The following is a 56,580-nucleotide window of genomic DNA, read 5'->3' as shown; positions in this document are numbered from 1 at the left end:
CTACGAGGCCTACAGCGAAGTGACGCCGCTTCAGGTCTTTGACGACGAAGAGGACGAAGACGAAGACAGCGATGTGGACGACGAAGAGGACCTGGAGATCCTCGAGGACTAGGTCCCGGATGTGCGGCCCCGGTCAGCCCTGGGCAGGCTCGGACACGTCCTCGAGGGCCCGCGAAATTTCCGGCGGCAGCGGGACAAGCTGCGCATCGAGGATTTCCTTGAGCTGGACAGGCGTCCGGGGGCCCACAACCGCCGAGGCAACACCGTGCTGTGACAGCACCCAGCTGAGGGCGACGTCCAGCGGCGTGCGGCCCAGCCCCTTGGCAGCCATCGCGACCGCCTCCACCACGCGGGACCCCTGCTGGCCGAGATACGGCTCCACGTAGGCGGCCAGGGCAGGATTTGCCGCCCGCGAATCGCCTGGGATGCTTCCCCTGTACTTGCCGGTCAGCGTTCCACGGCCCAGCGGCGCCCAGGCCAGGAGGCCAAGCCCTGCGTCTTCGACGGCGGGAATGAGTTCCCCCTCGGGTTTGCGCTGGAGCAGGGAATATTCGGCCTGGGCAGCAACCAGGGGGAAGCCGGCGACGGCGGCAGCTTTGGCGGTCTGCCAGCCGTTGAAGTTTGAGACGCCGGCGTAGCGTGCCCGGCCACTCCGCAAGGCGAACTCCAGGGCGGACAGTGTTTCGTCCAGGGGGACGTTGGGATCCCAGGCCTGGGCGAACCAGAGATCGACGTAGTCAGTGCCCAGCCGCGCGAGGCTCGCGTCGAGCCCGGACAGCATTGCGTTACGCGAGGTGTCCACGGTCCGCCGGCCATCCGGCGTCGAAATTCCGGCTTTGGTGGAGATGGAGACTTCGGTGCGGGAAACGACGTCCCCCAGCAGGGAGCCGATCAGGGCCTCAGACTTTCCGTCGGCGTAGGACGCCGCCGTGTCGATGTGCCTGCCGCCTGCATCCACGAACGTCCGGAGTAATTCAGTGGCGTCCTGTTCGTCGGTTTCGCCGGCCCATGACATGGTGCCGAGGGAGAGGGCCGAGACTCGCAATCCACTGTTGCCGACGTAACGCTGCTGCATAGCAGCAAGCTTACGGGGAATCAGCAGGGTCCATGACGTAGGGTCTTACCGTGAACTGGTTTGAGGCGGCCCTGCTGGGCCTAGTGCAGGGACTGACCGAATTTCTACCGATTTCATCAAGTGCGCATCTGCGGATCGTGGGGCAGTTCCTGCCCAATGCGTCCGACCCCGGGGCGGCCTTCACCGCCATCACACAGCTGGGTACGGAGACGGCCGTGCTGGTCTTCTTCTGGCACGACATCGTCCGGATCGTCAAAGCGTGGCTGGGCTCGCTGTCCGGCAAGGTCTCGCGCCAGGACCCCGACGCGCGGATGGGCTGGCTCGTGATTCTCGGCAGCCTGCCGATCATTGTCCTGGGCCTCCTGTTCCAGGACCAGATCGAGTCCGTCCTGCGGAGCCTCTGGATTGTGGCCACCACCTTGATCGTCTTTGGCCTGGTGCTCGCGGTGGCCGACGCGGTGGGCAAGCAGGAACGGGACCTGACCCAACTGACCTATAAACACGGCATCTTTTACGGCCTGGCGCAGGCAATGGCACTGATCCCGGGCGTCTCCCGCTCCGGCGGCACCATCACCGCCGGCCTGCTGATGGGTTACACCCGTGAGGCCGCCGCCCGGTACTCCTTCCTCCTGGCCATTCCTGCCGTCTTCGGCAGCGGCCTGTACCAGCTCTACAAAACGGTATCCAAGGAAGGCATCACCGGCCCCTACGGGCTGCCCGAAACGGCAATGGCCACAGTCATTGCGTTCGTTGTGGGCTACGTCATCATCGGCTGGTTCCTGAAATTCGTCTCGACCCGCAGTTACCGGCTCTTCGTCTGGTACCGGATCTTCCTGGGCCTGGCCCTGTATCTGCTGCTCGGTTTCAATGTGATCAGCGCCTGACAGTAGGCTTGGCCTGTGAAATCCTGGATATCCCGCCCTGTTCCCGACCTGCCCGGCAGCATGCCCGCCATCCGGCTTTTTGATACTGCCCAAGGCCGGGAAGTTGAGCTGCAGGGCGACGGCGACCAGTCACTGTATGTCTGCGGCATTACGCCCTACGACGCCACGCACATGGGGCACGCAGCCAGCTACGTGGCCTTTGACCTGCTGAACAGGGCGTGGCGCGACGCAGGCAGGCGTGTGGCCTACGTCCAGAACGTCACCGACGTCGACGACCCCCTGCTGGAACGCGCCACGGCTACCGGCGTGGACTGGCGGGACCTCGCAGCCAGCCAGATCGAGCTGTTCCAGACGGACATGGTGGCCCTGAACGTCCTCGCACCTGACCACTACGTCGGAGCAGTGGAATCCGTGCCGCTGATCGTCCCCGCCATTGAGCGGCTTCTCCACAACGGCCTTGCCTACCGCGTGCCAGGTGGTGCAGGGGAACCCGACGGCGACGTCTACTACGACGTCGAAGCCGCCGGAAAACAGTCCTCCGCCACCGATGCCTGGACCCTGGGTGACATCTCGGGCCTGGCGGAAACCGACATGCTGGAACTTTTTGCCGAACGGGGCGGCGACCCCGGGCGTGCGGGCAAGCGGCAGGCACTGGACCCGCTCCTGTGGCGCGTGGCCAGGGAGGGCGAGCCCAGCTGGCCCGGGGGAGAGCTCGGCGACGGACGTCCCGGCTGGCACATCGAATGCACTGTCATCGCCCAGGAATACCTTCCCGCGCCGTTCACGGTCCAGGGCGGGGGCTCGGACCTGATCTTCCCGCACCATGAGATGGGCGCCGGGCACGCATACTCCCTGGCCGGGGTCCCGCTGGCCCACCATTACGCACATGCAGGCATGGTTGGCCTGGACGGCGAAAAGATGAGCAAATCCAAGGGCAACCTGGTCCTCGTCTCACGGCTCCGGGCCGCAGGGGAGGAGCCCGCCGCCATCAGGCTGGCGATCCTGGCCCACCACTACCGCTCTGACTGGTCATGGACCGACGCCGGCTTCGCCGAAGCCAAAAACCGGCTCGCTGCGTGGCGCGGCGCTCTTGCCGTTGCGCCTGAGGGCTCGGCCGCAGGCCTGATCACGGAAATGCGGGCCGCCCTGGCAAAGGATCTGGACGCGCCGGCAGCGCTGGAGGCAGTCGACCGCTGGGCCGCCGGAGCCACATCCGCCGCGGCAGCGGGCAGCCGGCAGGACCGCACCCGGGTCACTGACGCAGTAGACGCCCTGCTCGGCGTCGTGCTCTAGCCACTCGTTAAAACGAAGCGCCTGCCCGGTTTCGACCGGCTCAACCACCGCTGGTTTGAGCCGTCGAAACCGGGCAGGCAGCTTTAACGGCGCTATTGCTTGTCTTTGCCCCGGCGTTTCAGGTAACGCTCAAACTCACGGGCAATGGACTCACCGCTGGCCTCCGGGAGGTCCGCGGTGTCCTTGGCCTCTTCGAGCTGGCGGACGTAGGCGGCGATCTCGGGGTCCTCAGTGGCAAGCTCGTCCACGCCCCGTTCCCAGGCGTCAGCTTCTTCGGCCAGTTCATGCGTGTCCAGCGGAACCTGGAGCAATTCCTCGATCCGGTGCAGGAGCGCCAGCTGCGCCTTGGGTGACGGCGCCTGGGCCACGTAATGCGGCACGGCCGCCCACAAGGATACGGTCGGAATCCCGGCGAGCAGCGAAACTTCGGAGAGGACCCCCACAATGCCTACCGGCCCCTCATACTGGGAGGCTTCCAGGTTCAGCCGTTCGCGCAGGGGTGCGTCGTCCGAGGACGTGCTGACGGGAATGGGGCGGCTGTGGGGCACGTCCGCCAGCAGGGCCCCAACGAGCACCACATAGTCCACGTTGAGGGCTTCGGCGTGGACCAGCAATTCGGCGGTGTAGGCACGCCACTTGTAGGAAGGTTCGGTGCCCTGGACAAAGATGACGTCCACGTTGGATTCGGGAGCGCTGGCCTTGTAGATCCTGGTGGCCGGCCACTTGATCTTGCGTTCGCCGGCAGCATTGCGGCGTACCGTGGGCCGCGTGAACTGGAAGTCGTAATACTCGTCAGCATCAATGGACGCGACTTTTTTGCCGCCCCAAAGCTTGTTCAGGTAGCGCAGCGAATCGCTGGCCGCTTCCCCCGCGTCATTCCAGCCTTCAAAGGCGGCCAGCATTACGGTGATGCGTTCACCCTCAGCCACTGGCTGCAGGAACCGCTCCGGCCCGGCCTCGGCACCCGGTTCGGTGGTGTCTCCGTCGAAGCTATTCATCCCATCACCCTACGTCCAAGAACCTGCGTCACGCATTGAATGAAGCGCCGAAAAATCCGTGGGAGCGCCCGAATCAGGGCCACGGGATGCCCTGTATTCGCCAAGGGCGTAGCCCACAGCCTGCGTCCAGCCGCGCACCGTAGACTGAACACATGCGATCCCCAGCCACAATTTCCCCCCTCAAAGCAGTCCTCTGGGACATGGATGGCACCATTGTGGACACCGAGCCCTACTGGATCGCGGCCGAACATGCGCTGGTCGAAGCCCATGGCGGGACGTGGTCGCATGAAAAGGCCATGCAGCTCGTCGGGCAGTCGCTGACGTTCTCCGCCGGCATCCTCCAAAATGCCGGCGTGGACCTCGAAGCAAGGGAAATCATCGACACCCTCACGGCGGAAGTCATCCGTGGCGTGCGGCGCAGTGTGCCCTGGCGTCCGGGCGCCCGCGAACTTTTGGATGAGCTCCACCAGGCAGGTGTGCGCTGTGCCCTGGTCACCATGTCCGAAGGACCGCTGGCCCGGGAAATCGTTGCGAACCTCCCCAAGCCGTATTTCGAGTTTGTCGTCACAGGGGACACTGTCGCCCAGGGCAAGCCACACCCGGAGGCCTACCTGACCGCCGTGGAACTGCTGCAGGGCTCCGACCCCGCCCTGACCATCGACCACTGCGTCGCCCTTGAAGACTCCGCACCCGGCGTCGCCGCCGCGGTTGCCTCGGGGGTGTCCACGGTTGCCATTCCCCATATTGTGCCCATCCCCGATGATCCCCGGCACACCACCTGGGACTCGCTTGCCGGCCGGACGGTATCCGAACTCGTTGCCATCGCCGCGGACCGGAACGGTGCCGCCGGCACTGGGAGCCGGCAGCGTGCAACCCTGGGGAGTCCCGCAGATGGGTGAGACGGCCGCACCAGCCCGCCGCGAGGGAATACCGCTCGGCAGGATCGCCGGAATACCCGTCATCCTTGCCTACTCCTGGTTCCTTATCGCCGCCTTCACCGTGGTTGTCTACGGGCCCGTGCTCCAGCAACGGAATCCGGCACTCGGGGCCACCGCCTACACGGTGGCGTTCGCGTACGCCCTCCTGCTCCTCATTTCGGTGCTCGTCCACGAGCTGGCCCACGCACTCACAGCCAAGATCTACGGCTGGCCCACGCAGAAAATCGTGCTGAACCTCTGGGGCGGCCACACGCAGTTCGAGAACTTCACCGCCACTCCCGGCCGCTCCGTCCTCGTGGCGCTGGCCGGGCCCGCCGCCAACTTCGCATTGGCAGGCGGCGCCTGGCTGGTGCTCTCGGCCGCCAACCTGGGCACCGTCGCGGAGCTCCTCACCAACATCTTTATGTGGGCCAATTTCGTCATCGGCGTCTTCAACGTCCTTCCCGGACTTCCCCTGGACGGCGGGCGAGTGGTCGAATCCGCCGTCTGGAAAGCCACCGGCAGCCAGGCCAAAGGCACCGTCGCTGCCGGCTGGGCGGGCCGGATCATCGTCGTCGGACTCGGCTTCTGGTTCATCGCCCGCCCCTTGCTGGCCGGAGAACCACCGGAATTCAGCCTGCTCATGATCACCATCCTGGTCGGGGGATTCCTCTGGATGGGCGCATCGGCGTCCATCCAGCAGGGCACCATGCGCGGACGGCTGCATCTCGTCAGCGCCGCCACACTGTCTCGCCCCGCCGTCGGAATTCCCGCCACCGCCACAGTGGCGGACATCCAGCGGCTGGCGCCGGCCGGAATTCCGGCCGTTGTGGTGTGCGGTCCGGACGGGCGCCCACAGGGCGTGGTGGACGCCTCCGCCGTCGCCGCGGTTCCTCCGCACGCCGCCGCCTCAACGCCCGCGACCGCGGTGTCCTATGCCCTTGGCGCTGGCGCCTACGTACCCGAATGGTCCAAAGGCCAGGAGCTCATCCAGTACCTGGGCCAGCTGGAAGGACAGGAATATGCCGTGATCGACCACCACGGCGCCGTGACCGGCCTGCTGGCACAGGAGGTGGTGGTGGCGGCCATCACCGGCAAGAGTGTCCGCCCCAATAGGTATCCGCAGCGCCAGAACCGGTAGAGTTACCTGCCGGTCGCGTTTAGCTGCCACACGGTTTCCGTTGGCCATGCCGGACAGGACAGCCCCACCAAGTGCGCAGCCCCACAGTTGTACAAGAGCGAGGAACATTCATGAGCAGCGAATCTGCCGCCCCCGAAGCCCCAGCAGCACCCCAGGCCGGTGTTGCCGCCAACGGAGCCCAGCCGGTAGGGGCTGCGCGGCGCCGGGGACCCTTCCGTGAAGGCGAACGCGTCCAGTTGACCGATGAGCGCGGCCGCATGAACACGGTCACGCTTGAAGTGGGCGGCGCCTTCCACACCCACCGCGGATTCCTCAACCACGACGAGATCATCGGCAAAGTGGACGGCTCCGTGGTGTCGAACAACGTTGGCCAGCAGTACCAGACGCTGCGCCCGCTGCTCTCGGACTTTGTCCTCTCCATGCCCCGCGGTGCCGCCGTTGTCTACCCCAAGGACGCCGGCCAGATTGTCACCATGGCGGACATTTTCCCCGGTGCCAGGGTAGTTGAAGCCGGCGTAGGTTCCGGTGCATTGTCCATCTCCCTGCTGCGCGCGGTGGGCGACAACGGCTACCTGCACTCCTTTGAACGGCGCGAGGAATTCGCTGACATCGCCCGCGGCAACGTGGAGACGATCTTCGGCGGCCCGCACCCCGCGTGGAAGATTTCCCTGGGTGACTTCCAGGAGGAAGTTGTCCGCAGCGAGGCCCCGGGATCCGTTGACCGCGTGGTGCTGGACATGCTCGCCCCGTGGGAGTGCCTCGACGCCGTCGCAACCGTCCTTGCTCCCGGCGGCGTCTGGATCAACTACGTGGCCACAGTCACCCAGCTCTCCCGCACTGCCGAAGCCATCCGCGCTGACGGCCGGTTCACCGAGCCGGACGCCTGGGAGTCCATGGTCCGCGGCTGGCATCTTGAAGGCCTCGCGGTCCGCCCCGACCACCGGATGGTTGCACACACCGGATTCCTGCTCGTCACCCGGCGCCTTGCCGACGGCGTGACCGGGATTTCGGTCAAGCGCCGCCCGTCGAAGACCGACTTCGATGAAGCGGACGTCAACGCCTGGACCCCCGGGGCGGTAGGGGAGCGGCTGGTTTCGGACAAGAAGCTCCGCCGTGCCGCGCGCGACGCGATCGCCGGAACGAACGTCAAGGATGACCCGGAGATCACAAACTAGTCCAGATTTCGGGAGTGTTCAGCTGCACCTGCCAACTTGGGGCTAAGGTCTTAAGAGAAGCGCAGGAAGGGGCTGATGCATCATGGAGACTCCGAACCAGGACTCCGGACGTACACCGGCAGAGCAGTCTGCTGTCAATGATCTGTCTGTAGCTGACAGGCAAGTCAACATCCTCCGGGACAAGCTCAGGCACATTGACCGCCAACTGGCGGCTGCAACACAAAACAATGGCAAGCTCGTCACCATGCTGGAAGCCGCGAAAGCGGAGATCCTGCGGCTCAAGAACGCCCTGGACCAGGAAGGGCAGCCGCCGTACAGCTTCGGCACCATTCTCCAGATCAACCCGAAGCGCCAGCCGTCCGCCGGCAACAGCGGCCAGGCTGCCACCGAGGAATCGGTGGATATCTTCAACGCCGGCCGGAAGATGCGGGTGGGCATCAGCCCCCTGGTCAACATCAGCCAGCTCGCCGTCGGCCAGGAGGTACTTCTCAACGAAGCCCTGCTGGTTGTTGCCGGCCTGGGCTACGAACGCGCCGGCGAACTGGCCACCCTGAAGGAGATGCTGGGCACCGACCGTGCCCTCGTCGTCGGACGCGCCGACGAGGAACGCGTCATCCGGCTTTCCGGAGCCCTCCTGGGCGAAAAGCTCCGCGTCGGGGACGCGCTGTCCATTGATTCGCGGACAGGCTACGCCCTGGAGAAAGTCCCCCGGTCCGAGGTGGAGAACCTGGTCCTGGAGGAAGTTCCGGACATCACGTATGAGGACATCGGCGGCCTGGGCCCCCAGATTGAACAGATCCGCGACGCCGTCGAGCTGCCGTTCCTGCACCCGGACCTCTACCGCGAGCACGGGCTGAAGGCACCGAAGGGCATCCTGCTCTACGGTCCGCCGGGCTGCGGCAAGACCCTCATCGCCAAAGCCGTTGCCAACTCGCTGGCCGCCCGGGCGGCTGAACGCTCCGGCAACGTGGACCTCAAGAGCTACTTCCTCAACATCAAGGGCCCCGAACTGCTGGACAAGTACGTCGGCGAAACGGAACGGCACATCCGGCTGATCTTCTCCCGCGCCCGCGAAAAGGCGTCTGACGGCAGCCCCGTAGTGGTGTTCTTCGACGAGATGGACTCCCTGTTCCGCACCCGCGGCACCGGCATTTCCTCCGACGTCGAAACCACCATCGTTCCCCAGCTGCTCAGCGAGATCGACGGCGTGGAGCGGCTGGACAACGTCATCGTGATCGGTGCGTCCAACCGCGAGGACATGATCGACCCCGCGATCCTCCGGCCGGGCCGGCTGGACGTCAAGGTCAAGATCCAGCGGCCGGATGCCGAAGCCGCGGCGGACATCTTCAACAAGTACATCACCACGGACCTGCCCTTCCACGAGTCCGACCTCGCCGAATACGACGGCGATGTCCAGGCCACCGTGGACGCCATGGTCCAGCGCACTGTGGAGGCCATGTACTCCACGGAGAAATCCAACGAGTACCTGGAAGTCACCTACGCCAACGGCGACACCGAGATGCTCTATTTCAAGGACTTCAACTCCGGCGCCGTGGTCCAGAACGTTGTGGACCGGGCCAAGAAGTACGCCATCAAGGACCTCCTGACACTCCACCAGAAGGGCCTGCGGATCGAGCACCTGCTCCGGGCCGTGGTGGACGAATTCCGGGAGCACGAGGACATGCCGAACACCACCAACCCGGATGACTGGGCGCGCATCTCCGGCAAGAAGGGCGAGCGGATCACCTACATCCGGACCATCGTCCAGGGCAAGGCCGGGCAGGAACCCGGGAAGTCCATCGAAACGATGCCCAGCACAGGGCAGTACCTGTGACGGCTGCGCAGGAACCCGCCGTCGGAGGACCCCTCCCCGTCGGCGGGGCCATGCGCGTGATGGGCGCGGAAACGGAATACGGGATCCACGCACCGTCTGCCCCTTCGGCCAACGCCACCATGATGTCCGCCCGCGTGGTGCAGGCATATGCACAGGTGACGCGGCAGCGTGCGGCCGGTGGTGCCGAAACGCGCTGGGACTACACGGACGAAGAGCCGCTGCATGACGCCCGCGGCTGGACGCTGGACCGGGCTTCGGCGCACCCCAGCCAGCTCACGGACCAGCCGCCTGTCCTCGACGCCGAAGCGGTGGCGCTTGCCTACGGCCGCGAGGAACTGGAACTCGACGGCCAGGACGAGTCCGGCACGCTGCTGATGAACATGGTGCTCGGCAACGGCGCCCGCCTCTACGTGGACCACGCCCACCCGGAGTACTCAAGCCCCGAGGTGACCAACCCCCGGGACGCCGTGACCTGGGACGCCGCCGGTGACCTGGTGGCGCTGGCCACGGTCCGGCGGCTCGGCATGGACCCCGACCTGCCGGCGGTCAACCTCTACAAGAACAACACGGACAACAAATCCGTGTCCTACGGCTCGCACGAGAACTACCTCATGCCGCGCTCCGTCCCGTTCGGTGACATCGTGCGCGGCCTGACACCGTTCTTCGTCACGCGGCAGATCCTCTGCGGCGCGGGCAGGGTGGGCCTGGGCCAGGACAGCTCCACGCCCGGGTACCAGATCAGCCAAAGGGCGGACTTTTTCGAGGCGGAGGTGGGCCTCGAAACCACCATCCGGCGGCCGATCATCAACACCCGCGACGAACCGCATGCCACGGCGGACAAGTACCGCCGTCTGCACGTCATCATCGGCGACGCCAACCTGAGCCAGGCATCGAACTACCTCAAGTTCGGCACCACAGCCATGGTCCTCAGCCTCATCGAGGCGGGCCTCGCACCGAAGCTGGAGGTGCATGAACCTGTCGCCGCGCTGCAGGCCATCAGCCACGACACTTCCCTGACCGCCAAAATCCGGCTGCTCGACGGGCGCCGGGTGACAGCGCTGGACCTGCAGTGGATTTACCACGAAGCAGCAGCCAAGCTCGCCCAGGACACCGGCGTTTCCGACGCCATCGACGGCGACGGCCACACGCACGAGGTCCTGGAGCGCTGGGCAACCACCCTGACCCAGCTCGACAGCGACAGGGCGGCCGCCGCTTCCTCAGTCGAATGGCTCGCCAAGCTCTCCATCCTCGAGGGGTACCGGGAACGGGACGGACTTGCCTGGGACGACGCCCGGCTGGGCCTCGTTGACCTCCAGTGGGCGGACATCCGGCCGGAGAAAGGCCTCTACTACCGGCTCCTCGCGCGGGACCGGATGCAACGGATTGTCGACGACGGCGACATCGCCGCCGCGGTCACGGAACCGCCGTCGGACACCCGGGCCTATTTCCGTGGCCGCTGCGTCAGCAGCTTCGGCAAGGACGTTGTGGGCGCCAGCTGGGACTCGGTGATCTTCGACGTTCCTGGCTACGGGCGGCTCCAGCGGGTCCCCACCCGGGAGCCGCTGAGGGGGACCAGGGCGCTGACAGGCGGCCTGTTTGCCCGGCACCGGGAGGCCGGTCCTTTCCTGGCAGAACTGCTGGGACAGAACACCAGTCCGCCGCGGGCGTAAACCGCCCGGGCAGCCGCAGAGCGTGGCAATATGGGCGTATCGGATGTTCCACCCGGACCCGAGCTTTAACACGAGGGAGATAACAATGGCAGGCCAGGAGCAGCAGCAACCGCAGTCGCGCGACAGCCAGGTCGAAGAGGACGTGCCGGAGGCCCCTCCCGCGCCGCCCGAAGCGCAGGCATCCGCAGCGACCCAGGGCGTGGATGACCTCCTAGACGAAATCGACGGCGTCCTGGAATCCAACGCCGAAGAATTCGTCCGGGCGTTCGTCCAAAAGGGCGGTCAGTAACCGGTCCACCACGGCGGCGGAAGCCGCGGACGGCCGCAGATCCGGCAAGACGTTGACTTACTACGTTGAAGGAGTGAATCAGTGCAGGAATCAACCGCCCATCAGGTAGCCGCCAACGCGACGTCGTCGTTCACCGAGCATCTGCAGCGGGACCGGCCCGAACTGCTTCCCTATAACCGGGACTTACCCACGGGAGCAGGCGCCACTCCGCTGCAGGTGCCGCACGCCACCACCATCGTGGCCATGAGCTACGACGGCGGCGTGCTGATGGCCGGGGACCGGCGGGCCACCATGGGCAACATCATCGCAAGCCGGCACATCGAGAAGGTGTTTCCCGCCGACCACTACTCCGTGCTGGGCATCGCCGGGACAGCCGGCATAGCGATCGACCTCACGCGGCTGTTCCAGGTTGAACTTGAGCACTACGAAAAAATTGAGGGCACCCTGTTGAGCCTCGAGGGCAAGGCCAACCGGCTCGGTGCCATGATCCGCGGGAACCTGCCCATGGCGCTGCAGGGGCTGGCGGTCGTGCCGCTCTTTGCCGGGTTCGATACCGCCGCAGGCTTCGGCCGGCTGTTCTCCTACGATGTGACCGGCGGCCGGTATGAGGAACGCGAACACCACACCGTGGGTTCCGGATCGGTGTTTGCCAGAGGCGCCCTGAAGAAACTGTGGCGGCCCAACCTGACCGAAGCCGAGGCCGTTGCCGTGGCTGTGGAGTCCCTCTACGACGCCGCCGACGACGACTCCGCCACCGGCGGCCCCGACCCCGTGCGCCAGCTGTGGCCGGTGGTGTACACGGTCAGCCGCAGCGGAGCCCGGCGCGTGCCGGAACCCGAGCTGGCCGCCGTCGCAGGCAGCATCATTGAATCGCGGACCATTGCCCGGCGGGAGGCCTGATATGACACAGCAGTTCTATGTTTCCCCCGAGCAGCTGATGAAGGACCGTGCGGACTTCGCACGGAAGGGCATTGCCCGAGGCAGGTCCGTGGTGGTGGTCAGCTGCCAGGACGGCATTGCCCTGGTGGCTGAGAACCCGTCCCCGTCCCTGCACAAGATCGGCGAGATCTACGACAAAATCGCCTTCGCCGCGGTGGGAAAGTACAACGAATTCGAAAGCCTCCGCCAGGCGGGCGTGCGGTACGCCGATGTCCGAGGCTACTCCTATGACCGGGAGGACGTCACCGCCCGCGGGCTGGCCAGTGTCTACGCCCAAAGCCTCGGCGCCGTGTTCACCGCGGAACAGAAACCCTTCGAAGTGGAGCTGGCGGTCGCCGAAGTCGCACCGACCCAGGAACAGGACCACCTGTACCGGCTCACGTTCGACGGGTCCATCGCCGACGAGCAAGGGTTCATCGTCATGGGCGGCCAGGCTGACCGGGTGTCATCGGCCATCGCCGACGGCTGGAACGCGTCGCTGCGTTTCCCCGGGGCGATCCGGCTGGCCATGGGCGGGCTGGTCACCGATGCCGAGGCCGGTGCACTCCCGGCCACGGCAGTCGAAGTCGCCGTCCTGGACCGGTTGTCGGAAAGCGCCCGCGGATCCCGGCGCGCATTCCGGCGGTTGAACGACGCCGACATCACGGCACTGCTTGCTGAGGAGGACTGAAATGGACAAAAGAATCTTCGGTATCGAAACCGAATTCGGCATTTCGTATTCGAGCCCCGATTCGAGGCCGCTGGCCCCGGAGGAAGTAGCCCGCTACCTTTTCCGCAAGGTGGTCAGCTGGGGACGGTCGTCCAATGTCTTCCTGACCAACGGCTCACGCCTCTACCTCGACGTGGGCTCCCACCCCGAATACGCCACCGCGGAATGCGATGACCTCGCGCAGCTGATCGCCCATGACCGGGCCGGTGAACTGATCCTTGACGACCTCGTGGACGAGGCACAGTCGCGGCTGGCGGCGGAAGGCTTCAACGGCACTGTCTACCTGTTCAAGAACAACACGGATTCCGCCGGCAACTCATACGGCAGCCACGAGAACTACCTGATCCCCAGGCGCGGGGAGTTCTCCCGGCTCGCGGAGATCCTCATCCCGTTCCTGGTCACGCGGCAGCTGATCGCCGGCGCCGGGAAGATCCTCAAGACCCCGCACGGCGCCACCTACGCGTTCTCGCAGCGCGCGGACCACATCTGGGAAGGCGTGTCATCAGCCACCACCAGGTCCCGTCCCATCATCAACACCCGGGACGAGCCGCACGCCGACGCCGAATTCTTCCGCAGGCTCCACGTCATCGTGGGCGACTCGAACATGTCCGAAACCACCGCGCTCCTCAAGGTCGGGACCGTCGACCTCATCCTGCGCATGATCGAGGCAGGGGTGATCATGCGCGACATGCGGATGGAGAACCCCATCCGCAGCATCCGCGAGATCTCCCATGACCTCAGCGGCAGGGCGCTGGTCCGGCTGGCCAACGGCCGCCAGCTCACCGCCCTGGAAATCCAGCAGGAATACCTGACGAAGGTCACCGCCTTCGTCCAGGAGCACGGGGCGCACAACCCGCACGTGCCGCTGATCCTGGACCTGTGGGGCCGGACTTTGCGGGCCATCGAGAGCGGCGACACCAGCACAATCGACACCGAGATCGACTGGGCCATCAAAAAGAAGCTGATGGACAACTACCGGGACCGGCACGGGCTTGGCCTGGACGCACCCCGGATCGCGCAGCTGGACCTCACCTACCACGACATTTCCCGGACGAGGGGGCTGTACTACCTGCTCCAGGCCAGGGGCGCCGTGCGCCGCGTGGTCGATGACACCGTGGTCAAGGACGCAGTGGATGCGCCGCCGCAGACCACCCGCGCCAAACTGCGGGGTGACTTCGTCCGGCGGGCCCAGGAACTTGGCCGGGACTACACCGTTGACTGGGTCCACTTGAAGCTTAACGACCGCGCCCACCAGACCATCCTCTGCAAGGATCCGTTCCGCAGCGTGGACGACCGCGTGGATGCTCTCCTGGACTCTATGGGCTGACACACAGCTTCAGGGGCTATTCTGGATAGGGCCGTTCTTCGGCCGTGAGCTGCGCCGAGCGAAAATTTCCGGCGCAGCGTCCATCCTGCCCCGACGAAAGTTCTTACGTGCGCCGACTACTAGCAATCCTTATCCCCGGTCTGCTGCTGCTTACCGCCTGTGGAGGCGGGACGCCCGCAGCACCGGAGCCCACCAGCCAGTCCGCAGGTGATACTGCCAAGTTCGACTCCCTGAAACTGACGGACAACGGGGACAAAAAAGCTCCCGGTGTTGAGTTCACCAAGCCGCTTGACGTAGCGGAGCCCACTATCAAGGTCGTCGCCGAAGGCAGCGGCGACGCCGTGAAGGCGAACCAGGTGGCCAACATCTCCATCCTCGCCCTGAACGGCACCGACGGCGCCACACTCGAAGATACCTTTGCCGGCGAACCGGAGCCCCTCGAACTGAACGAGGAACTCAAGACTGGAAGCGCGGTCATCTACAACGCGTTCGTCGGTTCCAAGATCGGTTCAACGCTGGCCCTGGCCATCCCCGGACAGGCAGCAGCCGCTGCAGGTGCCCAGGCCCAGCCCACCCAGCTCCTGCTGATCAAGGTGCTCTCAGCTACGGATGTTGCCCCGGTGCTCGAAAAGCCCGAGGGCGAGACAGTGACCCCGCCGGCCGGCCTCCCCACCGTCAAGGACAACGACAAAGGCATACCGGAAATCTCCGTTGAGGGCGTGGCAGCCCCCACTGCCCTCGTCTCCCAGGACCTGATCAAGGGCACCGGCCCGGAGGTCAAGGAAACCGACACGCTGACCGTCAACTACGTGGGCGTCACCCTCGTGGGCGGCACCAAGTTCGACTCAAGCTATGACCGCGGCGAGACGGCCAGCTTCGCGCTGACCGGCGTCATTAAGGGCTGGACACAGGGGCTCGCAGGCAAGACGGTGGGCTCCCGGGTCCTCCTGGTCATCCCCAAGGACCTCGCGTATGGTGATGCGGGCCAGGGCGAAGCCAAGGGCGACCTCGTCTTCGTTGTGGACATCCTCGGCGCCAAGTAGCCGCACCGCGGGCCCCCACCGGGCCCGGCAAGACCAGCAACACCTCACCCGCCCAACAAATCAAAGGAGCAAGCATGTCATTTGGTCAGCGCGATTTCGACCGCCAGAAGCCGGAAATTGACTTCCCGGAAGGCGATGTCCCCACGGAACTGGTCATCACCGACCTCATTGAGGGCGACGGTGCCGAAGCGAAAGCCGGCGACACCGTCTCCACCCACTACGTAGGCGTCGCCTGGTCCACAGGCGAGGAATTCGACGCCTCATGGGGCCGCGGCGCGCCGCTGGACTTCCGTGTCGGCGTCGGCCAGGTCATCCAGGGCTGGGACCAGGGCCTCCTGGGCATGAAGGTGGGCGGCCGCCGCCGCCTCGAAATCCCCTCGGAGCTGGCCTACGGCTCACGCGGCGCCGGCGGGGCCATCAAGCCCAACGAAGCCCTGATCTTTGTGGTTGACCTCGTGGGCGTCCGCTGACGCGGAGCTCCTGAGGCCTGAGGGCGCGGTAACGATCGGAATGAGCTGTCCCGATCGTTACCGCGCCTTCTGCTTTCCCCGGCGGATTTTAGTAACGTAGCGAAGGTGCCCGCATCCCGTACAGAACGCCTGCTTAATCTCCTGATCGCCCTCCTGAACACAAAATACGGCCTGCGCCGCAGCGAGCTGCGCGAAACGGTCTACCGCGACGTCTCCGGCAACGACGCCTCGTTCGGCCGGATGTTCGAACGTGACAAGGCCGACCTGCGCCACTTCGGATTTGATGTCGAAACAGTCACCGACCTTGGCTGGAGCGAGGACGACCCGGCCACCACCCGATACCGGATCGGGAAGGAGTCCAACCGGCTTCCGGAGGTGGAACTCAGCCCCGGGGAGTGGACGGTCATCCTGCTGGCCTCGCAGTTGTGGGAACGCGCGGCCCTGGGCACCGCCGCGGCAAACGCCCTGCGCAAACTCCAGGCCTCCAGCCGCCTCACTGACGTTGAACTGCCCGTCGGCGTGCAGCCGCGGATCAAGCCTGCCGGCCGGGCCTTCGACGATCTCGTTGCGGCCATGCACGCCCAGCACCCCGTCAGCTTTTCCTACCTCGCAGGAAGCACCGGCAGGGACGAAATGCGCACAGTTGAACCATGGGGCCTGGGGAGCCGGTTCGGCCAGTGGTACCTGGCCGGCTACGACCGGATCCGCCAGGCTCCCCGGTACTTCCGGCTGTCCCGATTGACCAGCGCCGTCACCGTCCTGGCCAAGGAGAGCTACACACCGCCCAAGGAGTTCAATATCCGGGCCGAGCTGGACCGGCTGCCGGAGCTGCCGCTGCTGACCGCGCAGGTGGATGTCCGCGCCGGCCGCCTGCTGGGGCTGCGCCAGCGGGCCCTTGCCGGAACAGAAGGGCAGACGGACACGTCCGGCGGCGGCTACGACCGCCTGGGCATCCAGTACAGGGATGTAGAGGTTCTTGCCGAGGAACTGGCCTCCTACGGTCCGGACGCCATCGCCGTGGCGCCGGGCGAACTCGTCGCCGCTGTCACGCGCAGGCTGCGGGCGGCAGCCGATTTCTGCGCGGCCCCGGTTCCGGCCATTGCCTTCAATGATCAGCCCCGGGCGGGGACCCTCCGCAAACGGACCTCCGAAGACCAGCTCAAGCGCATGCTCCAGCTGGTTCCGTTTTTGGTCCATAACCAGGGACTGCACATCCATGACGTTGCCGAAAGGTTCGGCGTCAGCCGCGAGGAACTCGAAGACGACCTGCGGATCCTCATCTGCTCCGGGCTGCCTGAGGGGTACCCGGACGACCTCCTCGACATCCAGTGGGAGGACGACCACGTCTACATCACACAGGACCTGGACCTAAAGCGCCCTGTCAGATTCACCGTGGCGGAGGCCTGTGCGCTGCTTACCGGCCTGGAAACCCTGAACGGGCTGCCGGAACTCGCCGAAGGAGGCGCGCTGGAATCGGTCACGCTCAAACTGATGGCCGCGGCGGGCGAGGAAGGGCTGAGGGCAGGGTCCCTGGCTGGACCGGCAGTCGGTCCCGCTGACAGGGCCACGCTTGAACTCGTCCGCCAGGCCGTCGCTTCCAGGTCCCAGCTGCACCTGGTGTACCTGTCGCCCCAGGGCGACCGGGTTTCCGAACGGGAGGTGGACCCGCTCCGGCTCTATTCGCTCGACAACACGTGGTATTTCGAGGCCTACTGCCACTCAGCCCAGGGGCTGCGGAACTTCCGCCTTGACCGCGTTCAGGAACTTCAGCCGAACGGGAACCCGGCGTCGGCCGCGGTGGAGCCAAACGAAGGCTTCCCGGCAAAGCTGTTCACGCCGAACGACGACGACACAACAGTGACGGTCCAGCTCACCAGGCAGGGTACCGGGCTGGCCGACGATTATTACGCCGAACGGACCTCCGAGCTGCCCGACGGGGGTCTGCTGGCAGAGATCCGCTTTGGCAACACGGCATGGCTGCCCATGTTCGTAGCACAGCACGGCGGCGCCGTGCGCATCCTCGAACCCCGGGAGCTTGCCGACCAGTCACGTGCCTGGATCGAGGCGTCCCTGGCCAGCTACGGGGGCTAGACTTCTCAGCATGCCTTGGTGGTCTTGGATCCTTATCTGGATAGCGCTGGTTGCGCTGTCCCTGCTGTTCTATGTCCTGCTGGGCATCCGGCTGTTCCGCCAGTTTATGGCGACGCTCAAGGACCTGGGCGCGGCCGGGGACAGGCTTGGCCATCTCAGCCCGGCCGTCCCGCCGGCGGCACCGGAGCAGGCGGCGCACGCCCAGGGCGCAGCCGTTTTTGCCTCTCCAGTACAGATGCGACATGATTACCACACATCCAAATCAGCCCGCCGGGAGGACCGCCGCCTAAGGCGTGTCCAGCGCCGGACTGACCGTGGCCAGCGGCAGTCGCTTGGCGATCTGGACTTCACTTAGACGTAGGATGTTTTTAGAGGAAAGGAATTCCCGTGGGAAGACTCTTTGATGGCCCCTGGCCGATCGTCATTATTATCGTTGTTGCTTTGCTGCTCTTTGCTGCCCCCAAGCTTCCTGCCATGGCGCGCAGCCTTGGCCAGTCCATGCGGATCATCAAGTCCGAGGTCAAGGAAATGAAGAACGACGGCAAGGCCGAAACTCCTGCCGACACGACCGGACCGGTGGAGGGCAGGATCGTCAACCACCCGCAGGCAAAGCCCGGTGAGCCGACGGACGGTACTGACGTGCCGCCGTCGAACCGCGCCTAACCCACGGTGGCACTGACGAGGGGCCGGAAAGCCAACCCAGAGGGCCGGATGGCCCTCTGGGACCACCTCAAGGAACTCAAGAACCGGCTGATCAAATCCGGGATCGGCGTCCTGGTGGGCGCAATCGGCGGGTGGGTTCTCTACAACCCGCTGCTGTCAGCCCTCAAGGAACCGGTGGACAGGATTGCCCTGCAGACCGGTGGGGTTTCGTCGGTCAACTTCTCCAACATCGGGTCGGCCTTCGATTTCCAGCTGCAGATGTCCCTCATTATTGGCCTGGTCATTTCCAGCCCGATCTGGATTTACCAGCTGTGGGCGTTCATCACCCCCGGGCTGACCAGCACTGAACGGCGCTACACGCTGGGCTATATGGCTGCTGCAGTGCCGCTCTTCCTTGCCGGCATCTGGGCCGGCTGGCTGGTTGTGCCCCAGGTTGTCCGTGCCCTCACGCAGTTCACCCCGGCTGGATTCTCCAACATCATTGACGCCCGGGACTACATCGACTTCGTCACGCGGATGGTCCTTGTCCTGGGGTTCGCGTTCCTTGTCCCGGTGGTCCTGGTGGGGATTAACATGGCCGGCGTGGTCACCGGCCGGACCATCCTCAAGGCCTGGCGCATCACGGTCTTCCTGGTCTTCGTCCTGGCGGCCATCGCCGCCCCGGGAGCCGACGCGATCTCGATGTTTATGCTCGCAGGCCCGTTGCTGGTGCTGTTTTTCGCGGCCATCGGCATCTGCCTGCTGAATGACAAGCGCCGCGCCCGGCGCGTAAGCAAGCGCGAGGCTGAGACCGAGGCCACAGCCGACGTCGCGACGCCCGGAAACGAACTGAAGAACCTGTAGTCCCGCGCCCACTAGGCTGGAGTTATGTCCTCTATTTCCGGGCCGCCACCTGCGGGGCCGTATTCTTCCCGGCCGACCGTTCCCGCCCAGCTCTCGCCGTCTGAGAGATACCAGGCCAGCAAGGAACGGACAGCCGAGGCCGCCAGCTACCTGGGCGGTTTTATCCGAACCCTGGACTTCGAGCTGGATGACTTCCAGCGCCAGGCGTGCAGGTCCCTGCAGGAGGGCAGGGGAGTGCTGGTCGCGGCGCCCACCGGCGCGGGCAAGACCATCGTGGGTGAGTTCGCGATCTATCTCGCGCTTGAGCGGAACCTCAAAGCTTTCTACACCACGCCCATCAAGGCGCTGAGCAACCAGAAATTTGCCGAGCTGGCCGAAAAATACGGTGCCGAAAACGTTGGCCTCCTCACGGGAGACACCAGCATCAACGGCGAGGCACCCGTGGTGGTGATGACCACCGAAGTCCTCCGCAACATGCTGTACGCCGACTCCGCTTCGCTGGATGACCTGGGTTTTGTGGTCATGGACGAGGTGCATTACCTCGCCGACCGCTTCCGCGGGGCCGTGTGGGAGGAAGTCATCATCCACCTGCCCAGCGAAGTCCAGGTGGCTTCGCTGAGTGCCACGGTGTCGAACGCGGAAGAGTTCGGCGCGTGGCTGGACACCGTCCGCGGCGACACCGACATCATCGTCTCCGAGCACCGGCCCGTTCCGCTGTGGCAGCACGTCATGGTGGGCAAGGAGATCGTAGACCTCTTCGCGGGCGAGACCACCTTTGACGAAATCGCACCGCCCGCCGACGCCGAAACGGGTGCCCCCGTAACTGCGGCGGCACCCGAAGAGGTGGCCGGCCGTGGATTCGAGGTCAACCCCGACCTGTTGGCCATGGCCAGGAGCGAGAGCCAGCAGAGCTTCCGCGGGCGTTTTGGCCACGGCGGCCGCAGCCAGCGCCGGCAACAGAGGCAGCGCGGGGACGACCGCCCGGGTCAGGGCGCCCAACAGGCAGGTGTCCGGAAGGCCAGCCGCCCCCAGGTGATCGCCAGCCTGGACCGGCAGGACCTGTTGCCGTCCATTACCTTCATCTTTTCGCGTGCGGGCTGCGACGCAGCCGTAGCGCAGTGCGTGTCCTCCGGACTGTGGCTGACCACGGAGAAGGAGCAGCGCATCATTGCCCAGCGCGTCGATGAGGCCGGGCAGGATATCCCCTCCGAGGACCTGGACGTACTCGGCTTCTGGACCTGGCGCGACGGCCTGCTCCGCGGCTTTGCAGCCCACCACGCAGGAATGCTGCCCACGTTCAAGGAGGTCGTGGAGAAGCTGTTCGTTGAAGGCCTCGTCAAAGCGGTCTTCGCCACCGAGACCCTTGCCCTGGGCGTGAACATGCCGGCCCGTTCCGTGGTCCTGGAGAAGCTCGACAAGTTCAACGGTGAAGCCCACGTGGACATCACCGCGGGGGAGTACACCCAGCTGACGGGCCGTGCGGGCCGGCGCGGCATCGACGTCGAAGGCCACGCCGTGGTGCTTTGGCAGCCAGGGACGGATCCGACGGCGGTGGCCGGCCTTGCGTCGCGCCGTACGTATCCGCTCAACTCCAGTTTCCGGCCGACGTACAACATGAGCATCAACCTGTTGGCGCAGTTCGGCCGGGCCCGTGCCCGCGAAATCCTGGAATCCTCGTTTGCGCAGTTCCAGGCGGACCGTTCCGTTGTGGGCCTCGCCAGGCAGGTGCGCAGCAGGGAAGAGTCCCTGGCCGGTTACGCCAAGTCGATGACCTGCCATCTCGGGGACTTCACCGAATATGCCAGGCTGCGCCGGGAGCTGTCGGACGCTGAAAACATGACCTCCAGGAGCAAGTCGCGGGCCAGGAAATCGCTCAGCGACGACTCGCTGGCCAGGCTTCTGCCGGGGGACGTTGTGGACGTGCCCGGAGGCAGGGCGCCGGGTCCGGCTATTGTGCTGAGTTCGGATCACACGAGCCGGGAACCGCGGCCTGCCGTCCTGACGCTGGACAACCAGCTGCGCAGGATCGGAACCGAGGACCTGGAGGGGCCCATCGCGCCCATGACGCGGATCCGGATCCCGAAGTCGTTCAATGCCAAGGTGCCAAAGTCGCGGCGGGATCTTGCGTCGTCTGCGCGCAATGCACTGCGGGAGAACCGGCCCCCGGCCGCCACCACCAGCAGCAGGGACATCGATTTCGGCCGCGCCACGGCCCTGCCCAACCAGGAAAAGCGCATTACAGAGCTGCGGCGTGCCCTCCGCGCCCACCCCTGCCATGGCTGCAGCGAGCGTGAGGACCACGCCCGCTGGTCGGAACGGTGGTGGAAGCTGAGGCGCGAAACGGATGCGCTGGTCCGGCAGATCCAGGGACGGACCAACACCATTGCCAAGACGTTCGACCGGGTCTGCGACGTGCTCTCCGCCTACGGCTACCTGGAAACGGCGGCGGACGGCCGGCAGTCCATCAGTGCGGACGGCCAGCGGCTGCGCCGCATTTACGGTGAAAAGGACCTGCTGATCTCGCAGTCCCTGCGGTTGGGCGCCTTCGGTGACCTGGACGCCGTCGAAGTTGCCGCCCTCGCCAGCGTCCTGGTCTACCAGGCCAAACGCGAGGACCGGGGCCTCCGGCCGCGGATGCCCAGCGTCTCGCTGGAATCGTCCGTGGACGTGGTGATCCGTGAATGGTCGGCGCTTGAGGACGTGGAGGAGCAGAACAAGCTTCCGCTGACAGGCGAGCCGGAACTGGGACTCGTCTGGCCCATGTACAAGTGGGCACGGGGCCGGCACCTGCAGGAAGTCCTCAACGGCACGGACCTCGCAGCGGGCGACTTTGTGCGGTGGGTCAAACAGGTCATCGACCTGCTGGACCAGCTCGCCAAGATTCCCGGGCTGGAACCCCGCCTCGCGCGGCTGTGCACGGAAGCGATTTCGCTCATCCGCCGCGGCGTGGTGGCCTACTCTTCCGTGGTCTGACCCTCCGCCTGCCGCACCGCACGTGCGCCGCCCACAATTCCTAGGAGCTTTCACAGTATGACCGAAGCAACATCTGCCGCGTCCGCGAACAAGCGCAACGTGGTGCTGTACCGCAACGGATCGGTGTACACAGCCGCTGATCCGTTTGCCACCGCCATGCTCGTTGACGGCGACACAGTCGCCTGGGTGGGTTCGGAACAGGCGGCATCCTCGATCGCGGACAGCACCATGGAGGTCATCGACCTCCATGGCAGCCTCGTCGCACCCGGGTTTGTCGACTCCCACATCCACTTGACCGAAACGGGTATCGCCCTGGATTCCCTGCAGCTCGGACAGGTCCGGTCGGCCAGGCAACTGCTTGACGCCGTCCACTCCACGCCCGGGAACGGGCCGGTGCTCGGACATGGCTGGGACGAATCGACCTGGGCGGACCCCACACTGCCTACCGCTGACGAACTCGACCGGGCTGCCGCAGGCAGGCACGTCTACCTGTCGAGGGCGGATGTCCATTCGGCCCTTGTATCGCGCTCCCTCACCGCCGCAGCCGGCCTCATGGACCTTGACGGCTTTTCTCCCGCCGGCCACCTGAAGCGGGCCGCGCACAGTGCAGCCCGCCGGGCCACCCGGGACCTGCCCGAGGAGGCATTGCGCAGGTACCAGCGCCGGGCGCTGGCTGAGGCCGCTGCCAACGGGTACGTCGCAGCGGCGGAAATGGGGGCACCGCACATCGGCGGGGTAGCTGACCTTCGGCTGGCTGCAGCGTGGAACACCGGCGGGCCCGGGGCCGAGCCTGTGCCGGAAGTGCTCCCGTACTGGGGAGAACTGGCCCTGAACCAGGAACTTGCGCAGTCGATACTTGACGGACTCGGGGTGCCCGTTCGGGGGCTTGCGGGCGACCTGAACATCGACGGTTCCATCGGTTCCAGGACCGCGGCACTCCGCGCCGACTACAGCGACGCGGCGGGGGAGCGTGGCAGCCACTACCTTTCGGTGGATGAGGCCGCTGCCCACCTCGCGGCGTGCTCCATGCTTGGCATCCAGGGCGGGTTCCACGTCATTGGCGACGCCGGACTGGATACGGCCTTGGCCGCGCTTGACCTAGCCGCCGCCGAGGTGGGCGAACAACGGATCCGTTCGGCGGGCCACCGGTTCGAGCACGTCGAGATCGCAGATTCCAAAGCCGTGGAACGGCTGGCGCACTACTCCGTCACGGTCAGCTCGCAGCCCGGCTTTGACGCGGCCTGGGGCGCGGCCGGCAGCCTCTATGAGCAGCGCCTCGGCAACCGCAGCACGGGGATGAACGCCTTCGCGTCGTTCTACTCCGCCGGTGTGCCGATCACCTTCGGAAGTGACAGCCCCGTGACGCCCCTGCGCCCATGGGCCAGTGTGCGCGCCTGCCTGGAACACCACAACAACGATCAGCGCATCTCGGCACGGGCCGCCTTCCTCGGCCACACGCGGGCCGGCTGGCGCGCGGCGAAGTACCACAACCCGATGGCCGGGCAGCTGGTTCCCGGGGCGCCGGCCAGTTTCGCCGTGTGGGATGTAGAAGAACTTATGGTCCAGGTCGCTGACGGCAGGGTCCAGTCCTGGAGCACCGATCCACGCGCCCGCACGCCGCTCCTGCCTGCGTTGGACACGGGAACCGACCCTGTCTGCCTGCAGACCGTGCGTGACGGTGCCGAGCTGTACTCCAGCCCGGCCCTCCGCGCTTAATCCGGCAAGCCGCCATCACCCTATAATGGGAAGTTGCGCCTGCCAGTGATTCCACTGTGCACCGGCGCTCTGACCGCTTTCATCCAGGAAAGGCTCTCTGTGCGCGTCCTCACCATCATTCCTACTTACAACGAGCTGGAATCGCTGCCCAAGACTCTCGAACGCCTGCGGCAAGCGGTGCCTGCATCAGATGTGCTGGTGGTGGACGACAACAGCCCTGACGGTACCGGCCAGCTGGCCGACAGCTTCGCTGCCGCAGACTCCCAGGTCCATGTCCTGCACCGCAAGGGCAAGGAAGGCCTCGGTGCCGCCTACATCGCAGGCTTCAGGTGGGGCCTCGACGCCGGTTACGACGTCCTGGTGGAAATGGACGCCGACGGCTCCCACAAGCCCGAACAGCTTCCCCTCCTCCTGGACGCCATCGAGCAGGGCGCAGACCTGGCAATGGGGTCACGGTGGGTCGCCGGCGGCAGCGTGGTCAACTGGCCGCTGTACCGCCAGGCCATCTCCCGGATCGGCAGCACCTACGCCCGCATCATGCTGGGCCTGAAGATCAAGGACGTCACCGGCGGCTACCGCGCGTTCCGCAGGACCACCCTGGAGAAACTGAACCTCGACCAAATCGATTCGGTCGGTTACGGCTTCCAGGTGGACCTCGCCTGGCGCGTCGCGAAGATGGGCCTGAGGATTGAGGAGCGCCCCATCACATTCGTGGAGCGTGAGCTGGGTGCGTCGAAGATGAGCGGAAACATCGTTGTGGAAGCCATGATCAACGTCACCAAGTGGGGACTGCAGGCCCGGTGGAACAAGCTCACGGGCAAGAAGGATTCTTCCCAGGCATAATCCGCAGCCGGGCGGCCTCGGCCGCCCGGCCAGGGGGTTCGGCAGCGCCGAAGACGCCAAAAAAGGGGCCTTCCCCGCACCTTTCAGGTGCGGGGAAGGCCCCTTTTTCGTTAGCCGGCGCTTGGCGCCTGGTGGTCTGCGGAGTTACGCAGTGCGCCGTTCGCCACGGCGTTCGCGAAGGATCGTCAGGCGGTCTTCAAGGATCTGCTCCAGCTCGGGGAGGGTCCGCCGCTCCAGCAGCATGTCCCAGTGCGTGCGGACAGCCTTTTCGTTGCTGGTGTCGGGACGCTCGCCATCGACCAGGAGCGCTTCCTTGCCGGTCTTGGAAACCCAGACCGGGGGAATTTCCGCCTCGGAAGAGAAGGTGACAAAGACCTGCTCGCCATCCTCACACCTGTATTCGACACGCTGACGCGGAGCCGGCTCAACGCCGGACTCGGTCTCCATGCTCTGCGCGCCAAGGCGCATACCCCGCAGGCTGCGATCGCTCATGTTTTCTCCCTCTGGTCGGTTCGCGGAGCAAGGCCCCACGCTAGCCGGGGGCGGTAAAGCGCCGCCGGACTACTGTGTGCACTGTGCTGCATCAATTGATTCAACGCATTGCGAAGCTTTCTTGTTCCGTCGGTTCTCACCGGACCGGACAAATATCCAATTATACGGACTCGGAGTCCTGATACCAAAAATGCGAGGCTGCTAAAACCGCAGCCGGCCCACAAAGGAAGGGGATCCGCACCAGAGTGCGGACCCCCTTCCGTTGGGCGGGCGGGTCAGGACCCGGACTGCTTGGCCGCCACGTCGTCGAACAAGCCACCGCGTGCCTGCGGGTCAGGATTGGTGCCGCCGAGGGCGTTGCCGATTCCCTTCAGTGCCTCGCCGACCTCGCTGGGGATGATCCACAGTTTGTTCGAGCTGCCCTCAGCCAGCTTGGGCAGGGTCTGGAGGTACTGGTACGCCAGGAGCTTCTGGTCGGGATTGCCCTTATGGATGGCGTCAAAGACCTTTTGGATGGCCTGCGCTTCGCCGTCGGCACGAAGGATGGCTGCCTTGGCATCACCCTCGGCAGCGAGGATGGATGCCTGCCGCTGGCCTTCGGCGGTGAGGATCGCGGACTGCTTGGTGCCCTCCGCTGTGAGGATGGCAGCACGGCGGTCACGCTCGGCGCGCATCTGCTTTTCCATGGAGTCCTGGATGGAGTGCGGCGGATCAATGGCCTTCAGCTCAACGCGCGAGACCCGGATGCCCCACCGTCCGGTTGCCTCGTCGAGGACACCGCGCAGCTGGCCGTTGATCTGGTCGCGGGAGGTGAGTGCCTCTTCCAGGTTCAGCCCGCCGACGACGTTTCGCAGGGTTGTGGTGGTCAGCTGCTCAACCGCCTGGATGTAGTTGGCGATCTCGTAGGTGGCCGCGCGCGGATCAGTGACCTGGAAATAGACCACGGTATCGATGGACACCACCAGGTTGTCCTCGGTAATGACCGGCTGCGGCGGGAATGACACAACCTGCTCGCGAAGGTCAAGGAGCGGCAGCAGGCGGTCCACGAAGGGGATCAGGATGGTAAGGCCGGGGTTCAGCGTCCGCTGGTACTTGCCGAGCCGTTCCACCACGCCCGCGCGTGCCTGCGGAATGATCCGCACCGAGCGGACCAAAACAATTATCACGAACACGATCAGGACCACCAGCACAATGGCCACTGCGGCTCCTCCTGCGTTATCCATACATCTCCTCTTATCCCCAGTTGTTATTGAAGCTGTATCTAGGCCGGACTGGCAGTTTCCGGCTGCGCTGCGACCACGGCGGTTGCGCCGTCGATGGCAGACACCACAACCTTCTGGCCGGCGGGCAGTACTCCTGCGGCCGAGCGGGCGGTCCAGACGTCGCCGCCGATCTTGACGAGGCCGCCGGTGGAACTGACAGATTCCATCACCAGCGCCTGCTCTCCGATGAGCCGGTCAATATTGGTGCGCTGTTCGGTGGGCCCCTTTTTCAGGTGCGTCAGGGCCACGGGACGCACAAACGCGATCATCAGCAGGGACACCACGCAGAAGACCACGATCTGCAGCCAGAGGTCGGCGCCGGCAAAGTCTGCGATGAGGGCAGCGAGTGTTCCGCCGCCGAGCATGATGAAGAACAGGTCGAGGGTGATCATCTCGATCACCGCAAAAGCGAGGAAAGCGGTGAGCCACAATGCCCACCAGTTCTCGCCAAGCCATTCAAACATTCCGTCCCCCTTCGACAGCCTTGGTCGCGCTGCGTGCAACGACGGCAGGCCCTCAGTACTGTCCTCCAATCGTAGTCCGCAGGGCCGCAGGGCGGCAGGTTGGCCGCATTTTCGCGGGGATAGTGGCCAAGTCGTTACCGCGGTGGACCAGCCAGGCGGAATACGGTGATGCGGAACCGCGCGTCCACGGCGGTGCCCGGCGGCAGGCCGGTGAGCCGTTCAGCGAGCGCGGTGCGGTCCAGATGATGGCCCGCCGGCCCCATGTAGGCGAGATCGACGACGTCATCGGGTGCCAGCACCAGCGGAACGTCCAGGTCACGGACGGACTCGAGACTGAACTGACCGGACATCGCTTCAACCAGCCGGTCGTCCTTGCCTTCCTCGATCCCGAGCATTCCCGTCTGCCCGGCGATCGCCGCCAGGTGGCCCGTCCGCGGTGTCACAACCACCAGCAGCCCGCCGGGCCGGAGGACACGGGCAAATTCCGGCGGGTTGCGGGGGGCGAAAATCACGGTGATGACGTCCACGGCGTCATCCGCCACCGGCAGTCGCTGCCACACATCGCAGACCAGGTTGGTTGCCTCGGGGTTGAGCCGGGCAGCGCGCCTCAGGGCGAACTTTGAGATGTCCAGGCCGACGGCGGTCACCCTGGCAGTGGCGGCCGCGGCTGCATCAAGCAGGACACGCAGGTAGTGGCCGGTACCGGTGCCCGAATCCAGTACGGTCGCGGCGTCCCGGGGAAGGAAAGGAACGACGGCGGCAGCAACGGCGTCGGCAAGGGGCCGGTAGTGCCCGCCATCGAGGAAGCTGAACCGGGCGGCGACCATCTCGGCGGTATCGGCCTCGAACGCGGTCCCCTTACCGACCAGGAAGTTGAAGTATCCCTGCTTGGCGGCGTCGAAGCTGTGTCCGGCCGCGCACACCAGCGCCTTTACCGGAACTGCCGGTCCGGCGTCGGCGGCCGAACTGAGCGGCGAGCGGCAGACGGGGCAGCGCAGCGCCAGGTCAGGTGTGGAAGGCATGTCCACCATCTTAGGGCTGCCGGACGGGCGCATCGGGCCCCTGATCGGCCTGTTTCCCCTGTGGTGGGGCGCACGTTAGGCTCACGTGGGTGAAGCCAGAACACCTCCCGCTCCTAAACTCCGTCTCGGCGCCGGCCGTCCATCCCGACGGGAGCCGTGCCGTGGTTTCGGTCACCAGGCCGGATTTCGACGCCGACGCGTATGTAGGCCAGCTGTGGAACGTTCCTCTGGATCCTGGGCAGTTGCCGCGCCGGATAACCCGGGGCTTCAAGGATTCGGCACCGGCTTTCTCCCCGGATGGCCTGGCGCTGGCGTTCGTTCGCGTCATTGGTCCGTCGGCGAAACCGCAACTGTTTGTTGTGGAGGCCGGCGGCGGCGAACCGAGGGCTTTGACGGACCGGCCCCTCGGCGTCGAGGCGTTTGCCTGGTCTTCCGATTCCCGGCGGATTGTCTTCAGTTCCCGGGAACCGGCCACCGGCCGTTACGGAACCATGGAGAACGTCGGAGCGGGCGCCGAAGATCCGCGGCTGGTCACGGACTACCAGTACCGGCTCAATGGCGTGGGGTACATCCAGGACAAACCCGTCCAGCTCTTTGTGCTGGACGTCCCGGAGTTCGGCGAGGAACCGCGGGTGGTTCCCCGCGGCCGGGCGCAGCGGGACCACCACCCGGCCGGCGACGTTCCCCAGGCGTGGCAGCTGACATCCGCCGCCACCGATCATGAGAGTGCCGGATTCAGCACTGACGGCGCCTTTGTCTATTTTGTCGCCGCGCCGCCGGGAAGCGACGACACCCTGGAGACAGGCATCTACCGGGTTCCGGCAGGTGGAGGGGATCCGCTACGGGTGGAGCCTGCGGGAGCCCCGCGCCTGGCCGTCCAGTCCGTCCGGCAGTCCAGAGACGGGGAGTGGCTGTTCTTCATAGCCCGGGGGCTCGGTGAAACCGGCACGGACTTTGTGGCCCGCAACCCGGTGCTGTACTGCATGCCCGCCGATGGCGGCGACGCCGCAGCACTGACTGACCCGCAGATGATGGACGTGTCCTGCCCCGGCGGCCGCATCGAACTGCGCGGCCCGGCGGGAGCGATGGTCCTGAACAACGCCCAGGGCACAGTGGAACTCATGGAGCTGCACGCTGACGGCGACCACGCGTTGCTGGTGCACGGGGACAGGGTGGTTACGGGAGCCGCCTGGGCCGGAGGATCAATGCTGGTGTCCTTCAGCGACCCTTCCACTGCCGGCGACCTGGCCGTCCTCGAGGGCGGGCAGCTGCGGCTCCTCACGGATTTTTCCGCCGCACTTCGGGTGCAGTCAGACGTCGTTGTTCCCCAGGAGCTGACGTTCCCTTCGGCGGACGGATACCCCGTGCACGGCTGGCTGGTCAGGCCAGCCGGCAAAGGGCCCCATCCGGTGCTGCTGTCCATTCACGGGGGGCCGTTTGCCCAGTACACAGTGGCGCTCCACGACGAAGCCCAGGTCTACGCGGGCGCGGGGTACGCGGTGCTGATGTGTAATCCCAGGGGCTCCGCCGGCTACGGCCGGGATCATGGGCTGGCTGTCAAAGGAGCCATGGGCACCCTCGACATGCAGGATGTGCTGGGTTTCCTGGAGGGCGCACTGGACAAATTCCCGGCCCTGGATGCAGGCCGGCTTGGCATCATGGGCGGATCATACGGCGGATACCTCACTGCGCAGACCATCGCCAGCGACCACCGTTTCTCTGCGGCCATCGTGGAGCGCGGGTTCCTGGATCCGGTCAGCTTCGAAGGCTCGGCAGACATCGGCTGGTACTTCGGTACCGAGTACATGGGCAGGTCAGGCGCTGCCGTGGCTTCGCAGAGCCCGATGGAACACGTGGACGGGGTCCGGACTCCGGCGCTGGTCATTCACAGCGAGGACGACCTGCGCTGTCCGGTGGAGCAGGGCCAGCGGTATTTCACGGCCCTGAAGCGGAACGGGGTTCCCACGGCGTTGCTGCTCTTCCCGGGCGAGGACCATGAACTCTCCAGGTCAGGAACGCCCCATCATCGGCGCCTTCGGTTCGAGCACATCCTTCGCTGGTGGTCCCGTTTCCTGCCGACGGCGGGAAACCCGGCCAGCCCCGGAGCTGAGGGGCTGCCCGACGGCGGCACGCGGGACTAGTGCTTGGGCAGGTCGGGGAGGCCGGGCAGGAAACCCAGCGCCGAGCGGGCCTTGCCGATGCCGGGCTCGGCCCAGTGGGCAGCATATTCGGCGTTGCCGCTCAGGGACCGCAGCTCCGCCCGGTCGATGTACAGCGTTCCCTGGAGGTGGTCAGTTTCATGCTGCACGATCCGTGCCTGCCAGCCGGTAAATTCCCTTTCGGCCGGCAGTCCGCCGGGCTCATCGTAGTTCAGCCGGACCCGCTCCGGGCGGACCACCACCGCCTGCAGCCCGTTGAGCGACAGGCAGCCTTCGAAGAAGGCGGCGGCCTGCGTGCCCACGGCGCGGTACCGCGGATTCAGGACCGCGAGGAACTCCAGCGGCGTCCGGTTCCGCACGGCCGCAGCTTCAGGGTCGACGTCGAACTTGTCTTCCAGCACCGCGAGCTGGAGGGGGATGCCCAGCTGCGGGGCGGCAAGCCCAACCCCGGGGGCCTCGTGCATCACCCGCTTCATCAGGTCCACAAGCTGGTCCAGTTCGCCTGCAGTGATCTGGCCGTCAAAGGCGGCGGCCTGCTGCCGGAGCACCGGATGCCCTGCCTGCATAATGGGCGGCACCGCGTCCGCCGCAAGGATTTCCTGGACGGTTTCCCGGATGCGCGCAGGGCTGAAAGGCGTCGGCGGCGATGCAAGACTCATGGGGAACAGCCTAGCGGCGCGAAGGCAGCCGCGGTGGCAATCGGTTAGTGTCGATTCCATGGCTGAAGAGATGTCGCTGGGGAAACCGCCGCTGGAACTCGTCCTCGACTTTGTCCGGACGCTGGAGGCGGGCGGCGGGGCCGCCGGTATCCGGCCCTTCCTGGCGGACGGGTTTGTCCTCGTTGAGGCGCCGCACCTGCTGGCACCGGCCGGCTCAACCCGGACACTGGAGCAGGTGCTGGCCGGGGCTGACCACAGTGCCGGCGTCGTGGCCAACCAAAAATTCGAGATCCGGCGGACCACCTGCGAACAGGGGCGGGTTGTCCTGGAGGCGGACTGGTCGGCGACGTCACTGATGGACCTGCGGTACTGGGACGCCGGGGAGACCATCCGGGCACGGACGTCGTCCGTTTTTGAAGTCCGGGATGGCCGGATCGTCAGCCAGGACAGCTACGACTGTTACTTCACGTCCTGAAAGCCACGCCGCGGACCGCCCCGACCCCTGTCACTGCATCGTGAACCGGCGGGCCACCAGCCTGTTCAGCGGCTCCGCGGAGGCGACTGCCCTGATCGCTTGATTCCGCAGGCTTAGCCAGGGCTGCGGTAGCGGCCGCCCGAGCACCATGTTGATTTCCGACTGCCGGCGCGCCACACCCGCAGCCCGCCGGCGCAGGAGCTCAAAATCCTTGAGGCTCCTCCCGACGGGCCTCGCGTCCAGGGCGTCGCAGATTATCGGGGCCAGCGCTTCGGCGTCGAGCCACCCCAGGTTCATTCCCTGGCCGCCGATGGGACTGATTTCGTGGGCGGCGTCCCCTATCAGGGCGGTCCTGCCGGACACCATCCGCGGTGCGATGGCTGACCGGGTGCTGAAACTGCTGAGCATCGTGTTGCTGCCGGCATCCAGCTGGATGCCGGTCCTCTGGTGGACGAGTGCTGCCAGTTCCGCAGCGGCGGGGACCCCGCACGGCCGGCTGGCGCGGACGACCCATCGCCGCAGGCCGCCGGGAAGCGGAAAGGATTCCACGATTCCGCTTTCCTCCAGGAACAACACAGCGTCTGCCCCGAAGGTCCCGGCATCGGCGAAGTCGCCCATCACGAAGTGGTCCCGGTACCTTTTCGTGCGCACTGGCATCCCCAGCAAATCCCTCATCGTGGAGTGGGCGCCGTCCGCGGCCACAGCGAGGACGGACGCAAGGTGCGTGGAAACACCGCCGGAGGTCACTGCCAGCGTCACCGCGCCGCCGTCGTCAGCTATTCCTGTGACGCGGGCGCCCCTGGCCTGCGCCGCGGGGTCCAATTCCTGCACCCGCCGTTCCAGGCACGCTTCGGTGCGGCACTGTGGAAGGGACAGGACAAACGGGAACTGCCGTGAGACGGACTCAAACGACATGGTCCCCAGAAGTGTGCCGCCGCTGTAGGCCCGGCCACGGCGGATCGCCACGCCGCCGGCTGCCAGTTCTGGAGCCACCCCCGCGCGGCCAAGCGCTGCGAGGGCAGGCGGATGAATGCCGATGGCCCGCGAGTGGCTGTCACGCTCAAGCCGTTGTTCCAGGACGCGGACGCGCAGCCCTTCCTGCAGCAGCAGAGCTGCAAGGTAGAGGCCCACGGGACCGCCGCCCACAATCGCCACGTCAATCATGGGGAGTCCTTGCGGCGGGCCAGCAGCTGGTGGAACGCGGACGTGCGTTCGACCCGCCAGCCCGGGGGAGCCAGGGCATCAAGTTCCTGCGGGGTGTAGCTGCGGCGGATGGAGGTCAGGCCGTCTTCGCGGATAAAGGAGCCCCGGAACGGAAGCGCGGCAACGGCGAACAGCGCAAACGCTGCCGGACTGCGCCGCAGGTCATTGTGCAGCACCTTCCTCCGGCCGAGAGCCTCCGAATCGGCGATGAACTGCCGCAGCGCGGCGGGCTGCAGGTGGTGGAGGACATGGTTGGAAATCACGACGTCGAAGCTCAGCCCTTCGCCCAGCAGCCCGGTGGTGTGCGCCTGCCGGAAGTCCACGCCTGGGACGGAGGGGCGGCCGGAGGCGAAGGCGTGGGCGCGGCCGTCCGGATCAATGCCCGTGACGTGCAGCCTGACCCGGTCCTTCGCGGCCCAACGGGACAGCCTGACGGCAAGATCGCCGCCGCCGGAACCGATATCCAGCAGGGTGGTGGCGGATTCGGCCGAGAGCAGGGGCCGGATTTCCCGCCGGTACAGCCGGTGCCACCCCGACAGGGCGCCGTTGACCAGCCCGAACTGCCGGTAGGTCCGCTCCAGCCGTTCCGGATCGCAGTCGGGCAGGTCCATTTTTTCAACAGCATCGAAGGCGCGCCTGCGCATCAGCCACACCCGAAGCTCAGGCCACAGAAGTTTCGGTGGCCGTTTCCCGCACGGCGGAGGGGCGTCGTTCCGTGCCCTGCCGCAGCTTGGTGAACAGGCCGGTTTCCACCGTAAGTCCCGGACCGAAGGCCATGGAGCAGATACGTTCGTCACCGCCGTCGAGCGGCTGGTCGAGGATGTGCTTGAGGACGAACAGGACAGTGGCGCTGCTCATGTTGCCGTAGTTCCGCAGCGTCTCGCGCGCAGGAACGAGCTGCTCATCCGTCAGCTCCAGCCGTGACTGGACCTTGTCCAGGATGCTGCGGCCGCCGGGGTGGATGCCCCAATGCCGGATTTCACGGTAGGGGAGTCCCTGCACCGACGGGTCCCGGGCGAGCAACGGTCCGAGCGCGCCGATGATGTGGTCATCAATGATGTGGGGCACATAGTTTCCGAGGACCATCTCGAATCCATTGTCGCCGATGTTCCAGGCCATGGATTCCTCACCGACGGGCGTCAGCACGGTTTCAAAGTGGTCAAGCCGCATCAGCGCCGGTGCCTCCGGAACCTCGCGGGCGGTGACGACGGCGGCTGCCGCTCCGTCAGCAAACAGCGCCGATCCCATGATGGTGTCCGGGTCGTTGGAGGTCCGGACATGCAGGGAGCAGAGCTCGGCGCAGACCACAAGGACAACTGCTTCCGGGTCTGCTTCGCAGAAGGATTTTGCGGCGCGGAGCGCAGGAAACGCGGCGTAGCAGCCCATAAACCCCAGGTGGTAGCGCTGCACCGCCGGGTCCAGCCCGAGCGCCCGGACGATCTTGTAGTCAGGGCCGGGGTTATAGAACCCGGTGCAGGAAACCGTAATGAGATGCGTTATGTCCTGTGCCCGGAGGCCCGGGCAGGCGTCGACGGCGGCCTGGGCGGCCTCGATGAACAGCTTGGTGGCTTCCCGGCCGAATATCTCGTTGCGGACTTTGGTGCTGGGGTTCAGCAACAGACTGGTTGCGGGGTCGAAGAACTGCGGGTCATCGGCCCGGAAGTCCCTGGTCATTTCCTCGACGGCGGTGTACCGGGTGTCGATCGCCGCCGAGTCGAAGCACGTGCTGACCAGCCTCGACCCCAGCCGCGTCAGCCCGGGCTGGGCGGCGAAAACGTCGCGGGCCTCCGTTTGAACCAGCATCGTTGGCGGAACAGCTGTTTCCAGGGAACGCACGTAGACCGTCATTGGCTTATTCTTGGCGAGCTCCGCGGATAAGACAATGGCCCGGGACGCCGGAACTGCGTCTGAAGTGGGGAAATACCCCCCGCTATGGAGGGCAGGAAGCTGGTTAGATAGACCCAGGGCACACCTCGGGGCTGCCGGGGCCGCCATCGGGCGACACCGTCGCGCAACAAGCCGGGTGAGAACAGGGAGACAACAATGAGCATCGCCACGAGTTCGGAAAAGCAGTCGCCTATGCTGCACGCTGCCGACACCCACGACATGATCCGTGTGCAGGGTGCCCGGGAGAACAATCTCAAGGACATCAGCATCGAGATCCCCAAGCGCCGCCTGACGGTTTTCACGGGGGTGTCCGGCTCAGGCAAGAGCTCACTGGTGTTTGCCACCATCGCCGCGGAGTCGCAGCGGATGATCAATGAAACGTACAGCGCCTTTGTGCAGGGGTTCATGCCCAACCTGGCCCGGCCCGACGTCGACTTCCTCGAGGGACTGACGACGGCCATCATCGTTGACCAGGAGCGGATGGGTGCCAACCCGCGCTCCACGGTGGGCACTGCGACGGACGCCAACGCCATGCTGCGGATCCTCTTCAGCCGGCTGGGAACCCCGTATGTCGGGCCGCCCACGGCGTTTTCCTTCAACGTCCCGACGCGGAAGGCCAGCGGCGTCATGAGCACTGAGAAGGCGGGCGGCCGGGTTGAGAAGGCTGTTGTGCAGAACCAGGTCTACCTGGGCGGCATGTGTGCGCGCTGCGAGGGCATGGGTTCGGTCTCCGACTTCGACCTCACCGCTTTGTATGACGACACGAAGTCGCTGGCTGACGGTGCCCTGACGGTCCCGGGCTACAGCATGGACGGCTGGTACGGCCGGCTGTTCGAGGGAATGGGCCTGCCGATGGACAAGCCGATTGCCACGTTTACGAAGAAGCAGCTCGACACGATGCTGTACGCCGAGCCCACCAAGATCAAGGTCGAGGGCATCAACCTCACGTTCGAGGGCATCATCCCCAAGATCCAGAAGTCCATGCTGTCCAAGGACGTCGAGGCGATGCAGCCGCACGTGCGGCGCTTCGTGGAGAGCGCCATCACGTTCCAGGCCTGCCCGGAGTGCGAGGGCACCCGGCTCAGCCCCGAGGCCAGGTCGTCGAGGATCCGGGGCAAGAACATCGCCGACTTGTGCGAGATGCAGATCAGCGACCTGGCCGGGTGGATCCGGGAGTTCGACGAGCCGTCGGTTGCGCCCCTCCTGAAGGGCCTGCGGCACCTGCTCGATTCGTTTGCTGAGATCGGGCTGGGCTACCTCTCACTGGACCGGCCGGCGGGCACGCTGTCCGGGGGAGAGGCCCAGCGCACGAAGATGATCCGTCATCTCGGCTCCTCGCTCACGGACGTCACCTACGTGTTCGACGAGCCGACCATCGGCCTGCACCCGCACGACATCGAGCGGATGAACCAGCTCCTGCTGCAGCTCCGTGACAAGGGCAACACCGTGCTCGTTGTGGAGCACAAGCCGGAGACCATCGCCATCGCTGACCACGTCGTCGACCTCGGTCCCGGCGCCGGCACCAAGGGCGGCAATGTGTGCTTCGAGGGCAGTGTGGAGGAACTGCGGGGGAGCGACACAATCACCGGGCACCACCTCGACGACCGGGCAGCCGTGAAGGCCACGGTGCGTCAATCAGCAAGCAAAATGGAGGTCCGCGGGGCTTCCACGCACAACCTCCGGGACGTGGACGTCGATGTCCCGCTCGGCGTGCTGTGCGTCGTGACGGGGGTGGCCGGCTCCGGGAAGAGCTCCCTGATCCACGGCTCGGTGGCTGGCCGCGACGGTGTGGTGGTGATTGACCAGGGTGCCATAAAAGGCTCGCGGCGCAGCAACCCGGCGACCTACACCGGCCTGCTCGAGCCGATCCGCAAGGCGTTCGCTAAAGCCAACGACGTGAAGCCGGCGCTGTTCAGCTCCAATTCCGAGGGTGCCTGTCCCACCTGCAACGGCGCGGGCGTCATCTTCACCGAGCTGGGCGTGATGGCCACCGTCGAGTCCACCTGCGAGGACTGCGAGGGCCGGCGGTTCCAGGCATCCGTGCTGGAATACACGCTGGGCGGCCGCAACATCGCCGAGGTGCTGGCGATGTCGATGACCGAGGCGGAGGTGTTCTTCAGCGAAGGGGAGGCGCGGACGCCGGCCGCCCACAAGATCCTGGACCGGCTGGTCGACGTCGGACTGGGGTACCTCACGCTCGGCCAGCCGCTCACCACACTGTCCGGCGGCGAGCGGCAGCGCGTCAAACTTGCCACCCAGATGGCCGAAAAAGGTGACGTTTACGTCCTCGACGAACCGACCACCGGACTCCACCTGGCCGACGTCGAGAACCTGCTGGGCCTGTTGGACAGGCTGGTCGACTCCGGAAAATCTGTGATCGTCATCGAGCACCACCAGGCTGTCATGGCACACGCCGACTGGATCATCGACCTGGGACCCGGCGCAGGGCACGACGGCGGCAAGGTCGTTTTTGAAGGCACGCCGGCCGAGCTGGTGGCCGCCAGTTCGACCCTGACAGGCAAGCACCTCGCGGCGTACGTCGGCTAAGCATCCAACCCCACAAGACGAAGCCGGGCCGAGTTATGTCAATCTGGCCCGGCTTTGGAAGCGGCTCGGGAATTCAGCCGCGTGATGACAGTCCAAGGCGACATTGTCCGGCGGCATTGTCGCGAAATGCCATCCCGCGGGAATTTACTACCGGCGCCGCACCGAAATTGGTCCTGAACCGGGTGTAAATAAACGTGCCAGACACAGATTGAGGACACGCGGGACGGCCCGGCCACAGGGCCCTATCGGAGTCCTCCCAATAACGCCGATAATCTACATTATGTAAAGTAGCACTCTGCGCATCTCATCAGATGAATCCTTGGAGCCCTCTCCCGCGGACCGGCCAGGCACTGAGAGCCCGGTATCTATACCTTGTTCGCGACCACCATGTAGTTCTCGGCCTCAAGATCGAACGTGCTCATTTCCGTCCGGAGTCCGACCCGGTGCAGCTCGACTTCGAGTTCCTCGTACCGGTAGGGCCAGCAGGACAGCATTTCCGAGCGGACAAGAACCAGCCCAGTCGCATCAACTTGGGCGATCGCAATCTCGATGTGGTGCTTATCCTCCCAATGCGGCGCAATCTCCCAGCGGTAGACCACGACCGCATCGCGACCGTTCCGGCGGACGAGTCGGTCCCTGATGTCCAGCCGGGAACCTCTGGCCCTCACGAGTTCCCAAGTACGGGATGTGAGCACTAAGCGCCCACCAGGGCGCAGAAGCCGTGACATCGACTCCAGAGCAGCACCCCTGCCTGTCGCACCCGCGGCATGGTGAAGCGAGTTGCCAACGCAGAACACCATGTCGAACGTGTCGTCCTCGAAGTGGTCGGGCAACTCTTCCCAGTTCGCCCGCACGGCCCGGACGGAGGCCCCGAACTCCTCAGACAACTCGGCAGTCCGGCGAACCATCGCTTCGCTGGCGTCAGTTGCGACAACCTGCATGCCACGACCGGCGAGGCCAACTGCCAACTGTCCGGTTCCGCAGGAACAGTCGAGGACGTGAGCGTTCGACGGCAGGAAACTGAGGACGTCATCGAACGACGCAGCGAACTCGGCGGGAGGCAACTTTGCATCCGAGATGAGCCATTCGTACACCTCGGCAAGCACGTCATATTCCGTCACAACCACTACCTCCGTCACACAGCAGACTCGCGGCGGGACGCCAGTCCACAAGCGGAGCAAGCCGGGCACCAATGTTTTCGCAAGAATAACCCGTCCGCGCATGCCGCGGATAGCGCGGGCTGATCCGCTCGGTCATTCGCCGCGTTCGGCGCTTTGGAACTATCAATACATCCGAACCTGATACGCAGCGTGTCCAGTAGAACTGATCGGACTGCAGATTCTTCCGTTAGGACCCAGGGATACGCACTGTCCTTTTTCCGGTGCCTGGCCGCCACTTCCGAGGCCCGTACGCGTCGCCCCAGATGGCGATCGAATACCGGGCACTTCGCAAAAACAGAAAGTGCGGACCTTCTACCTATTTCCTGAGCTCCTAGCGCAGAAGTACGACGCCGTTTTCAAACCCGGCGGCCTCGAGCAGGCGCAGGTCCTGCCGGTCTTCGAAGACGCGCATTCCCTTGCTGCCCTGCTCCTAGGCCCCGGGCAGATGAGCGGCAACGGCACCCTCTCCCCCGGCCTGAATATCGGCCTTACGCATGCTCGTACATCCCGCATCGGATTGCCCCAGCACAGGTCCACTCCGGGTGGATCTCTGCGTCCTGATGGCGCCGGCCCAACGGCTTCATCATGCTTGATTCCCTCCGATCAGGATGGATCTCGTCACCCTGTTGACGGCTGATGTGATGCAAGATACAGTTACACCAAGTTATACGAATAACCGACTGAAATTACCGAAGGCCCAAGGAGGTGCCCATGGCTGGATCACGGCCCAAATCAGGACCGACAATGCACGACGTCGCTGCTGCTGCCGGCGTTTCACAGGCCACCGTTTCCTTGGTGCTGAACTCGGCCGCAGGGTCGCGTTTTTCCGAGGATACCCGCAAGCGCGTTCGGGACGCCGTGAACCGGCTCGGCTACCGCACCAACGCCCACGCCAAAGTCCTCCGCGAAGGCGTCGCCGGCATGATCGGGTTCATCGGCGATTCCGTGGCCACTACTCCCTTTGCCGGCGCCATCATCGAAGGCGCGCAGCAGCGGGCCTGGGAGGACGGGCTTCTGCTGCTCACCGTGAACACCGGCGGCGACAGGGACCTCGAGGCCGCATCCCTGGACACGATGCTCTCCTACAAAGTTGCCGGCGTCGTCTACGCCGCCATGTACCACCGTCGCCTGGACGTTCCTGAGGCCCTGACCGGCGTCAGGTCCGTGGTGCTGAATTCCCAGGACCGGGCCGGCCGGGTACCGAGCGTCGCACCGGACGAGGTCAAGGGCGGCTACGCAGCCACGCGCCGGTTGCTCCAGGCCGGCCACAGCAGGATCGCACTGATCAACATTGAAACCCTTGAAAGCGGCCTTCCTGCCGCAGTCGGCCGGTACGAGGGCTACTGCGCTGCACTTGCGGAAGCGGGACTGGACGTGGATCCGGCACTGGTCCGCTTCGGCCAAGGCGGCGAGGAACATGGCTACAAGTACGCGATGGAGCTACTGACCTCAGCCAACCCGCCCACTGCGATTTTCTGCGCCAACGACCGTGGCGCCTGGGGCGCCTACCAGGCCGTATCGGACCTGCGGCTCTCAATTCCCGGGGACGTGTCCATTGTGGGCTTCGATAATCAGGCAACCCTGGCACCGTTCCTCCGGCCGGGACTGACCACCTTTGAATTGCCGTTCGTCGCCATGGGCCGGCGCGCGGTTGAACTGATCCTCCAGGATGCGGAACCCGACGGCCGGGTCGAGCTGATGGACTGCCCTTTGATTGAACGTAATTCCGTGACTAACCCTAAGGAGATGCCATGAGCCGCACCATCCCGGCCCGACGCGGTCGTCCTGTTGCGGCACCGTTGCCGCAACGAAAAAATTCTCTGTCGCTCCGCCTCAAGAGGATTTCCCGCGCCTGGCAGTTATACGTATTACTCGCCCCGGCGATCGTCTACATCCTGGTCTTCAAGTACTGGCCGATGTATGGCGTGCAGATCGCGTTCAAGAACTACAACCCAGTGGACGGCTTCACGGACAGCCCGTGGGTGGGCCTGACGCACTTCATCAGGTTCATGAACTCTTACCAGTTCGGCCAGGTCGTCGGCAACACCCTGTGGATCGCCGTCCTGGGACTCCTGGTGGCCTTCCCAATCCCGATCATCCTGGCGCTGCTGGTGAACCAACTCCAGAGCGAGAGGTTCAAGAAGTTCACCCAGACTGTGCTGTATTCGCCCGCGTTCATCTCCACCGTCGTGGTGGTGGGCATCATGTTCGTGGTCCTTTCCCCCAGGTCGGGGCTGGTGAACAACGCGATCCAGCTCGGCGGCGGTGAGCCGGTCTTCTTCATGGGTTCCGCGGAGTGGTTCCGGCCCATCTATGTCATCTCGGATGTCTGGCAGAACGCCGGCTTCTCGATGATCGTGTATCTCGCAGCCCTTGCCGCCATCGACCCGGCGCTGCATGACGCAGCCAAGGTCGACGGCGCCTCGAAGCTGCAGCGCATCCGGCACATTGATCTGCCGGGCATCATGCCGGTGGTGACGATCCTGTTCATCCTGGCCATCGGCAACCTGCTCAACGTCGGTTTCGAGAAGGCGCTGCTGATGCAGACGCCGCTCAACCTCTCGACTTCGGAGATCATCCAGACCTACGTCTACCACGCGGGCCTGCAGCAGGCGCAGTTCAGCTACTCGGCCGCCATCGGCCTGTTCAATTCCCTCCTCAACCTGGCGCTGCTTCTCGTCTTCAACACGATCGCGCGCCGGGCCAACCAAGCGACCCTGTGGTGATGCCGACATGTCCCTGACAACCAACCCACGTACTCTCAACAACCCGAACCGGGCCATCAGCCCCGGCCGCCCCAGGCGGACGCTGCGGGACCGCTACGGTGACCGTGCGTTCAACGTCGCTGCGACCACGGTCCTGCTGCTGTCCATCCTGGCCGTTGTGTACCCGCTGTACTTCATCGTTATCGCCTCCATCAGCGACCCGAACGCCGTCTACGAAGGCAAGGTCTGGCTGTTCCCCTCCGGTGTTACAACGGAGGGCTACGAACGGATTTTCGCCGACAGCCGGATCTGGAACGGCCTGGGCAACACGGTCATCTACACCGTCCTCGGAACCGCCATCAGCGTCAGCACTATCCTCTGCGGCGCGTACGCACTGTCCCGCAAGGACATGCCCGGCCGCAAGATCCTCATGCTCCTGTTCGTCATCACCATGTTCTTCGACGGCGGCCTCATCACCAAGTACCTGGTGGTCCGGGACCTGGGCATGCTGGACACCGTCTGGGCAGTGGTCCTGCCGGGAGCGGTGGGCGTATGGAACCTGATCATCGCCAGGTCATTCTTTGAACACACGATCCCCAACGAACTGCGCGAAGCCGCCCAGATGGACGGGGCAACTGACTTCAAATTCTTCTTTCAAATGGTGCTCCCCCTATCCAAGCCGCTGATCATGCTCATGATCATGGTCCACGTCGTAGCCCAGTGGAACTCGTTCTTCGACGCGCTGATCTTCCTCAACGACGACTCGAAGTACCCGCTGCAGCTCGTCCTGCGGAACATCCTCATCCAGTCAGATGTCTCATCAGCCGGAACCACCGGCGGAGACATCGAATCCTATGCGGCAGCGCAACGGATCGCAGAGCTCACCAAGTACGCCATGATCGTCGTCTCGAGTCTGCCACTGATGATTGCCCTGCCATTCATGCAGAAGCACTTCACCAAGGGCGCCATGATCGGCGCCGTCAAATAACCGTCCCCTCGCAGCAACCCAGATGCAGCATCCCCACCTCAGAATAGGAATGACCATGGCATTTAGCCGTAAATTCGCCGCCCTCGGCGCCGTCCTGGCCGGAACATTGATGTTCACCGCCTGCTCCGGCGGCGGCTCAGGCACCACGGAGATCAAAGACGCCTCCGCTGACTTCGGCTTCCAGGAAACAGGCTTCCCGATCGTCAGCAAGCAGCTCGACCTGACGTTCTCCGGCACGAAGGCAGCGCTTGCCCCGGACTACAACACCATGACCGTGGTGAAGGAATGGGAAAAGGCCACCAACGTCCACATCAACTGGGAGAACCTGCCCGAAACGGTCTTCAAGGAAAAGAAGAACCTCATCCTCGCCAGCGGCGACCTGCCCGATGCCTTCTTCAATTCGGGGCTGACCGACGCCGAGATCGCCACCTACTCGGCCAGCGGCACCCTCATCCCGCTTGAGGGGCTCATCGACAAAAACGCCCCGAACCTCTCCAAACTGCTCTCTGACCGGCCGGACATCAAGGGAGCCATCACCTCTTCGGACGGGCACATCTACTCCCTGCCGTCGGTGGAAGAGCTCGGCCTGGTCCAGTTCCCCAACGAACTGGCCATCAACACCGCCTGGCTGAAGAAGCTCAACATCCCGATGCCGAAAACCATCGATGAGTTCCACGACGCACTGCTCGCATTCAAAACCCGGGACGCCTCCGGGACCGGTAAGACCATACCGTTGAGCTTTATGCCAGGTTCCTGGTGCGGGGACATCGTTGACCTGATCGCCGCCCTCGGCGGAGTACCGGACAACATGGACCACCGCATCGTGAAGGACGACAAAGTCATCTTCACTCCCACCCAGGACGGCTACAAAAAGGCCATCCAGACCCTGCACGAGTGGTACCAGCAAGGCCTGATCGATCCGGAGTCCTTCTCCCAGGATGACAAGGCGTACCTGGCCAAGGGCAAGGCCGCAACGGAAAACCTCGGCTCCTTCGTCTGGTGGGAAATCCCCGAAATGGTCGGCGCGGACCGCGCCAACAACTACTCCCTGGTCCCGGTCCTGGAAGGCGTGGACGGCAAGCGCATCGCCAGCCAGTCCAACAACCAGGAAATCGCCCGCGGCGCCTTCGCCATCACCCGGACCAACAAATACCCGGCCGCAACCATGCGCTGGGCAGACAACCTCTACGACCCCATCCAGTCAGCCCAGGCCAACTGGGGACCGATCGGCGAAACCCTGCAAAAGGACGCCAGCGGCATCCTGACCCAGATCCCCGCCCCGGCAGGGACAAGCGAGGGCGAACGGCGCCAAAAGGTCGCGCCCGGCGGCCCGAAAGCCAACACCGCCGAGAACTTCAAGAACGTTGTGGCCCCCGAACCCCGCGCCGCCGCACGCCAGAAGACAGTGGAAGAGAACTACAAGCCCTTCGCCGCCAACGACGGGTACCCGCCGGTGGCGCTGTCCACCGAGGAACTCCAGCAGATCGGCACCATCGAAACGGACGCCGCGTCCTTGGTCAAGCAGAACATGGCCAAGTGGATCGTCTCCGGCGGCATTGAGCAGGAATGGGACGGCTACGTCGCCCAGCTCAAGAACGTCGGCGTCGACAAAATGATCGAGGTCTACCAGCAGGCCTACGACCGCTACAAGAAAAACTCCTAACACCGAAGTACCCGGGTGGGCCGGTGCATACCGGCCCACCCAACCCCAGGGAGGCCCCAGACAGGTGTTCCCACCCGACCCGCACAGAAACGAGACCCCGCCTTCATGACTGCCGCGACCGCCACCACGGCCGACACCTTCCGCCCGGCGCTGCACTACGCCACCCGGAACACCTGGCTCAATGACCCCAACGGCCTGATCTTTCATGAAGGTCTCTACCACCTCTACTACCAGAACAACCCGCTGGACAACGTCTGGGGAAACATGTCCTGGGGTCACGCCACCTCCCCTGACTTGGTCACTTGGACCGAACACCCCGTCGCCATCGCCTGCGACGATGACGAAGACATCTTCTCCGGCAGCATCGTTTTCGACCGGGACAACACCAGCGGATTCGGCACCGACTCGGCGCCGCCCCTGGTCGCCGTCTACACCAGCGCATTCAAACCCGGCTCCAGGCATGCGGGGCTCCAGGCGCAGTCGCTGGCCTACAGCCGCGACGGCGGCTACACCTGGACCAAACACTCGGCCAACCCCGTTCTGAGCCGCGGCTCAGCAGAGTTCCGCGACCCCAAAGTCATCAGGTACGACGGCGGCGCCGGCAGCTACTGGGTCATGGTCGCCGTGGAAGCCACGGACTTCCAGGTGGTGCTCTACAAATCCGACGACCTCAGGGCATGGGAGCCGCTGAGCACTTTCGGCCCGGCGAACGCCACCGGAGGCGTCTGGGAATGCCCGGACCTTTTCCCCCTCCCAGTGGACGGGGATCCGGGAAACCTGAAGTGGGTCCTCACCGTCAACCTCAACCCGGGCGGTCCCAACAACGGCTCTGCGGGGCAGTACTTCGTCGGAGACTTCGACGGGACGACGTTCACCTCCGCCACCACCGTGACCGAAGGGCACCAGGACCCCGCCCGGCTGGGCGAGTATCAGTGGCTGGACTGGGGCCGGGACTACTACGCCGCTGTATCCTTCAGCGACGCCCCCGACAACCGCCGCCTCATGATCGCCTGGATGAACAACTGGGAATACGCCAACCAGATCCCCACCTCGCCGTGGCGCAGCCCCATGACCCTGGCCCGCGAAGTATCACTCCGGACCGTCGACGGACGTCCCCGCCTGATCCAACAGGCCACCGGCGATTTCGAAGCAATTTCCGGGGCCGGCCAGTCATTCACCCTTGCGGCTACGGAACTGTCGGACTGCACGCGTGTCCTGGACGGGGCGGCAGGCAGCGTCCAGCGGATCGAGGCGACCTTCACCCCAGGAAACGCCCAGGAATTCGGGCTCATCGTCCGTGGCAACGGAGCCCACGGAACCCGGATCGGCATCCGACCCGTCCCCGGCACCCTCCATGTTGACCGCCGCACCTCCGGGCGGACGGACTTCCACCCATCCTTCCCTTCCATCGACACCGCCCCCATCCGTACGATCAACGGCTCGTACAAACTCACCATCTACGTGGACCGCTGCTCCGTTGAAATCTTCGCCCAGGACGGCCAGGTCACCATGACGGAACTGATCTTTCCCGCACCCACCAGCACCGACGTCGCCGTCTATGCCTTGGGCGGCACAGCAACCGTCAGCAGCCTGGACATCACCCGCTACGCCTAGCTCGGTCCTGGTTCCGCGGGTTTCGTCCCAACGTGGCTGTTACGCGTGGCCGCTTAGCGCCGCGGACGAACACCCGCACCGGCAACGGCTCCCAGGGCGGCTCCAACAAACATGCCCACGAACGGGCTCTGGAAGATAGCCAGGCCGAGCGCGATGCCGAGGGCAGCGCCGACCAGTGTGCCGATCCACAACGGTTTGTTCATCGGCGGGCCGCCGGAATGGTGCTACCCCTCATAGGCTGTTTGAAGTGCGGCGATATCAAGCTTGCGCATTCCCAGCATCGCCTGCATGGCGCGCTGGGCGCCCTCGGGGTCCGGCCCGCCGATCAGCGATCCGAGCACCGACGGCACAATCTGCCAGGACACACCATAGCGGTCCGTTAGCCAGCCGCACTGGCTCTCGGCGCCGCCGTCGGTCAGCGCCGCCCAGTAGCGGTCCACCTCCGCTTGGCCCTCGCAGTCAACGACGAAGGAGACCGCCTCGGTGAAGTTGGACGGCGCTCCCCCGTTCAGAGCCAGGAACCTGCGCCCTTCGATCTCAAATTCAGCGGTAATTACCCCACCCGCGGGACCGGGGCCGCCCTCGCCGTAGCGTGAGACCTCCAGGATTCGGGAGTCGTCAAAGACTGAGACATAGAACTCGGCGGCTTCTTCGGCCTGGTTCTCGAACCACAGGCAAGTGGAAATCTGCATGGGTGCTCCTTTCCGGCTCGAGCCTAGTCCGGGGGCGGTACCTGCACAACGGCCGGAGCACGCCTGCTGACCAGCCCCACAGTGTTCCCTTCAGAGTCCTTAATGAAGGCCATCCACTCGTCGGTGCCGGCAGGTCCCAGCTTGCCGTCGGCATGGTGGAAGATCACGTGCGGTGCGGCAACAATCTCCACACCGCTGTCCTGCAGCGTCCGGACAGTGGAGGCGACGTCGTCCACCTCCAAATAGAGCACTGACGACGGCGCGCCGCGCTCCAGCAGCAGCCTGACGCCGTCGAGATCGAAGAACAGCAGCCCGGGAGGGTCAAAGACTGCGGTGGGCTCCACTCCCGTCAATTTGGCGTAGAACGCAGCTGCGCGCGGAAGGTCATGGGCTTGCTGGGCCACCTGAATCAAGCGCACGGTGCCTCCCGGGTGATATGCCGCACAGTCTGTCCTGCAATCTTCCGCAATCCCGGACCCCGGAGCAACCATGGCTTCCCGGCCGCCGTCGCCGCAACGCTAGGCTCGAAGCCATGACTTCCCAGACCCAGCAACACACGCCTAACAGCGGCCGGCAGGCCGTCATTGCCGCAGCCCTGGCCGATATGGTCCTGATCCTGGTTTTCGCCGCGATCGGGAGGGACGCACACCAGCGGGGCGACATCATCACCGGAGTGTTCCTCACCGCCTGGCCCTTCCTGGCCGGCGCGGCCATCGCCTGGCTGGCGGGCCGGGTACGGCGGCGTCCGCTCTCACTATCGGCCGGCGTCATCGTGTGGCTGGGCGCTGTTGCGGGCGGCATGATCCTTCGGGCAGTGACAGGCCAGACAGTGGTGGTGGCCTTCGTCATTGTGGCATTGCTGAGCCTGGGGCTGTTCCTGGTGGGGTACCGTGCGTTGCTTGCATTGGTGCGCAGGCTCAGAAGGTCCTGACGCGGCCGTGAAACCTGGCCTGCGGACCGTGCCCATGTAATAGGCTGGCAGGACTGAACAGTCTTGCCGGGCACTGCTACGGCGCAACAGATCCGGAAGGATTGAAAGTGATCACCGCATTCGTTCTGATCAAAACCGACGCCGCCCGCATTCCCGAAACCGCGGAGGAAATCTCCGCGATCCAGGGCATCAGCGAGGTGTACTCGGTCACCGGTGAATGGGACCTTATCGCGGTCGCCAGGGTAGCCAGGCATGAGGACCTGGCCGACGTCATTGCCGACCGCCTCTCCAAAGTTCCGGCCGTGGTCCACACCACCACGCATATCGCCTTCCGCGCGTACTCCCAGCACGATCTCGACGCCGCTTTCGCTCTTGGCTTCGAGCAGTAGCAGCTTAGGTTAACCAAGCAGGGCCCGGCTTCCAGCCGGGCCCTGCTCCTGTATGTGGGGGTTCCTTATCCGTGGCTCAGCGAGACCCAGCGGTCGAGGACAGCCGCCGCGGCACCGGAGTCCACAGAGGCGGCCGCGCGATCAAGCGCTGAACGCATGCGCTCCAGGAAGTCGCCGTCGGCCGAACGGTCGAAGGCCACCAGGCCCGCAGCGGCGTTGAGCAGGACGGCATCCCGTGCGGGTCCGGGGTGGCCGGCCAGGACATCACGCACGACGGCGGCGTTCACCTGTGCGTCTCCGCCGCGAAGTTCCTCGACGGTCGCGCGGCGGATGCCCAGATCGGCGGGCGAAAACTCCAGTTCCGTCACACGGCCGTCCCTGATTTCCCAGACGGTGGACGGGCCGGTGGTGGTCAGTTCGTCGAGGCCGTCATTGCCCCGGAACACAAGGCCACGACTGCCCCGCCGGGCCAGCACCCCGGCGACCAGCGGCGCCATTCTGGCGTTGGCCACTCCGACGGCCGAGGCCTGGACCTTGGCAGGGTTGGTCAGCGGGCCCAGGAAGTTGAAGGCGGTGGGAATGGCCAGTTCCCTGCGCGGAACCGCCGTGTGGCGGAACGAGGGGTGGAACACCTGGGCGAAGCAGAACGTGATTCCCGCCTCTTCCGCATTCCGGGCAACCTGGCTGATGGGCAGGTCAAGCCGGACCCCGAGCGCCTCCAGAACATCGGCGGAACCCGAGGAGGACGACGACGCGCGGTTGCCGTGCTTGACCACCTTGGCGCCTGCGCCCGCCGCCACCAGGGCGGCCATGGTGGAGATGTTCACCGTGTTCAGCTGGTCCCCGCCGGTGCCCACGATGTCGAGCTTCTCACCGGAAATAATGACCGGATTCGCGTGGCCCAGCATGGCTTCGACCAGGCCCGAGAGCTCCTCCACGGTTTCGCCCTTGGCGCTGAGTGCAACCAGGAAACCGGCGATCTGGGCGGGCGTCGCTTCCCCCGACATGATGGTGTCCATGGCCCACGCCGTGTTGTCAGCGGTAAGGTCCGCGCCACTGATGAGAGCCGAGATGAGCCGCGGCCAGGTATTGCCTGCCGCCGGTGCCGATGCGAGTGAAGTCACTCCCTGATGCTATCGACCGACGCCGCGCCCTGACCAATGTGAACCCCTCCGGGAACTTTTCCCGGTGATTTCGCGTCTTTGTAGAAAAAGTCCCCCCAAAAGGCGGTTTGCGTTGGGAAGTACGGACTTTTATAGACATAATGTCTATGTGACATCTGCGACCCATGCCCCCAGTACCCCGGCGCACCCCACGCTGAACCGCCCCAATATGGTTTCCGTTGGAACCGTAGTGTGGCTGTCCAGCGAGTTGATGTTCTTCGCCGGTCTCTTCGCCATGTACTTCACACTGCGCTCCACGAGCGGACAGATGTGGGCGGAAGAGACGGCCAAGCTCAACTTCCCCTTTGCGCTCGTAAACACGATTGTCCTCGTGGCCAGTTCCTTTACTTGCCAGATGGGCGTCTTCGCCGCCGAACGGCTGCAGCCCCGGAAGTCCGGCGGCCCGTTCCAGTTCTCCCGGTGGGGCATGAACGAATGGTTCACGCTGACGTTCCTCATGGGCGGCTTCTTCGTGGCCGGCCAGGCCACCGAGTACGCGATGCTCGTTTCCGAGCACGTTTCGCTGTCTTCCAACGCGTACGGCTCCGCCTTCTACATCACGACCGGCTTCCACGGCCTCCACGTCATCGGCGGCCTCATCGCCTTCCTCTTCATCATGGGCCGCTCCTTCGCGGCGAAGAAGTTCGGCCACTTTGAGGCGACGTCAGCGATCGTCACGTCGTACTACTGGCACTTTGTGGATGTCGTGTGGATTGGCCTCTTCCTGGTCATCTACGTACTCAAGTAGTCAAGCTTTGATTCTTTTTCTACAAGAGGCAGAATTTCAAGAAGCGGCTCTCGGAGCCGGCGCAGGATCGAATAAAGGAACCACCACGTGAAGGCACTCTCGCAAAAGCGACGTCACCCGCTAGCAGCAATAGCGCTGCTCCTGATGGGGCTCCTCGTCACGGGTGGGCTGTACGCCGTTGCCACAACCGTCAACGAGGCGAAGGCATCCACCACCAGCTACAGCGCCAATGACACCGCCGAAGGCGAGAAGCTCTTCGCAGCGAACTGCGCCACCTGCCACGGAATGGGTGCCAGCGGCACCCAGGACGGTCCCTCCCTCGTCGGCGTTGGTGCCGCGGCGGTTGACTTCCAGGTGGGCACCGGACGCATGCCGATGCAGATGAACGGACCCCAGGCTTACAAGAAGCCGGCCCAGTTCAACGACGAGCAGACCCACCAGCTTTCAGCCTACGTAGCTTCCCTGGGAGCCGGCCCGGCAATCCCTGAAGAACACCTGCTCGATGGCCAGGGCAACGCCGCCGAAGGTGGCGAGCTCTTCCGCGTGAACTGCGCAATGTGCCACAACGCCGCCGCTGCCGGTGGCGCCCTGACGCGCGGCAAGTTCGCGCCCGCCCTGGCTGACGTCTCCGAGAAGCACATCTACGAGGCCATGGTCACCGGCCCGCAGAACATGCCTGTATTCAACGACGCCAACGTCTCCCCTGAAGGCAAGCGCGACATCATCACCTTCCTCAAGCAGATCGAAGCCAATGGCTCCCCCGGCGGGGCAGACCTCGGAGCCCTCGGCCCCGTATCGGAAGGCCTGTTTGTCTGGGTTGCAGGACTGGGCGTCATTATTGCGTTCACCATCTGGCTGACGTCGCGGACGTCCTAGGCGCTCCGCAACACCATTAGAACTCCTGCTGATCCGTCAGCAGTTTGAAATTGCAAAACTAACTCGGCATAAGCCGGGACGAGAGAAGGATGAGGCGAATTATGGGCAACCATAGTGACGGCAGTCCGAACCACTCGGGCACCGTAGCTACGGCTGGTCAGAATGAGGTGGAGAAGTTCCAGGATCCTGGGCTTCCTCCGCACCGTTTGCGCCTGGCTGACACGGACCCGAAGGCCGCCAAGCGTGCAGAACGGCAGGTCGCCCTACTTTTTGGCACCTCCGTTGTCGGCACACTGATCTTCCTGGTGGCTTATTTCGCCATCGACCTGGGTGAAGGCGCCGACATCGCCACCATCCGGCTTCAGAACGCACTGCTCGGCGTGGGCACCGCCTTTGCCATGCTCGGCATCGGCACGGGCATCGTTCACTGGGCCAAGGCCCTGATGCCGGACCATGAAGTCTCCGAGGAACGCCACGCGATCCGCACGGAGGAAGACCGGCAGGCAGCAGTCCGCATCGTCGACGACATTGTGGACGAAACGGGCATCAAGCGCCGCCCGCTGATCCGCAACACCCTCCTTGGGGCTGTGGCGCTGGCACCCCTTCCCGCCCTGGCCATCTTCGGCGACCTGGGCCCGCGCCCGGACAAGAAGCTGTCGCACACCATGTGGGCACCGGTTGAAGGCAAGCTCAAGCGCCTCACCCGGGACCCCGACGGAACGCCCATCAAGGCATCCGATGTGACCCTCGGCTCGGCGTTCCACGTCATCCCCGAAGGCCTCAATGAACTCCATGAGGGAAAGCTCAACGAAAAGGCCAAGGCCGTTGTGCTCCTCATGCGTCTGGACCCCGCATCGCTTAACCCTTCAGAGGGCCGCGAAGACTGGGGTTACAACGGAATCGTTGCCTATTCCAAGATCTGCACCCACGTTGGCTGCCCCGTTGCTCTGTACGAGCAGCAGACGCACCACCTGCTGTGCCCGTGCCACCAGTCCACCTTTGACCTCACACAAGAGTGCAAAGTGATCTTTGGCCCCGCCAGCCGGCCACTCCCCCAGCTGCCGATCGCAGTTGACGACGAGGGCTACCTGGTCGCTACCAGCGACTTCAAAGAACCTGTTGGACCGAGTTACTGGGAGCGTGATGAGCATGAGCGCATCATCAACAGCTAAAGCCCCCGCCTTCGTCGCCACGACTAAAGCCGGACGCATCACCGATTTCGTCGATGCACGCGTTGGAGGCTCCGGAATCCTGCGGGAATTCGGACGCAAGGTTTTCCCCGACCACTGGTCGTTTATGTTTGGCGAGGTGGCGCTGTATTCCTTCGTCATCCTGCTGCTGTCGGGTACGTTCCTGACGTTCTTCTTCGACCCGTCCATGGCGGAGACGCACTACGACGGCTCGTACATCCCGCTGCAGAACGTTGAAATGTCGGTGGCGTACAGCTCGTCCCTGGACATCTCCTTCGATGTCCGTGGCGGCCTGTTCATGCGCCAGGTCCACCACTGGTCGGCCCTGCTGTTCGTGGCGTCCATCGCGGTCCACATGCTCCGCGTCTTCTTCACCGGCGCCTTCCGCAAACCGCGTGAAATGAACTGGGTTGTCGGCGGCGTCCTCCTGATCCTGGCCATGGCTGCCGGCTTCACGGGCTACTCCCTCCCCGATGACCTGCTCTCCGGCAACGGCCTGCGCATCATCGACGGCGTGATCAAGTCCATTCCGGTGATCGGCACGTACACCTCGTTCTTCCTCTTCGGAGGCGAGTTCCCGGGCACCGCCGTTATCGGCCGCCTGTACATGCTGCACATCCTGCTGGTCCCGGCACTGATCCTGCTGATGATCGTCCTGCACCTGTTCATGGTGGTTGTGCACAAGCACACCCAGTACCCCGGCCCGGGCCGCAACGACGGCAACGTCGTTGGCTACCCCCTGGGTCCGGTCTACGCGGCGAAGGCCGGCGGCTTCTTCTTCATCGTGTTCGGTGTTGTGGCCCTCATGGCAGCGTTCTTCACCATCAACCCGATCTGGAACTACGGCCCGTACGACCCCTCACCGGTGTCCGCAGGTACCCAGCCCGACTGGTACATCGGCTTCGTCGACGGCGCCCTGCGCCTGATGCCCGGTGTGATCGGCGACTTCCACTTTGAGTACGTCGTCTTCGGATACACGCTGACGCTGAACGTCCTGCTGCCGGCCCTGGTCCCGGCAGGCATCCTGTTCACGGTGATGTTCATGTACCCGTGGATCGAAAGCTGGATCACCAAGGACAACCGCGAACACCACGTCCTGGACCGTCCGCGCAACGCCCCGACCCGCACCGCCATCGGCGTTGCAGGCTTCGTCTGGTACTGCGTCATGTGGGCGGCAGCAGGTTCTGACCTCATCGCCACGCACTTCCACGTGTCGCTGAACGATGTGACCTACTGGCTCCGGACGTTGTTCTTCATCGGACCGGTCATCGCCTACATCGTCGCCAAGCGAGTGGCACTGGCACTCCAGCGAAAAGACCGGGAAATCGCACTCCACGGCCGCGAAACCGGCCGGATTGTGCGCCTTCCGCATGGAGAGTTCATCGAAGTCCACGCACCGCTCGATGAGTACAAGCGCTACAAGCTGGTCGGCTTCGAGTCCCCGGCTCCGCTGCCCGCCGTACCCAACGATCACGGCATCGTGACGCGTAAGGAAAAGCAGCGGGCGTTCCTGTCCAGGTGGTTCTTCGAGGACCGGGTCGCCCCCGCAACTCCGGCAGAGCTGGAGGCCGCACACGGCCACCACGCCCCTGCAGTGGAAGCCGCCGAGGAAAGCAAGAGCCTCAGCCACTAAGGCAACCTGTTCTGAATACAACGCGAAAGGCCCGGTCCAATTGGACCGGGCCTTTCGCGTTAGGCGGTGCCAGGCGAAACCTGGCGAAGCCCGGATCAGGTGTTGCGATAGCCGGACCCATGGTGCCGCGCCGGCCTGGCCCCCGGCCGCTGCAGCGGCACCCAAAGCTTGTAGCGGTCGGCTCGGTAGTACGAAACCGAATAGTCCACCATGGCCCGTGCCACGAAGGCATGACGCTGGATCTTGAGCAGCGGCGCGCCCACGTCCACATTCAGCAGGCGGGCAGTGGAAGGCGATGCAGCGGTGGCTTCGATCATGTCCTCGCCCCATTCCATAACAAGGCCGAACTGCTCGCTCAGGACGTTGTACAGCGACGTGGGCGGCTCGCCATCCAACAGGCCAGGGACGCGGTGGGCCGGGATGAAGTTCTCATCAACGCTCATTGGCTCACCGTCCGCCAGCAAAAGCCGGCGGAACCGGACCAGCGGGGTGCCTTCGTCGAGCTGGAGTTCGCGTGCCAGGAATGCACTGGCAGCAATCTGCTCGAAACTCAGGACCTTGGCGGCGGGCACCATTCCGCGGCGCTGCATCTCTTCGCTGTAGGAGGTGAGCTTGACCTGCAGGTCCAGCTTGGGCTTCCGGACGAACGTGCCCAGCCCCACGACGCGCTCGATGACCTCTTCGCCCACCAGCGCGTCAATGGCCTGGCGTACGGTCATTCTGGCGAGGCCGAAACGTTCGGCCAGGTCCCGCTCCGAAGGCAGTGCAGACCCCGGCGGGCAGGACTTCGCGATGTATTGCCGCAGAATCTCACGGAGCTGGATGTAGATCGCGGTTCCGCTGCTTCGATCAATTTCACCGGCAACTCCGGCCGCGTTAGCGGCCACGATGCCCGGTCCCTGCTGGTGTATTCACCCTTCAATCTTAAGTCAAAGGCCAGCAGGTCTAGACCGGCACCGTGAGTTCCTGCCGCCGTTTGGGCGGACCCGCATCCCGACGGCTATATTGGACAGGAAATTTATCGTCTTGCGGAGGGGGCCGTCCGGGAAAAGGAGTTGCGTTGCCAGTTCACAAGGCAGTGGTATCGGCGTCCATCGGCCTGCATGCCCGGCCTGCTGCGATGTTCGTCAGGGCCGTTACCGATACCGGACTGCCGGTGACCATCAGCAAAGCCGGCTTCCAGGGGGTAGACGCCCGGTCGTTGCTGGAAGTGATGACCGCCGACTTCCACCACGGCTGCGAAGTGGTGCTCAGCGTCAGTGATTCGGCCGTGGAAGCCCCCCACGGGCTCCAGGCCGCTGAAGCGGCCCTCCTGTCCCTTGCAGAGCTTTTAGAGTCCCAGGGAGCCCGCTAGGGCTCACCAAGCGTACTTAACCAATAACGACGTCGGGCCCCACCTTTCGGTGGGGCCCGACGTCGTTAAGTTCTTGCTGTACTCAGCCCGGGGTGCCTAGTGGGCGTGGTCCCCGCGGCTGTATTCGTAGACCCAGCCAACGAGCGCCACAACGGCGAGACCGGCTGCGATGAACGTAATCCAGAAGCCCACGGCCAGGCCAAGGAAACCGCCCGCGCATGCCAGGCCCAGGACCAGGGGCCACCAGCTCCAGGGGCTGAAGTGGCCCTGCTCGCCGGCACCCTCGTGGATCTCGGCGTCGTTGCGGTCCTCGGGGCGCATGCCGACGCGCTTGCCGGTGAAGCCCAGGTAGCCGCCGATCATTCCGGCCAGGCCGCCCACCAGGAGAATACCCAGCGTGCCAACCCATTCATGCCAGTTGGTCAGGAACCCGTAAACCAGGGAGACCGGCACGAAGAAGAAGACTCCGGCTCCAAAAATCCATGATTCGATCTTCACTTGGCGGTGTCCTTCTGGTCGGCGTTACCGAGCACCGCTGCGGCTGCAGACGGGGACTCGACGGTGTGGATCTGCGCCAGTTCAGGGTGGTGCAGGTCCAATGCGGGGCGTTCCGAGCGGATCCGCGGCAGCGACGTGAAGTTGTGGCGCGGCGGCGGGCAGGACGTGGCCCATTCGAGCGAGGCTCCAAAGCCCCAGGGGTCATCGACCTCGACACGCTCTGAGCTGCGCCAGGTGATGTACACATTCCAGAAGAACGGGATCAGCGATGCGCCCAGGACGAAGGAGGAGATGGTGGAGAACTGGTTCATCCAGGTGAAGTTGTCCTCCACCAGGTAATCCGCGTAGCGGCGGGGCATGCCTTCGACGCCCAGCCAGTGCTGGATGAGGAAGGTTCCGTGGAAGCCGAGGAACAGGAGCCAGAAGTGGATCTTGCCGAGGCGTTCGTTGAGCATCTTGCCGGTCCACTTCGGCCACCAGAAGTAAAAGCCAGCGAACATCGCGAAGACCACGGTGCCGAACACCACGTAGTGGAAGTGCGCCACCACGAAGTAGGAGTCGGAGACGTGGAAGTCCAGCGGCGGTGACGCCAGGATAATGCCCGTCAGACCGCCGAAGAGGAAGGTGATCAGGAAGCCAATGCTCCAGAGCATCGGAGTCTCGAACGTGATCGAGCCCCGCCACATGGTGCCGATCCAGTTGAAGAACTTCACGCCGGTAGGAACTGCGATGAGCATGGTCATGAAGGCGAAGAACGGCAGCAGCACCGAACCGGTGACGTACATGTGGTGCGCCCACACGGTCACGGACAGCGCGGCGATGGCGATGGTGGCGTAGACCAGGCCCTTGTAGCCGAAGATCGGTTTCCGGCTGAAGACCGGGAAGATCTCCGAGACGATGCCGAAGAACGGCAGGGCGATGATGTAGACCTCGGGGTGGCCGAAGAACCAGAACAGGTGCTGCCACAGGACCGCGCCGCCGTTCTCCGGGTCGAAGATGTGCGCGCCGAAGCGGCGGTCTGCACCGAGGGCGAACAGGGCGGCAGCCAGGGGCGGGAACGCCATGAGGACCAGGATGGCCGTGACCAGGGTGTTCCAGGTGAAGATCGGCATCCGCCACATGGTCATGCCCGGGGCACGCATGCAGATGATCGTGGTGATGAAGTTGACCGCACCGAGGATGGTGCCGAAGCCTGACAGCGCCAGGCCGAAGACCCACAGGTCACCGCCGATGCCGGGGCTGAACGTGGTGTTCGACAGTGGTGCGTACGCGAACCAGCCGAAGGAAGCAGCACCCTGGGGGGTGATGAAGCCGGAGACCGCGATGGTGGAACCAAAGAGGAAGAACCAGAAAGCCAGGGCGTTCAGCCGCGGGAACGCAACGTCGGGCGCACCGATCTGCAGCGGCATGATCACGTTCGCGAACCCTGCGAACAGCGGGGTGGCGAACATCAGCAGCATCACGGTGCCGTGCATCGTGAAGAGCTGGTTGTACTGCTCCTTGGTCTGCAGGATCTGCATGCCGGGCTCGAACAGCTCGGCACGGATCAGCAGGGCCATCACGCCGCCGAAGCAGAAGAACACAAAGGAGGCGATCAGGTACATGTACCCGATGGTCTTGTGGTCGGTGGAGGTGATCCAGTTGACGACGATGCGTCCCTTGGATTTGGGAACCACGGGAGCCGTCAGGACTCCGGTGGGTGCGGATTGAGTGTACGTAGCCACGTCGCTCCCCTTACTTAATTTCGTTCAGGTTCGGGTTGCGGTCGTACTCTTCGCCGAGGAGACCCGTGTTGCCTGAGTCGCGCAGTTCGTCCATGTGGGCCGCGAATTCAGCCTCGGACACCACTTTCACGCGGAACAGCATTTCGGAGTGGTACTCGCCACAGAGTTCGGCGCACTTGCCGTCGTAGG

The 56,580-nt window shown here is 64.9% G+C and carries 55 protein-coding genes (2 of these 55 running past the window's edge); 36 read left to right on the top strand and 19 right to left on the bottom strand.

The window, feature by feature from the left end; genetic code table 11:
• Window positions 1–112, top strand: partial view of a hypothetical protein gene (locus J2X42_RS07880; protein ID WP_131132990.1) — the 3' end only. Its footprint begins 155 nt before the window's first position; 112 of the gene's 267 nt are visible here — the last part of the coding sequence; its start codon lies off the left edge, out of view; the stop codon is at window positions 110–112.
• A 21-nt stretch (window positions 113–133) separates the two neighbouring features.
• On the opposite strand, the gene J2X42_RS07875 is transcribed toward J2X42_RS07880, so the two are convergent.
• Window positions 134–1,075, bottom strand: a complete 942-nt coding sequence (locus tag J2X42_RS07875; protein WP_310163922.1) for an aldo/keto reductase — start codon at window positions 1,073–1,075, stop codon at window positions 134–136.
• Window positions 1,076–1,125: 50 nt separating this feature from the next.
• Between J2X42_RS07875 and J2X42_RS07870 the strand changes: the two genes are divergently transcribed.
• Window positions 1,126–1,959: an undecaprenyl-diphosphate phosphatase gene (locus tag J2X42_RS07870; protein ID WP_310163921.1), complete on the top strand. Its 834-nt coding sequence runs from the start codon at window positions 1,126–1,128 to the stop codon at window positions 1,957–1,959.
• Between the two features lie 15 nt (window positions 1,960–1,974).
• Window positions 1,975–3,252, top strand: a complete 1,278-nt coding sequence (gene mshC, locus J2X42_RS07865; protein ID WP_310163919.1) for a cysteine--1-D-myo-inosityl 2-amino-2-deoxy-alpha-D-glucopyranoside ligase — start codon at window positions 1,975–1,977, stop codon at window positions 3,250–3,252.
• Between the two features lie 92 nt (window positions 3,253–3,344).
• Here mshC and J2X42_RS07860 read toward each other — a convergent pair whose 3' ends face one another.
• A complete protein-coding gene (locus J2X42_RS07860) occupies window positions 3,345–4,250 on the bottom strand; it encodes a PAC2 family protein (protein ID WP_310163918.1) in 906 nt (301 codons plus the stop codon).
• 152 nt (window positions 4,251–4,402) lie between these two features.
• Here J2X42_RS07860 and J2X42_RS07855 point away from each other — a divergent pair, with 152 nt between their 5' ends.
• The 18 genes from J2X42_RS07855 (at window position 4,403) to J2X42_RS07770 (ending at window position 24,893) form a co-directional block, all read left to right on the top strand.
• Window positions 4,403–5,149 carry an HAD family phosphatase gene (locus J2X42_RS07855; RefSeq protein WP_310163915.1) on the top strand — a complete coding sequence of 249 codons (747 nt, stop codon included), beginning with the start codon at window positions 4,403–4,405 and terminating at the stop codon, window positions 5,147–5,149.
• Entirely contained in the window at window positions 5,142–6,308 is a 1,167-nt protein-coding gene (locus J2X42_RS07850) for a site-2 protease family protein (protein ID WP_310163913.1), read from the top strand. Before J2X42_RS07855 ends, J2X42_RS07850 begins: the two co-directional genes overlap by 8 nt.
• 110 nt (window positions 6,309–6,418) lie before the next feature.
• Window positions 6,419–7,483, top strand: a complete 1,065-nt coding sequence (locus tag J2X42_RS07845; protein ID WP_310163911.1) for a tRNA (adenine-N1)-methyltransferase — start codon at window positions 6,419–6,421, stop codon at window positions 7,481–7,483.
• A gap of 82 nt (window positions 7,484–7,565) precedes the next feature.
• On the top strand, window positions 7,566–9,317 hold the full coding sequence (gene arc, locus J2X42_RS07840; protein WP_310163908.1) for a proteasome ATPase: 1,752 nt from the start codon (window positions 7,566–7,568) through the stop codon (window positions 9,315–9,317).
• Between the two features lie 50 nt (window positions 9,318–9,367).
• Window positions 9,368–10,987, top strand: a complete 1,620-nt coding sequence (dop, locus tag J2X42_RS07835) for a depupylase/deamidase Dop (RefSeq protein WP_310164303.1) — start codon at window positions 9,368–9,370, stop codon at window positions 10,985–10,987.
• Window positions 10,988–11,072: 85 nt separating this feature from the next.
• On the top strand, window positions 11,073–11,276 hold the full coding sequence (locus J2X42_RS07830; RefSeq protein ID WP_131133000.1) for a ubiquitin-like protein Pup: 204 nt from the start codon (window positions 11,073–11,075) through the stop codon (window positions 11,274–11,276).
• Between the two features lie 81 nt (window positions 11,277–11,357).
• On the top strand, window positions 11,358–12,176 hold the full coding sequence (gene prcB, locus J2X42_RS07825; protein ID WP_310163906.1) for a proteasome subunit beta: 819 nt from the start codon (window positions 11,358–11,360) through the stop codon (window positions 12,174–12,176).
• Between the two features lies 1 nt (window position 12,177).
• A complete protein-coding gene (gene prcA, locus J2X42_RS07820) occupies window positions 12,178–12,885 on the top strand; it encodes a proteasome subunit alpha (protein ID WP_310163904.1) in 708 nt (235 codons plus the stop codon).
• 1 nt (window position 12,886) lies between these two features.
• Window positions 12,887–14,251, top strand: coding sequence for a Pup--protein ligase (pafA, locus tag J2X42_RS07815; RefSeq protein WP_310163900.1), 1,365 nt, complete (start codon window positions 12,887–12,889; stop codon window positions 14,249–14,251).
• Between the two features lie 107 nt (window positions 14,252–14,358).
• The gene (locus J2X42_RS07810) at window positions 14,359–15,294 is read left to right on the top strand and encodes an FKBP-type peptidyl-prolyl cis-trans isomerase (protein ID WP_310163897.1); all 936 of its coding nucleotides are present in this window, start codon (window positions 14,359–14,361) and stop codon (window positions 15,292–15,294) included.
• A 74-nt stretch (window positions 15,295–15,368) separates the two neighbouring features.
• Complete coding sequence (locus J2X42_RS07805; protein ID WP_131133005.1) at window positions 15,369–15,764, top strand: FKBP-type peptidyl-prolyl cis-trans isomerase; 396 nt, start codon at window positions 15,369–15,371, stop codon at window positions 15,762–15,764.
• Between the two features lie 105 nt (window positions 15,765–15,869).
• Complete coding sequence (locus J2X42_RS07800) at window positions 15,870–17,855, top strand: WYL domain-containing protein (RefSeq protein WP_310163894.1); 1,986 nt, start codon at window positions 15,870–15,872, stop codon at window positions 17,853–17,855.
• A gap of 10 nt (window positions 17,856–17,865) precedes the next feature.
• Window positions 17,866–18,210, top strand: a complete 345-nt coding sequence (locus J2X42_RS07795; protein ID WP_310163892.1) for a hypothetical protein — start codon at window positions 17,866–17,868, stop codon at window positions 18,208–18,210.
• A gap of 32 nt (window positions 18,211–18,242) precedes the next feature.
• Window positions 18,243–18,518 carry a Sec-independent protein translocase subunit TatA gene (gene tatA / locus J2X42_RS07790; protein ID WP_310163890.1) on the top strand — a complete coding sequence of 92 codons (276 nt, stop codon included), beginning with the start codon at window positions 18,243–18,245 and terminating at the stop codon, window positions 18,516–18,518.
• 48 nt (window positions 18,519–18,566) lie between these two features.
• The gene (tatC, locus tag J2X42_RS07785; RefSeq protein ID WP_310163888.1) at window positions 18,567–19,361 is read left to right on the top strand and encodes a twin-arginine translocase subunit TatC; all 795 of its coding nucleotides are present in this window, start codon (window positions 18,567–18,569) and stop codon (window positions 19,359–19,361) included.
• A gap of 24 nt (window positions 19,362–19,385) precedes the next feature.
• Window positions 19,386–22,334, top strand: a complete 2,949-nt coding sequence (locus J2X42_RS07780; RefSeq protein ID WP_310163885.1) for a DEAD/DEAH box helicase — start codon at window positions 19,386–19,388, stop codon at window positions 22,332–22,334.
• 57 nt (window positions 22,335–22,391) lie between these two features.
• Window positions 22,392–24,050, top strand: coding sequence for an amidohydrolase family protein (locus tag J2X42_RS07775; RefSeq protein WP_310163882.1), 1,659 nt, complete (start codon window positions 22,392–22,394; stop codon window positions 24,048–24,050).
• 99 nt (window positions 24,051–24,149) lie between these two features.
• Window positions 24,150–24,893, top strand: coding sequence for a polyprenol monophosphomannose synthase (locus J2X42_RS07770; RefSeq protein WP_310164301.1), 744 nt, complete (start codon window positions 24,150–24,152; stop codon window positions 24,891–24,893).
• A gap of 144 nt (window positions 24,894–25,037) precedes the next feature.
• On the opposite strand, the gene J2X42_RS07765 is transcribed toward J2X42_RS07770, so the two are convergent.
• The 4 genes from J2X42_RS07765 to J2X42_RS07750 form a co-directional block, all read right to left on the bottom strand.
• Window positions 25,038–25,385 (bottom strand): RNA polymerase-binding protein RbpA, encoded by a 348-nt coding sequence (locus J2X42_RS07765; RefSeq protein WP_066291394.1) that lies wholly within the window; start codon window positions 25,383–25,385, stop codon window positions 25,038–25,040.
• A 275-nt stretch (window positions 25,386–25,660) separates the two neighbouring features.
• Window positions 25,661–26,608, bottom strand: a complete 948-nt coding sequence (locus J2X42_RS07760; RefSeq protein WP_131133012.1) for an SPFH domain-containing protein — start codon at window positions 26,606–26,608, stop codon at window positions 25,661–25,663.
• 38 nt (window positions 26,609–26,646) lie between these two features.
• Window positions 26,647–27,111, bottom strand: a complete 465-nt coding sequence (locus J2X42_RS07755) for an NfeD family protein (RefSeq protein WP_310163877.1) — start codon at window positions 27,109–27,111, stop codon at window positions 26,647–26,649.
• Between the two features lie 134 nt (window positions 27,112–27,245).
• A complete protein-coding gene (locus J2X42_RS07750) occupies window positions 27,246–28,133 on the bottom strand; it encodes a methyltransferase domain-containing protein (protein WP_310163876.1) in 888 nt (295 codons plus the stop codon).
• Window positions 28,134–28,222: 89 nt separating this feature from the next.
• On the opposite strand from J2X42_RS07750, the gene J2X42_RS07745 reads away from it, so the two are divergent.
• A complete protein-coding gene (locus tag J2X42_RS07745; protein ID WP_310163873.1) occupies window positions 28,223–30,274 on the top strand; it encodes a S9 family peptidase in 2,052 nt (683 codons plus the stop codon).
• Here the strand turns inward: J2X42_RS07745 and J2X42_RS07740 are convergent.
• Entirely contained in the window at window positions 30,271–30,951 is a 681-nt protein-coding gene (locus J2X42_RS07740) for a peptide deformylase (RefSeq protein WP_310163870.1), read from the bottom strand. The genes J2X42_RS07745 and J2X42_RS07740 overlap by 4 nt on opposite strands.
• Before the next feature lie 58 nt (window positions 30,952–31,009).
• On the opposite strand from J2X42_RS07740, the gene J2X42_RS07735 reads away from it, so the two are divergent.
• A complete protein-coding gene (locus J2X42_RS07735; RefSeq protein ID WP_310163867.1) occupies window positions 31,010–31,426 on the top strand; it encodes a nuclear transport factor 2 family protein in 417 nt (138 codons plus the stop codon).
• A 30-nt stretch (window positions 31,427–31,456) separates the two neighbouring features.
• Here the strand turns inward: J2X42_RS07735 and J2X42_RS07730 are convergent, their stop codons facing one another.
• The 3 genes from J2X42_RS07730 to J2X42_RS07720 are packed head-to-tail and all read right to left on the bottom strand — an operon-like array spanning window position 31,457 to window position 34,477.
• The gene (locus tag J2X42_RS07730) at window positions 31,457–32,590 is read right to left on the bottom strand and encodes an NAD(P)/FAD-dependent oxidoreductase (RefSeq protein WP_310163866.1); all 1,134 of its coding nucleotides are present in this window, start codon (window positions 32,588–32,590) and stop codon (window positions 31,457–31,459) included.
• On the bottom strand, window positions 32,587–33,273 hold the full coding sequence (locus J2X42_RS07725) for a class I SAM-dependent methyltransferase (RefSeq protein ID WP_310163864.1): 687 nt from the start codon (window positions 33,271–33,273) through the stop codon (window positions 32,587–32,589). The genes J2X42_RS07730 and J2X42_RS07725 overlap by 4 nt, the downstream gene beginning before the upstream one ends.
• A gap of 16 nt (window positions 33,274–33,289) precedes the next feature.
• Window positions 33,290–34,477: a type III polyketide synthase gene (locus J2X42_RS07720; protein ID WP_310163862.1), complete on the bottom strand. Its 1,188-nt coding sequence runs from the start codon at window positions 34,475–34,477 to the stop codon at window positions 33,290–33,292.
• 195 nt (window positions 34,478–34,672) lie between these two features.
• Between J2X42_RS07720 and J2X42_RS07715 the strand changes: the two genes are divergently transcribed.
• A complete protein-coding gene (locus J2X42_RS07715) occupies window positions 34,673–37,063 on the top strand; it encodes an excinuclease ABC subunit UvrA (RefSeq protein WP_310163858.1) in 2,391 nt (796 codons plus the stop codon).
• A 365-nt stretch (window positions 37,064–37,428) separates the two neighbouring features.
• On the opposite strand, the gene J2X42_RS07710 is transcribed toward J2X42_RS07715, so the two are convergent.
• Entirely contained in the window at window positions 37,429–38,202 is a 774-nt protein-coding gene (locus tag J2X42_RS07710) for a class I SAM-dependent methyltransferase (RefSeq protein WP_310163857.1), read from the bottom strand.
• A gap of 732 nt (window positions 38,203–38,934) precedes the next feature.
• Here J2X42_RS07710 and J2X42_RS07705 point away from each other — a divergent pair.
• The 5 genes from J2X42_RS07705 to J2X42_RS07685 all read left to right on the top strand — a co-directional run bounded on the left by J2X42_RS07705 (window position 38,935) and on the right by J2X42_RS07685 (window position 45,193).
• A complete protein-coding gene (locus J2X42_RS07705) occupies window positions 38,935–39,978 on the top strand; it encodes a LacI family DNA-binding transcriptional regulator (RefSeq protein WP_310163856.1) in 1,044 nt (347 codons plus the stop codon).
• Entirely contained in the window at window positions 39,975–40,949 is a 975-nt protein-coding gene (locus J2X42_RS07700) for an ABC transporter permease subunit (protein ID WP_310163855.1), read from the top strand. Before J2X42_RS07705 ends, J2X42_RS07700 begins: the two co-directional genes overlap by 4 nt.
• A gap of 7 nt (window positions 40,950–40,956) precedes the next feature.
• Window positions 40,957–41,916 carry a carbohydrate ABC transporter permease gene (locus J2X42_RS07695; RefSeq protein WP_310163853.1) on the top strand — a complete coding sequence of 320 codons (960 nt, stop codon included), beginning with the start codon at window positions 40,957–40,959 and terminating at the stop codon, window positions 41,914–41,916.
• A 55-nt stretch (window positions 41,917–41,971) separates the two neighbouring features.
• The gene (locus tag J2X42_RS07690) at window positions 41,972–43,579 is read left to right on the top strand and encodes an ABC transporter substrate-binding protein (protein ID WP_310163851.1); all 1,608 of its coding nucleotides are present in this window, start codon (window positions 41,972–41,974) and stop codon (window positions 43,577–43,579) included.
• A gap of 105 nt (window positions 43,580–43,684) precedes the next feature.
• Window positions 43,685–45,193: a glycoside hydrolase family 32 protein gene (locus tag J2X42_RS07685; RefSeq protein ID WP_310163849.1), complete on the top strand. Its 1,509-nt coding sequence runs from the start codon at window positions 43,685–43,687 to the stop codon at window positions 45,191–45,193.
• Window positions 45,194–45,246: 53 nt separating this feature from the next.
• Here J2X42_RS07685 and J2X42_RS07680 read toward each other — a convergent pair whose 3' ends face one another.
• The 3 genes from J2X42_RS07680 to J2X42_RS07670 are packed head-to-tail and all read right to left on the bottom strand — an operon-like array spanning window position 45,247 to window position 46,304.
• A complete protein-coding gene (locus J2X42_RS07680; RefSeq protein ID WP_310163847.1) occupies window positions 45,247–45,396 on the bottom strand; it encodes a glycine zipper domain-containing protein in 150 nt (49 codons plus the stop codon).
• A gap of 21 nt (window positions 45,397–45,417) precedes the next feature.
• Window positions 45,418–45,885 carry a VOC family protein gene (locus J2X42_RS07675; protein ID WP_310163846.1) on the bottom strand — a complete coding sequence of 156 codons (468 nt, stop codon included), beginning with the start codon at window positions 45,883–45,885 and terminating at the stop codon, window positions 45,418–45,420.
• Between the two features lie 23 nt (window positions 45,886–45,908).
• Window positions 45,909–46,304, bottom strand: a complete 396-nt coding sequence (locus J2X42_RS07670; RefSeq protein WP_310163844.1) for a VOC family protein — start codon at window positions 46,302–46,304, stop codon at window positions 45,909–45,911.
• 113 nt (window positions 46,305–46,417) lie between these two features.
• Here J2X42_RS07670 and J2X42_RS07665 point away from each other — a divergent pair, with 113 nt between their 5' ends.
• Window positions 46,418–46,816 (top strand): DUF3054 domain-containing protein, encoded by a 399-nt coding sequence (locus J2X42_RS07665; protein WP_310163841.1) that lies wholly within the window; start codon window positions 46,418–46,420, stop codon window positions 46,814–46,816.
• A gap of 107 nt (window positions 46,817–46,923) precedes the next feature.
• Window positions 46,924–47,205 (top strand): Lrp/AsnC family transcriptional regulator, encoded by a 282-nt coding sequence (locus J2X42_RS07660; RefSeq protein ID WP_066291441.1) that lies wholly within the window; start codon window positions 46,924–46,926, stop codon window positions 47,203–47,205.
• Between the two features lie 65 nt (window positions 47,206–47,270).
• Here J2X42_RS07660 and trpD read toward each other — a convergent pair whose 3' ends face one another.
• The gene (trpD, locus tag J2X42_RS07655) at window positions 47,271–48,329 is read right to left on the bottom strand and encodes an anthranilate phosphoribosyltransferase (protein WP_310163839.1); all 1,059 of its coding nucleotides are present in this window, start codon (window positions 48,327–48,329) and stop codon (window positions 47,271–47,273) included.
• 148 nt (window positions 48,330–48,477) lie between these two features.
• Here trpD and J2X42_RS07650 point away from each other — a divergent pair, with 148 nt between their 5' ends.
• From J2X42_RS07650 to J2X42_RS07635, 4 genes are all read left to right on the top strand, one after another.
• Window positions 48,478–49,116, top strand: coding sequence for a heme-copper oxidase subunit III (locus J2X42_RS07650; RefSeq protein WP_207307733.1), 639 nt, complete (start codon window positions 48,478–48,480; stop codon window positions 49,114–49,116).
• 87 nt (window positions 49,117–49,203) lie between these two features.
• Entirely contained in the window at window positions 49,204–49,992 is a 789-nt protein-coding gene (locus tag J2X42_RS07645; RefSeq protein ID WP_310163836.1) for a cytochrome c, read from the top strand.
• Window positions 49,993–50,093: 101 nt separating this feature from the next.
• On the top strand, window positions 50,094–51,164 hold the full coding sequence (locus J2X42_RS07640) for a Rieske 2Fe-2S domain-containing protein (protein ID WP_310163833.1): 1,071 nt from the start codon (window positions 50,094–50,096) through the stop codon (window positions 51,162–51,164).
• Entirely contained in the window at window positions 51,142–52,815 is a 1,674-nt protein-coding gene (locus J2X42_RS07635; RefSeq protein ID WP_310163832.1) for a ubiquinol-cytochrome c reductase cytochrome b subunit, read from the top strand. The genes J2X42_RS07640 and J2X42_RS07635 overlap by 23 nt, the downstream gene beginning before the upstream one ends.
• Before the next feature lie 95 nt (window positions 52,816–52,910).
• On the opposite strand, the gene J2X42_RS07630 is transcribed toward J2X42_RS07635, so the two are convergent.
• Window positions 52,911–53,702 carry a GntR family transcriptional regulator gene (locus J2X42_RS07630; protein WP_310163830.1) on the bottom strand — a complete coding sequence of 264 codons (792 nt, stop codon included), beginning with the start codon at window positions 53,700–53,702 and terminating at the stop codon, window positions 52,911–52,913.
• Window positions 53,703–53,875: 173 nt separating this feature from the next.
• On the opposite strand from J2X42_RS07630, the gene J2X42_RS07625 reads away from it, so the two are divergent.
• The gene (locus J2X42_RS07625) at window positions 53,876–54,169 is read left to right on the top strand and encodes an HPr family phosphocarrier protein (RefSeq protein ID WP_310163828.1); all 294 of its coding nucleotides are present in this window, start codon (window positions 53,876–53,878) and stop codon (window positions 54,167–54,169) included.
• 96 nt (window positions 54,170–54,265) lie between these two features.
• Here J2X42_RS07625 and J2X42_RS07620 read toward each other — a convergent pair whose 3' ends face one another.
• The 3 genes in view from J2X42_RS07620 to coxB are tightly spaced (at most 10 nt apart) and all read right to left on the bottom strand, a layout consistent with a single transcriptional unit that may run on beyond the window.
• A complete protein-coding gene (locus J2X42_RS07620) occupies window positions 54,266–54,667 on the bottom strand; it encodes a cytochrome c oxidase subunit 4 (protein WP_310163826.1) in 402 nt (133 codons plus the stop codon).
• Window positions 54,664–56,391 carry a cytochrome c oxidase subunit I gene (ctaD, locus tag J2X42_RS07615; protein WP_310163825.1) on the bottom strand — a complete coding sequence of 576 codons (1,728 nt, stop codon included), beginning with the start codon at window positions 56,389–56,391 and terminating at the stop codon, window positions 54,664–54,666. The genes J2X42_RS07620 and ctaD overlap by 4 nt, the downstream gene beginning before the upstream one ends.
• A gap of 10 nt (window positions 56,392–56,401) precedes the next feature.
• Window positions 56,402–56,580: the 3' portion of a cytochrome c oxidase subunit II gene (coxB, locus tag J2X42_RS07610; protein ID WP_310163824.1), read on the bottom strand. Its footprint extends 694 nt past the window's final position; 179 of the gene's 873 nt are visible here — the last part of the coding sequence; its start codon lies off the right edge, out of view; it ends in the stop codon at window positions 56,402–56,404.

This window comes from Arthrobacter sp. BE255, assembly GCF_031457335.1.
Lineage (GTDB): Bacteria > Actinomycetota > Actinomycetes > Actinomycetales > Micrococcaceae > Arthrobacter.
Note: the sequence above shows the minus strand (reverse complement) of the source record. Positions and strands in the feature narration are given on the sequence as shown.

What these genes read in the sequence shown, in the direction of transcription:
- J2X42_RS07875 (WP_310163922.1), bottom strand. Translation starts at nt 1,075, where the DNA reads ATGCAGCAGCGTTACGTCGGCAACAGTGGATTGCGAGTCTCGGCCCTC.
- J2X42_RS07860 (WP_310163918.1), bottom strand. Translation starts at nt 4,250, where the DNA reads ATGAATAGCTTCGACGGAGACACCACCGAACCGGGTGCCGAGGCCGGG.
- J2X42_RS07855 (WP_310163915.1), top strand. Translation starts at nt 4,403, where the DNA reads ATGCGATCCCCAGCCACAATTTCCCCCCTCAAAGCAGTCCTCTGGGAC.
- J2X42_RS07850 (WP_310163913.1), top strand. Translation starts at nt 5,142, where the DNA reads ATGGGTGAGACGGCCGCACCAGCCCGCCGCGAGGGAATACCGCTCGGC.
- J2X42_RS07845 (WP_310163911.1), top strand. Translation starts at nt 6,419, where the DNA reads ATGAGCAGCGAATCTGCCGCCCCCGAAGCCCCAGCAGCACCCCAGGCC.
- arc (WP_310163908.1), top strand. Translation starts at nt 7,566, where the DNA reads ATGGAGACTCCGAACCAGGACTCCGGACGTACACCGGCAGAGCAGTCT.
- dop (WP_310164303.1), top strand. Translation starts at nt 9,368, where the DNA reads ATGCGCGTGATGGGCGCGGAAACGGAATACGGGATCCACGCACCGTCT.
- J2X42_RS07830 (WP_131133000.1), top strand. Translation starts at nt 11,073, where the DNA reads ATGGCAGGCCAGGAGCAGCAGCAACCGCAGTCGCGCGACAGCCAGGTC.
- prcA (WP_310163904.1), top strand. Translation starts at nt 12,178, where the DNA reads ATGACACAGCAGTTCTATGTTTCCCCCGAGCAGCTGATGAAGGACCGT.
- pafA (WP_310163900.1), top strand. Translation starts at nt 12,887, where the DNA reads ATGGACAAAAGAATCTTCGGTATCGAAACCGAATTCGGCATTTCGTAT.
- J2X42_RS07805 (WP_131133005.1), top strand. Translation starts at nt 15,369, where the DNA reads ATGTCATTTGGTCAGCGCGATTTCGACCGCCAGAAGCCGGAAATTGAC.
- J2X42_RS07795 (WP_310163892.1), top strand. Translation starts at nt 17,866, where the DNA reads ATGCCTTGGTGGTCTTGGATCCTTATCTGGATAGCGCTGGTTGCGCTG.
- tatC (WP_310163888.1), top strand. Translation starts at nt 18,567, where the DNA reads ATGGCCCTCTGGGACCACCTCAAGGAACTCAAGAACCGGCTGATCAAA.
- J2X42_RS07780 (WP_310163885.1), top strand. Translation starts at nt 19,386, where the DNA reads ATGTCCTCTATTTCCGGGCCGCCACCTGCGGGGCCGTATTCTTCCCGG.
- J2X42_RS07775 (WP_310163882.1), top strand. Translation starts at nt 22,392, where the DNA reads ATGACCGAAGCAACATCTGCCGCGTCCGCGAACAAGCGCAACGTGGTG.
- J2X42_RS07765 (WP_066291394.1), bottom strand. Translation starts at nt 25,385, where the DNA reads ATGAGCGATCGCAGCCTGCGGGGTATGCGCCTTGGCGCGCAGAGCATG.
- J2X42_RS07760 (WP_131133012.1), bottom strand. Translation starts at nt 26,608, where the DNA reads ATGGATAACGCAGGAGGAGCCGCAGTGGCCATTGTGCTGGTGGTCCTG.
- J2X42_RS07755 (WP_310163877.1), bottom strand. Translation starts at nt 27,111, where the DNA reads ATGTTTGAATGGCTTGGCGAGAACTGGTGGGCATTGTGGCTCACCGCT.
- J2X42_RS07750 (WP_310163876.1), bottom strand. Translation starts at nt 28,133, where the DNA reads ATGCCTTCCACACCTGACCTGGCGCTGCGCTGCCCCGTCTGCCGCTCG.
- J2X42_RS07740 (WP_310163870.1), bottom strand. Translation starts at nt 30,951, where the DNA reads ATGAGTCTTGCATCGCCGCCGACGCCTTTCAGCCCTGCGCGCATCCGG.
- J2X42_RS07735 (WP_310163867.1), top strand. Translation starts at nt 31,010, where the DNA reads ATGGCTGAAGAGATGTCGCTGGGGAAACCGCCGCTGGAACTCGTCCTC.
- J2X42_RS07730 (WP_310163866.1), bottom strand. Translation starts at nt 32,590, where the DNA reads ATGATTGACGTGGCGATTGTGGGCGGCGGTCCCGTGGGCCTCTACCTT.
- J2X42_RS07725 (WP_310163864.1), bottom strand. Translation starts at nt 33,273, where the DNA reads ATGCGCAGGCGCGCCTTCGATGCTGTTGAAAAAATGGACCTGCCCGAC.
- J2X42_RS07720 (WP_310163862.1), bottom strand. Translation starts at nt 34,477, where the DNA reads ATGACGGTCTACGTGCGTTCCCTGGAAACAGCTGTTCCGCCAACGATG.
- J2X42_RS07715 (WP_310163858.1), top strand. Translation starts at nt 34,673, where the DNA reads ATGAGCATCGCCACGAGTTCGGAAAAGCAGTCGCCTATGCTGCACGCT.
- J2X42_RS07705 (WP_310163856.1), top strand. Translation starts at nt 38,935, where the DNA reads ATGGCTGGATCACGGCCCAAATCAGGACCGACAATGCACGACGTCGCT.
- J2X42_RS07700 (WP_310163855.1), top strand. Translation starts at nt 39,975, where the DNA reads ATGAGCCGCACCATCCCGGCCCGACGCGGTCGTCCTGTTGCGGCACCG.
- J2X42_RS07695 (WP_310163853.1), top strand. Translation starts at nt 40,957, where the DNA reads ATGTCCCTGACAACCAACCCACGTACTCTCAACAACCCGAACCGGGCC.
- J2X42_RS07690 (WP_310163851.1), top strand. Translation starts at nt 41,972, where the DNA reads ATGGCATTTAGCCGTAAATTCGCCGCCCTCGGCGCCGTCCTGGCCGGA.
- J2X42_RS07685 (WP_310163849.1), top strand. Translation starts at nt 43,685, where the DNA reads ATGACTGCCGCGACCGCCACCACGGCCGACACCTTCCGCCCGGCGCTG.
- J2X42_RS07680 (WP_310163847.1), bottom strand. Translation starts at nt 45,396, where the DNA reads ATGAACAAACCGTTGTGGATCGGCACACTGGTCGGCGCTGCCCTCGGC.
- J2X42_RS07675 (WP_310163846.1), bottom strand. Translation starts at nt 45,885, where the DNA reads ATGCAGATTTCCACTTGCCTGTGGTTCGAGAACCAGGCCGAAGAAGCC.
- J2X42_RS07665 (WP_310163841.1), top strand. Translation starts at nt 46,418, where the DNA reads ATGACTTCCCAGACCCAGCAACACACGCCTAACAGCGGCCGGCAGGCC.
- J2X42_RS07640 (WP_310163833.1), top strand. Translation starts at nt 50,094, where the DNA reads ATGGGCAACCATAGTGACGGCAGTCCGAACCACTCGGGCACCGTAGCT.
- J2X42_RS07635 (WP_310163832.1), top strand. Translation starts at nt 51,142, where the DNA reads ATGAGCGCATCATCAACAGCTAAAGCCCCCGCCTTCGTCGCCACGACT.